At 73.2% G+C, this 55,079-nt stretch carries 54 protein-coding genes, 3 tRNA genes, 3 pseudogenes and 1 riboswitch; of the genes and pseudogenes, 27 read left to right on the forward strand and 33 right to left on the reverse strand.

From position 1 onward, the window contains the following. From MCAG_RS15805 to amcA, 5 genes and pseudogenes are all read left to right on the forward strand, one after another. Positions 1–532 (forward strand): annotated as a pseudogene (locus MCAG_RS15805) (adenylosuccinate lyase); the annotation flags it as partial. Positions 533–589: 57 nt separating this feature from the next. After that, positions 590–1,006, forward strand: a pseudogene (locus MCAG_RS15810) (amidophosphoribosyltransferase); the annotation flags it as partial. Between the two features lie 65 nt (positions 1,007–1,071). Beyond that, positions 1,072–2,226, forward strand: coding sequence for a phosphoribosylformylglycinamidine cyclo-ligase (gene purM / locus MCAG_RS15815; RefSeq protein ID WP_036373642.1), 1,155 nt, complete (start codon positions 1,072–1,074; stop codon positions 2,224–2,226). Positions 2,227–2,357: 131 nt separating this feature from the next. Then, the gene (gene amcB, locus MCAG_RS15820) at positions 2,358–3,464 is read left to right on the forward strand and encodes a cyclophane-forming radical SAM peptide maturase AmcB (RefSeq protein ID WP_304412205.1); all 1,107 of its coding nucleotides are present in this window, start codon (positions 2,358–2,360) and stop codon (positions 3,462–3,464) included. Continuing rightward, positions 3,433–3,669, forward strand: a complete 237-nt coding sequence (amcA, locus tag MCAG_RS15825; protein ID WP_007073992.1) for a multiple cyclophane-containing RiPP AmcA — start codon at positions 3,433–3,435, stop codon at positions 3,667–3,669. The genes amcB and amcA overlap by 32 nt, the downstream gene beginning before the upstream one ends. A gap of 144 nt (positions 3,670–3,813) precedes the next feature. On the opposite strand, the gene MCAG_RS15830 is transcribed toward amcA, so the two are convergent. After that, a complete protein-coding gene (locus tag MCAG_RS15830) occupies positions 3,814–4,029 on the reverse strand; it encodes a DUF3073 domain-containing protein (protein ID WP_036373645.1) in 216 nt (71 codons plus the stop codon). A 332-nt stretch (positions 4,030–4,361) separates the two neighbouring features. Further along, positions 4,362–5,444, reverse strand: a complete 1,083-nt coding sequence (locus MCAG_RS15835; RefSeq protein ID WP_007073994.1) for a Glu/Leu/Phe/Val dehydrogenase — start codon at positions 5,442–5,444, stop codon at positions 4,362–4,364. Between the two features lie 216 nt (positions 5,445–5,660). On the opposite strand from MCAG_RS15835, the gene MCAG_RS15840 reads away from it, so the two are divergent. Then, on the forward strand, positions 5,661–6,500 hold the full coding sequence (locus MCAG_RS15840; RefSeq protein ID WP_036373647.1) for a hypothetical protein: 840 nt from the start codon (positions 5,661–5,663) through the stop codon (positions 6,498–6,500). A 285-nt stretch (positions 6,501–6,785) separates the two neighbouring features. Next, the gene (locus MCAG_RS15845) at positions 6,786–6,995 is read left to right on the forward strand and encodes a BldC family transcriptional regulator (protein WP_007073996.1); all 210 of its coding nucleotides are present in this window, start codon (positions 6,786–6,788) and stop codon (positions 6,993–6,995) included. Positions 6,996–7,153: 158 nt separating this feature from the next. Here MCAG_RS15845 and MCAG_RS15850 read toward each other — a convergent pair whose 3' ends face one another. Continuing rightward, positions 7,154–7,564 carry a PPOX class F420-dependent oxidoreductase gene (locus MCAG_RS15850; protein WP_007073998.1) on the reverse strand — a complete coding sequence of 137 codons (411 nt, stop codon included), beginning with the start codon at positions 7,562–7,564 and terminating at the stop codon, positions 7,154–7,156. Positions 7,565–7,617: 53 nt separating this feature from the next. Here MCAG_RS15850 and MCAG_RS15855 point away from each other — a divergent pair, with 53 nt between their 5' ends. Further along, positions 7,618–8,397, forward strand: coding sequence for a bifunctional 2-polyprenyl-6-hydroxyphenol methylase/3-demethylubiquinol 3-O-methyltransferase UbiG (locus tag MCAG_RS15855; RefSeq protein ID WP_036373650.1), 780 nt, complete (start codon positions 7,618–7,620; stop codon positions 8,395–8,397). Positions 8,398–8,497: 100 nt separating this feature from the next. Here MCAG_RS15855 and MCAG_RS15860 read toward each other — a convergent pair whose 3' ends face one another. After that, positions 8,498–8,785, reverse strand: a complete 288-nt coding sequence (locus MCAG_RS15860; protein WP_036373653.1) for a hypothetical protein — start codon at positions 8,783–8,785, stop codon at positions 8,498–8,500. A gap of 161 nt (positions 8,786–8,946) precedes the next feature. On the opposite strand from MCAG_RS15860, the gene MCAG_RS15865 reads away from it, so the two are divergent. Both MCAG_RS15865 and MCAG_RS15870 read left to right on the forward strand, forming a co-directional pair. Continuing rightward, positions 8,947–9,804, forward strand: coding sequence for a 3-hydroxyacyl-CoA dehydrogenase family protein (locus MCAG_RS15865; RefSeq protein ID WP_007074000.1), 858 nt, complete (start codon positions 8,947–8,949; stop codon positions 9,802–9,804). Then, positions 9,801–10,544, forward strand: a complete 744-nt coding sequence (locus MCAG_RS15870) for an enoyl-CoA hydratase/isomerase family protein (RefSeq protein WP_198141574.1) — start codon at positions 9,801–9,803, stop codon at positions 10,542–10,544. The genes MCAG_RS15865 and MCAG_RS15870 overlap by 4 nt, the downstream gene beginning before the upstream one ends. Before the next feature lie 125 nt (positions 10,545–10,669). Here the strand turns inward: MCAG_RS15870 and MCAG_RS15875 are convergent, their stop codons facing one another. After that, complete coding sequence (locus MCAG_RS15875; protein WP_007074002.1) at positions 10,670–12,013, reverse strand: ABC transporter substrate-binding protein; 1,344 nt, start codon at positions 12,011–12,013, stop codon at positions 10,670–10,672. Positions 12,014–12,182: 169 nt separating this feature from the next. Between MCAG_RS15875 and MCAG_RS15880 the strand changes: the two genes are divergently transcribed. After that, complete coding sequence (locus MCAG_RS15880) at positions 12,183–12,572, forward strand: hypothetical protein (protein ID WP_036373656.1); 390 nt, start codon at positions 12,183–12,185, stop codon at positions 12,570–12,572. Positions 12,573–12,832: 260 nt separating this feature from the next. Further along, complete coding sequence (locus MCAG_RS15885; protein ID WP_007074004.1) at positions 12,833–13,540, forward strand: DUF2786 domain-containing protein; 708 nt, start codon at positions 12,833–12,835, stop codon at positions 13,538–13,540. Positions 13,541–13,623: 83 nt separating this feature from the next. Here MCAG_RS15885 and MCAG_RS15890 read toward each other — a convergent pair whose 3' ends face one another. The 9 genes from MCAG_RS15890 to MCAG_RS15930 form a co-directional block, all read right to left on the reverse strand. Further along, positions 13,624–14,139 (reverse strand): SRPBCC family protein, encoded by a 516-nt coding sequence (locus tag MCAG_RS15890; protein ID WP_007074005.1) that lies wholly within the window; start codon positions 14,137–14,139, stop codon positions 13,624–13,626. A 281-nt stretch (positions 14,140–14,420) separates the two neighbouring features. Continuing rightward, positions 14,421–14,494, reverse strand: a tRNA-Phe gene (locus MCAG_RS15895). 103 nt (positions 14,495–14,597) lie between these two features. Continuing rightward, positions 14,598–14,671: transfer RNA gene (locus MCAG_RS15900), tRNA-Asp, on the reverse strand. 40 nt (positions 14,672–14,711) lie between these two features. After that, positions 14,712–14,784 (reverse strand) — tRNA-Glu (locus MCAG_RS15905). A gap of 154 nt (positions 14,785–14,938) precedes the next feature. Further along, positions 14,939–15,724 carry a polysaccharide deacetylase family protein gene (locus tag MCAG_RS15910; RefSeq protein WP_036373659.1) on the reverse strand — a complete coding sequence of 262 codons (786 nt, stop codon included), beginning with the start codon at positions 15,722–15,724 and terminating at the stop codon, positions 14,939–14,941. A gap of 71 nt (positions 15,725–15,795) precedes the next feature. After that, entirely contained in the window at positions 15,796–16,755 is a 960-nt protein-coding gene (locus MCAG_RS15915) for a MerR family transcriptional regulator (RefSeq protein ID WP_007074007.1), read from the reverse strand. Then, a complete protein-coding gene (gene idi, locus MCAG_RS15920) occupies positions 16,745–17,362 on the reverse strand; it encodes an isopentenyl-diphosphate Delta-isomerase (RefSeq protein WP_007074008.1) in 618 nt (205 codons plus the stop codon). The genes MCAG_RS15915 and idi overlap by 11 nt, the downstream gene beginning before the upstream one ends. Beyond that, entirely contained in the window at positions 17,359–18,900 is a 1,542-nt protein-coding gene (crtI, locus tag MCAG_RS15925; RefSeq protein WP_083802288.1) for a phytoene desaturase family protein, read from the reverse strand. Before crtI ends, idi begins: the two co-directional genes overlap by 4 nt. A 28-nt stretch (positions 18,901–18,928) precedes the next feature. Then, on the reverse strand, positions 18,929–20,083 hold the full coding sequence (locus tag MCAG_RS15930; protein WP_007074010.1) for a polyprenyl synthetase family protein: 1,155 nt from the start codon (positions 20,081–20,083) through the stop codon (positions 18,929–18,931). Between the two features lie 67 nt (positions 20,084–20,150). Between MCAG_RS15930 and MCAG_RS15935 the strand changes: the two genes are divergently transcribed. Together MCAG_RS15935 and MCAG_RS34870 are read left to right on the forward strand one after the other, a co-directional pair. Next, positions 20,151–21,074: a phytoene/squalene synthase family protein gene (locus MCAG_RS15935; RefSeq protein WP_036373662.1), complete on the forward strand. Its 924-nt coding sequence runs from the start codon at positions 20,151–20,153 to the stop codon at positions 21,072–21,074. After that, a pseudogene (locus MCAG_RS34870) lies at positions 21,071–21,169 on the forward strand (deoxyribodipyrimidine photo-lyase); the annotation flags it as partial. The gene MCAG_RS15935 and the pseudogene MCAG_RS34870, both read left to right, overlap by 4 nt. 8 nt (positions 21,170–21,177) lie before the next feature. Here MCAG_RS34870 and MCAG_RS15940 read toward each other — a convergent pair. Then, positions 21,178–22,278 carry a serine hydrolase gene (locus MCAG_RS15940; protein WP_036377289.1) on the reverse strand — a complete coding sequence of 367 codons (1,101 nt, stop codon included), beginning with the start codon at positions 22,276–22,278 and terminating at the stop codon, positions 21,178–21,180. Between the two features lie 166 nt (positions 22,279–22,444). Here MCAG_RS15940 and MCAG_RS15945 point away from each other — a divergent pair, with 166 nt between their 5' ends. Continuing rightward, a complete protein-coding gene (locus MCAG_RS15945; RefSeq protein ID WP_036373665.1) occupies positions 22,445–23,893 on the forward strand; it encodes an NAD(P)/FAD-dependent oxidoreductase in 1,449 nt (482 codons plus the stop codon). Positions 23,894–23,909: 16 nt separating this feature from the next. Here MCAG_RS15945 and MCAG_RS15950 read toward each other — a convergent pair whose 3' ends face one another. Further along, positions 23,910–24,671 (reverse strand): crotonase/enoyl-CoA hydratase family protein, encoded by a 762-nt coding sequence (locus tag MCAG_RS15950; RefSeq protein WP_007074014.1) that lies wholly within the window; start codon positions 24,669–24,671, stop codon positions 23,910–23,912. 285 nt (positions 24,672–24,956) lie between these two features. On the opposite strand from MCAG_RS15950, the gene MCAG_RS15955 reads away from it, so the two are divergent. The 4 genes from MCAG_RS15955 to MCAG_RS15970 all read left to right on the forward strand — a co-directional run bounded on the left by MCAG_RS15955 (position 24,957) and on the right by MCAG_RS15970 (position 28,436). Continuing rightward, the gene (locus MCAG_RS15955; RefSeq protein ID WP_050777982.1) at positions 24,957–25,985 is read left to right on the forward strand and encodes an AraC family transcriptional regulator; all 1,029 of its coding nucleotides are present in this window, start codon (positions 24,957–24,959) and stop codon (positions 25,983–25,985) included. A 204-nt stretch (positions 25,986–26,189) separates the two neighbouring features. Then, positions 26,190–26,389: riboswitch (cobalamin riboswitch) on the forward strand. A 36-nt stretch (positions 26,390–26,425) separates the two neighbouring features. Then, positions 26,426–27,052 (forward strand): 5,6-dimethylbenzimidazole synthase, encoded by a 627-nt coding sequence (gene bluB / locus MCAG_RS15960; RefSeq protein WP_036373668.1) that lies wholly within the window; start codon positions 26,426–26,428, stop codon positions 27,050–27,052. 90 nt (positions 27,053–27,142) lie between these two features. Further along, complete coding sequence (locus MCAG_RS15965; protein WP_007074017.1) at positions 27,143–27,487, forward strand: hypothetical protein; 345 nt, start codon at positions 27,143–27,145, stop codon at positions 27,485–27,487. A gap of 97 nt (positions 27,488–27,584) precedes the next feature. After that, a complete protein-coding gene (locus MCAG_RS15970) occupies positions 27,585–28,436 on the forward strand; it encodes a DUF2231 domain-containing protein (RefSeq protein ID WP_007074018.1) in 852 nt (283 codons plus the stop codon). 183 nt (positions 28,437–28,619) lie between these two features. On the opposite strand, the gene MCAG_RS15975 is transcribed toward MCAG_RS15970, so the two are convergent. The 12 genes from MCAG_RS15975 to MCAG_RS16030 form a co-directional block, all read right to left on the reverse strand. Continuing rightward, positions 28,620–29,798: a LysM peptidoglycan-binding domain-containing protein gene (locus MCAG_RS15975; protein ID WP_007074019.1), complete on the reverse strand. Its 1,179-nt coding sequence runs from the start codon at positions 29,796–29,798 to the stop codon at positions 28,620–28,622. Positions 29,799–29,814: 16 nt separating this feature from the next. After that, on the reverse strand, positions 29,815–30,186 hold the full coding sequence (locus MCAG_RS15980; RefSeq protein ID WP_232290391.1) for a hypothetical protein: 372 nt from the start codon (positions 30,184–30,186) through the stop codon (positions 29,815–29,817). Positions 30,187–30,323: 137 nt separating this feature from the next. Beyond that, positions 30,324–30,803 carry a TadE/TadG family type IV pilus assembly protein gene (locus tag MCAG_RS15985; protein ID WP_036377295.1) on the reverse strand — a complete coding sequence of 160 codons (480 nt, stop codon included), beginning with the start codon at positions 30,801–30,803 and terminating at the stop codon, positions 30,324–30,326. Next, positions 30,800–31,339 (reverse strand): TadE/TadG family type IV pilus assembly protein, encoded by a 540-nt coding sequence (locus MCAG_RS34875; RefSeq protein ID WP_232290190.1) that lies wholly within the window; start codon positions 31,337–31,339, stop codon positions 30,800–30,802. Before MCAG_RS34875 ends, MCAG_RS15985 begins: the two co-directional genes overlap by 4 nt. 20 nt (positions 31,340–31,359) lie before the next feature. Beyond that, positions 31,360–31,569 (reverse strand): hypothetical protein, encoded by a 210-nt coding sequence (locus tag MCAG_RS15995; protein ID WP_007074023.1) that lies wholly within the window; start codon positions 31,567–31,569, stop codon positions 31,360–31,362. Between the two features lie 28 nt (positions 31,570–31,597). Beyond that, positions 31,598–32,461, reverse strand: a complete 864-nt coding sequence (locus MCAG_RS16000) for a type II secretion system F family protein (RefSeq protein ID WP_036377297.1) — start codon at positions 32,459–32,461, stop codon at positions 31,598–31,600. An 85-nt stretch (positions 32,462–32,546) separates the two neighbouring features. Beyond that, positions 32,547–33,500: a type II secretion system F family protein gene (locus MCAG_RS16005; RefSeq protein WP_050778191.1), complete on the reverse strand. Its 954-nt coding sequence runs from the start codon at positions 33,498–33,500 to the stop codon at positions 32,547–32,549. Further along, positions 33,449–35,032, reverse strand: a complete 1,584-nt coding sequence (locus MCAG_RS16010; protein ID WP_036373671.1) for a CpaF family protein — start codon at positions 35,030–35,032, stop codon at positions 33,449–33,451. Before MCAG_RS16010 ends, MCAG_RS16005 begins: the two co-directional genes overlap by 52 nt. Beyond that, positions 35,022–35,822 (reverse strand): hypothetical protein, encoded by an 801-nt coding sequence (locus tag MCAG_RS16015; protein ID WP_007074027.1) that lies wholly within the window; start codon positions 35,820–35,822, stop codon positions 35,022–35,024. The genes MCAG_RS16010 and MCAG_RS16015 overlap by 11 nt, the downstream gene beginning before the upstream one ends. Positions 35,823–35,824: 2 nt before the next feature. After that, the gene (locus MCAG_RS16020; protein WP_007074028.1) at positions 35,825–36,484 is read right to left on the reverse strand and encodes an SAF domain-containing protein; all 660 of its coding nucleotides are present in this window, start codon (positions 36,482–36,484) and stop codon (positions 35,825–35,827) included. Next, positions 36,481–37,434: a hypothetical protein gene (locus tag MCAG_RS16025; RefSeq protein WP_157548091.1), complete on the reverse strand. Its 954-nt coding sequence runs from the start codon at positions 37,432–37,434 to the stop codon at positions 36,481–36,483. The genes MCAG_RS16020 and MCAG_RS16025 overlap by 4 nt, the downstream gene beginning before the upstream one ends. Further along, positions 37,428–37,970, reverse strand: a complete 543-nt coding sequence (locus MCAG_RS16030; RefSeq protein ID WP_232290191.1) for a hypothetical protein — start codon at positions 37,968–37,970, stop codon at positions 37,428–37,430. Before MCAG_RS16030 ends, MCAG_RS16025 begins: the two co-directional genes overlap by 7 nt. Positions 37,971–38,646: 676 nt before the next feature. Here MCAG_RS16030 and MCAG_RS16035 point away from each other — a divergent pair. Then, positions 38,647–39,366 carry an A24 family peptidase gene (locus MCAG_RS16035; RefSeq protein ID WP_050778192.1) on the forward strand — a complete coding sequence of 240 codons (720 nt, stop codon included), beginning with the start codon at positions 38,647–38,649 and terminating at the stop codon, positions 39,364–39,366. 319 nt (positions 39,367–39,685) lie between these two features. Here MCAG_RS16035 and MCAG_RS16040 read toward each other — a convergent pair whose 3' ends face one another. Further along, complete coding sequence (locus MCAG_RS16040; RefSeq protein ID WP_232290192.1) at positions 39,686–40,294, reverse strand: phosphatase PAP2 family protein; 609 nt, start codon at positions 40,292–40,294, stop codon at positions 39,686–39,688. A gap of 136 nt (positions 40,295–40,430) precedes the next feature. After that, complete coding sequence (locus tag MCAG_RS16045; RefSeq protein WP_007074034.1) at positions 40,431–40,919, reverse strand: hypothetical protein; 489 nt, start codon at positions 40,917–40,919, stop codon at positions 40,431–40,433. 197 nt (positions 40,920–41,116) lie between these two features. Between MCAG_RS16045 and MCAG_RS16050 the strand changes: the two genes are divergently transcribed. Together MCAG_RS16050 and MCAG_RS16055 are read left to right on the forward strand one after the other, a co-directional pair. Next, the gene (locus tag MCAG_RS16050; RefSeq protein WP_304412191.1) at positions 41,117–41,932 is read left to right on the forward strand and encodes an SAM-dependent methyltransferase; all 816 of its coding nucleotides are present in this window, start codon (positions 41,117–41,119) and stop codon (positions 41,930–41,932) included. Between the two features lie 159 nt (positions 41,933–42,091). Beyond that, on the forward strand, positions 42,092–42,685 hold the full coding sequence (locus MCAG_RS16055; RefSeq protein ID WP_007074035.1) for a hypothetical protein: 594 nt from the start codon (positions 42,092–42,094) through the stop codon (positions 42,683–42,685). A gap of 86 nt (positions 42,686–42,771) precedes the next feature. On the opposite strand, the gene MCAG_RS16060 is transcribed toward MCAG_RS16055, so the two are convergent. Next, on the reverse strand, positions 42,772–43,002 hold the full coding sequence (locus MCAG_RS16060; protein WP_007074036.1) for a hypothetical protein: 231 nt from the start codon (positions 43,000–43,002) through the stop codon (positions 42,772–42,774). 652 nt (positions 43,003–43,654) lie between these two features. On the opposite strand from MCAG_RS16060, the gene MCAG_RS16065 reads away from it, so the two are divergent. Further along, positions 43,655–45,034 carry an NAD(P)/FAD-dependent oxidoreductase gene (locus MCAG_RS16065; protein WP_007074037.1) on the forward strand — a complete coding sequence of 460 codons (1,380 nt, stop codon included), beginning with the start codon at positions 43,655–43,657 and terminating at the stop codon, positions 45,032–45,034. A gap of 152 nt (positions 45,035–45,186) precedes the next feature. Next, the gene (locus MCAG_RS16070) at positions 45,187–45,927 is read left to right on the forward strand and encodes a phosphotransferase (RefSeq protein ID WP_232290193.1); all 741 of its coding nucleotides are present in this window, start codon (positions 45,187–45,189) and stop codon (positions 45,925–45,927) included. 64 nt (positions 45,928–45,991) lie between these two features. Here the strand turns inward: MCAG_RS16070 and argS are convergent, their stop codons facing one another. Next, on the reverse strand, positions 45,992–47,710 hold the full coding sequence (argS, locus tag MCAG_RS16075) for an arginine--tRNA ligase (protein ID WP_007074039.1): 1,719 nt from the start codon (positions 47,708–47,710) through the stop codon (positions 45,992–45,994). Positions 47,711–47,836: 126 nt separating this feature from the next. Continuing rightward, a complete protein-coding gene (gene gltX, locus MCAG_RS16080; RefSeq protein ID WP_083802289.1) occupies positions 47,837–49,240 on the reverse strand; it encodes a glutamate--tRNA ligase in 1,404 nt (467 codons plus the stop codon). A 542-nt stretch (positions 49,241–49,782) separates the two neighbouring features. On the opposite strand from gltX, the gene MCAG_RS16085 reads away from it, so the two are divergent. From MCAG_RS16085 to MCAG_RS34880, 3 genes are all read left to right on the forward strand, one after another. Then, complete coding sequence (locus MCAG_RS16085) at positions 49,783–50,361, forward strand: hypothetical protein (RefSeq protein WP_157548093.1); 579 nt, start codon at positions 49,783–49,785, stop codon at positions 50,359–50,361. A 14-nt stretch (positions 50,362–50,375) separates the two neighbouring features. Then, on the forward strand, positions 50,376–53,528 hold the full coding sequence (locus tag MCAG_RS16090; protein WP_036373680.1) for a M48 family metalloprotease: 3,153 nt from the start codon (positions 50,376–50,378) through the stop codon (positions 53,526–53,528). Positions 53,529–54,293: 765 nt separating this feature from the next. Then, positions 54,294–54,929, forward strand: a complete 636-nt coding sequence (locus MCAG_RS34880; protein WP_232290194.1) for a hypothetical protein — start codon at positions 54,294–54,296, stop codon at positions 54,927–54,929. Positions 54,930–55,079 lie beyond the last annotated feature (150 nt).

Below are 55,079 nucleotides of genomic sequence, written 5' to 3' on the forward strand. Positions count from 1 at the left end.
GATCATCCGGGGGTATCTGTCGATGGTCGGCGAGCTGGCCGGCGACCAGTGGAACGAGGGGGACGTCTCCTGCTCGGTGGTCCGCCGGGTGGCCCTGCCGGACGCGTTCTTCGCCGCCGACGGGCTGTTCCAGACGTTCCTCACCGTGCTGGACGAGTTCGGGGCGTACCCGGCGGTGGTCAACCGGGAGCTGGAGCGCTTCCTGCCCTTCCTGGCCACCACGAAGATCCTGGTCGCGGCGGTACGCCGGGGCGTCGGCCGGGAGGCCGCGCACGAGGCGATCAAGGAGCACGCGGTCGGTGTGGCGCTGGCGATGCGGGAGCGGGCGGCCGCCGAGAACGACCTGTTCGACCGTCTCGCCGCCGACGCCCGCCTGGGCCTGTCCCGCGCCGACATCGATGCCCTGGTTGCCGACCGCACCGCCTTCGTGGGCGCGGCCGGGGCCCAGGTCGACCGGGTGACCACCCGCATCGCCAAGATCGTCAGCGCCCACCCCGCGGCGGCCACCTACACTCCGCCCCCTATTCTCTGACCCCGCCGGTCGGCGGGGGTGGGTCAGAAGTCGCGGGTGGGGGTTTCGGCCGCCGAGGAGACCCAGCGGGCGATCGTGCGGATGCTGCGCGAGGCGGGCGCGCTGGAGGTCCACGTGCGGATCTCCTCCCCGCCGGTCAACTGGCCGTGTTTCTACGGCATCGACTTCGCCACCCGGGCCGAGCTGTTGGCCAACGGGCTGGACAACGAGGGCATCCGGCGGTCCATCGGCGCCGACACGCTGGGCTATGTTTCGCTGCCCGGCCTGATCGCCGCGACCGAGCAGCCGAAGACCCGGCTCTGCCGGGCCTGCTTCGATGGGGAGTACCCGATCGAGCTGCCGGCCGGGAACCTGATCGGCAAGCACGTGCTCGAAGGGGTGGGACGCCGGGTCGCCGATGCCCCGGACGCCCTCGGGCACGTCGTCCCACCGCTCGTCGCCACTTCGGGCGGCGCGACCGTACACCGCCCATAGCATCGCCCGACGCGGGTCCGACCGGCCACCGCCGGGCCCCGCGAGAACCACAAAAGGGGAGAACCGTGACGCACGTGTCCGAGCGCAGCGGCACAGGAAGCAGCCCGACCGGCACCGGCGGCGACCGCACGCCCTGGACGGCCGCCACCGGCCGCCCGGCGCGTAAACGCTCGGTCTCGTACGCGGACGCGGGCGTCTCGATCGAGGCGGGCGACCGCGCGGTCGAGCTGCTCAAGTCCAAGGTCAAGCAGACCCGTCGTCCGGAGGTCATGGGCGACCTCGGCGGCTTCGCCGGCCTGTTCCGGCTGGACACGAAGAAGTACAGGAACCCGATCCTCGCGTCCTCCACCGACGGTGTCGGCACCAAGCTGGTGATCGCCCAGCAGCTCGACATCCACGACACGATCGGCATCGACCTGGTTGCGATGGTCGTGGACGACCTGGTGGCCTGCGGGGCCGAGCCGCTGTTCCTGCTCGACTACATCGCCTGCGGCGAGGTCGTCCCCGACAAGGTGGCCGAGATCGGCGCGGGCATCGCCGACGGCTGCCGGTACGCCGGCTGTGCGCTGCTCGGCGGCGAGACCGCCGAGCACCCCGGCGTGCTGCGCCCGGACGAGTACGACGTCTCCGCCACCGGCGTCGGGGTGGTGGAGGAGAGCGAGATTCTCAGCCCGGAGCGGGTGGAGACCGGCGACGTGGTCATCGCGATGCGCTCCTCGGGCCTGCACTCCAACGGCTACTCGCTGGTCCGGCACGTGCTGCTGGGCGCCGGCCGGATGCGGCTGGACGTGGTGATCGAGGACTTCGGCCGGCAGCGCACCCTCGGTGAGGAGTTGCTCACCCCGACCAAGATCTACGCCCAGGACTGCCTCAAGCTGATCGCCGAGGCCGAGGTGCGGTCGATCGCGCACGTCACCGGCGGCGGCATCCCGGGGAACCTGGTCCGCATCCTGCCGGAGAACGTGGACGCGGTGGTCAACCGTTCCACGTGGAAGCCGCAGCCCATCTTCGACCTGATCCAGTCCAAGGGCCGGATCGAGGACCACGAGATGGAGGCGACGTTCAACATGGGCGTGGGCATGTTCGCCATCGTCTCCGCCGAGGACGCCGACCGGGCGCTCGCCACGCTGACCGGGCGGGGCGTGGACGCCTGGCAGGCTGGCGAGATCATCGAGGGCACCGGCAAGGTGCAGATGGTTGGCCAGCACACCCGGGGTTAGCATCGAGAGTCATTGATCAGTCAAGGCGTCTGAGCGGGGGTTACCCGAGCGGCCATCGCCGCCTAGCCTGAAGGCCACCCTTCGGGTGGGGAAGGAGGGCGATGGCTGCTCGGGGACGGCCGCTCAGCGGGATGCGGGGAATCTCCCCGGTCCCGTCGTACGTCGTGATGCAGCCGACCACTCTCTGCAACCTCGACTGCGCGTACTGCTACCTGCCGTTGCGGGCGGCGGATCGGCGGATGCCGGTCGCGGTCGCCGAGGCGGTCGCGGCCTCGGTGAACCGCTGGGCGGTGGCCGGCCGGTTCTCGGTGGTGTGGCACGGCGGGGAGCCGCTCGCGGCCGGCCGGGAGCACCTGGCCGCCCTGATCGCCCCGTTCGGCCCGGAAGTCGAGCACCACGTGCAGACCAACGCGACCCTCATCGACGACGCCTGGTGCGAGTTCCTCGCCGCGCACCGGGTGCGGGTCAGCGTGAGCGTGGATGGGCCGCGCGGGCGCAACGGCGACCGCGTCACCCGCGCCGGCCGGCCGGCGTACGACCGGATCGTGCGGGGGGTCGCGGCGCTGCGCCGGCACGGGCTGCCGTTCTCGGCCCTGGCGGTGGTCAACGACCCGGAGCCGGGTCGGGCCGCTGAGCTGTACGACTACTTCCTCGGCCTGGGCTGCGAGGTGTTGGGCGTCAACATCGAGGAGACGGAGGGGGTCAACACCCGGGGCAACGCCCACGACGCGGCCCAGGTGCGGGCGTTCTGGGCGGAGCTGGTGTCCGCCTGGCGTCGCGACCCCCGCATCCACCTGCGCGAGGTGGAGTGGTCGCTGCGGTACGCGGCGGCGGTCCTCGACGGTACGGTCGACGGGCTGCTGCCCCGGCGGCTCGACCCGATCCCCACGGTCGGCCACGACGGGTCGGTGGTCGTGCTCTCCCCGGAGTTGGCCGGCTTCTCCGCCCCCGGGTACGGCGACTTCAGCAGCGGCAACGTGCTGACCACACCGCTGGCCGAGATCCTGGCCGACGCGGAGCGGGCGACCGGCTGGGTGGGTGAGTTCCTGGCCGGTGTGGAGGCGTGCCGGGCGTCCTGCCCGTACTTCGGGTTCTGCGGTGGCGGGCACGCCGCCAACCGTTACTTCGAGCTGGGGCGTTTCGACGGTACGGAAACCGAGCACTGCCGCAACAGCAAGATCCGCTTACTGGAGGGAGTGTTGGACCATGCCCGAAAACACCGGACACCGACAGCCTGAGCGCGTCGGAGGGAGCGCCGAGGGCCCGGTCGTCGACCGGGTGCTGGATGTCGCAGACGGGCTCGTCGCGCTGCTCCAGGAGGCGGAGGATGCGCGCCGGCTGCGGTCGGAGGCGGCGGGACACGATGGCGCGGGCGCGGTGTGCGCCTGGAACCACTTCGAGAACATCCCGACGTTCTACAACTGGAACAACCGGCCCCGTTGAGGGGCATGACCCCGAGATCAAGGACCTGCCGATCGGTCGGAACGCCGCCGGTGGACAGATCCTTGATCATCGGTTGGTACGCCGGCCCCGGACGGGCACACACGCGAGCACGCGGACTACCGCGTGCTCAACTGCCCCCGGGGGTCAACGGGTTGGACGGACCCAGGGGTCTGGGTCCTCGTCCGCGTGATCCTCGTCGTCGTCGTCGACATACTCTTTGTAGTCGTCGTCGAAGTCGTGGTTCGACTTACCAGCACCCGCCAGTTCGCGCTGCAAGGCGGTGAGGTCGGTGTTCGGGGAGTGGTACTTCAACTCCCGGGCCACCTTCGTCTGCTTGGCCTTAGCACGGCCGCGCCCCATGGCTCGACCCCCTCGCACAGAATTCGGGGCAGCCCGAAGGCGGGCCCCGATGACGTCAGGCATCTCTCGTGGCTCTTACGGTACATGGGGATGCCACCCTTCGGCACCTCGGGTTACCGCAGGCCGGCTCCATGCGTCGCAGTCATCCGGCCGTCACCGATCGTATCGAGGTAAGGGGCGGTTGCCGAAGCGCCCGTGACTCCGGGCAGTTGGGCCGTTTCACCCCGATTTCTAGCTTAACGTCACCTGCCCCGCAGCCCTGCCCGGTCGCCCGACCCGGGGCGGCGACCGCCTCCGGGTCGGGCTGTGACCTTCACCGCAGTAGGTGACCCTCACCGCAGGTGGATGGCGCGCAGCCGGCCGACCTCCGCCATCCGGCGCTCGGCGAGTCGGTCCGCCGCCACCGCCGGCGGCACCCCCTCGGCGTCGGCGAGCCGCAGGATCTGCCGAGTGGTGTCGTAGATGCGGGTGGCCCGGAGCTTGGCCCGCTCGAAGTTGAAGCCCTCGATCTCGTCGGCCACCTGGATCACCCCGCCGGCGTTCACCACATAGTCGGGGGCGTAGAGGATGCCCCGTTCGGCGAGCAGCTTCTCGATGCCCGGGTGGGCGAGCTGGTTGTTCGCCGCCCCGGCGACCACCCTCGCCCGCAGCGCCGGCACCGTGTCGTCGTTGAGAGCGCCGCCCAGCGCGCACGGGGCGTACACGTCGATGTCGGCGGCGACGAGGGCGGCGGCGTCGTCGACCAGCTCGACCTGCGGATGGTTGGCGCGCACCCACTCGCGCGGCCGGGGGTCGACGTCGGTTGCCACCACCTCGGCGTGGTCGTCGAGCAGGTGCCGGGTCAGGTGCTTGCCGACCTTGCCCAGCCCGGCCACGCCGACCCGCCTGCCGTTCAGGGTGGGCGCGCCCCAGACGTGCTCGGCGGCTGCCCGCATCCCCTGGAAGACGCCCCAGGCGGTCAGTACCGAGGAGTCCCCGGCCCCGCCGTGCTCGACGCTGCGGCCGGTGACGTAGCGGGTCTCCCGGGCGATCACGTCCATGTCCGCCACGTATGTGCCGACGTCGCAGGCGGTGTAGTAGCGGCCGTTCAGCGACTCCACGAAGCGGCCGTACGCGCGCAGCAGCGGCTCGCTCTTGAGCTGCTCCGGGTCGCCCCAGATGACCGCCTTGCCGCCGCCCAGGTCGAGCCCGGCGAGCGCATTCTTGTACGCCATGCCGCGTGACAGGTCGAGCACGTCGGCAAGCGCCGACTCCTCGTCGGCGTACGGGTAGAAGCGGGTGCCGCCGAGCGCGGGGCCGAGCGCGGTGGAGTAGATCCCGATGATCGCGCGGAGGCCGGTCTGTGTGTCCTGGCAGAACACGACCTGCTCGTGGCCCGTGGATGACGGGTCGTCGGTGCTGGTGAAAACGCCCATGGCTGACTCCTGTGACGGTATGCGTCCTTGTGGGACGCGGACCTGGTCGCACGCCGGCGGGATGCTGCCGGTGCTACCGAGCCTAGTATCGGCCGACGCCGTGCCGTCGTCCGCAGCGTGCCCAGTGCGCGGGCGTCCGGCGGGCCGGCGGGGGGCCGCGCGCGTGATCGGGGGCGCTGTGGGCGTCGCGGTTCCGTCTCGTGGGAGGATCGCGCCGTGCCGTCGCTCTTCGCTTCGTACCTGCGGGTGTACGAGCCGCTGACCGCCTTCGACCGGGACCGCCAGTCCTTCTGGCGGCGCTACGTCCAACAGGGGCGGGCGGTGGCCCCGTCGGAGGGGCCGGTGCGGCAGCGGACGGCGGTCATCGAGGCGCTCGGCGCGGGCTGGACCCGGCTGCCCGACCTGCCCGAGGAGGCGTACGTCCTGGAGGTCGACGACACCCTGCTGGTCTGCCCGTGGAACCTGCGGATCCGGGTGGCCGAGGCGGCGCTGAGCGCCCGCGACGGCGTGCCGTCCGTGCTGGCCGACGCGTTCGTGCCACCGATCCTGGCCGGGCAGGCCAAGGCGGTCGTGGAGGACTGGCGCAGCGGGGCCCGGGTGCTGGAGCACGGCGTCCCCCGGGTGCACGAGCAGATCGCCACCTGGGGGGTGCCGCTGCGCTGGTTCGTGCTGTTCGACTTCGAGGAGCGGGACCTGGTGACCCGGCCCGGGCGGCGCGCGCTGCGGTACCGGACGGAGATCTCCAAGGCTCGCCGCCGGTCGTCCCGGGCGCTGTCGGTGCTGCGCAAGACCGTCGGCCAGGCGCCGATCACCGAGGCGGTGGAGGAGGCCGCGCGCTGGCTGGAGGAGTTCCACCCGCGCTCGGTGGTGGAGCTGGACTATGGCGGCCTGGTCCAGTTGCTCTCCGACGAGGCCCTCGCCGAGGACGATTCCCCGGCGCTCGTCGCGGGCGGCCTCACCGGGCTGTCCAAGGGGGAGGCCGACGAGGCGTCGGCGGCGTACGACCGGCTCGTCGCGCGGTGGCGGGCGGTCCAGTTGCTGGAGCGGTGCAACTAGCCCTGACCTGGGTAAAGACTTGCCCAAGGGGGAACAAACCGCCCATGGAACCGCTCCCAAGGTGAGGTGGGCTCGTAGTTGGAGCATCACGACCAGTGATTATGAGTCCGAATAAGGTGGCTTCTGACGTGTATTAGTCGTATAAATCGGGCATGGTTCATCCGTCCGTCTAGGGACCTTCGGCCGTTCGGCCCATGTCGGACATCGGGGACTAGCCGGACCATGGGAGACGCGTCGGCCGGCGGGACCCCGGCCGATGTCTATACCTGTGGAGGAGTGACCGATATGGCATCGCGAACGCACGAACCGGAGCCGCTGCTCACACCGGCCGAGGTGGCGTCGATGTTCCGTGTCGACCCGAAGACGGTGACCCGGTGGGCCAAGGCTGGCAAGCTCAGTGCCATCCGCACTCTGGGCGGCCATCGCCGTTACCGCGAGTCGGAGGTTCGCGCCCTGCTGCAGGGGCAGATCCCCCAGCAACGCCAGGGGGACTGACCCGCCGGGAAGTCCTTCAGAATTCCGTTCCGATCAGGGGCGGCAGATCGCATCTGCCGCCCCTGATCGTGTCCGGCCCAGGGCTTCAGGTCGCCGGGCTGCTTTGCTCGCCGCCTAGGCCCTGCCCTCTCAGCAGTTCGCTCCCCTCCGGGATCCCCTCACCCGCTCTGCTCGGCTCCGGGGTCGGCCTGCTCGGCGAGCGTCAGCCGGATGCCCACCGTGCCGCCCTCGCCCCGGCGTAGCCGGCTGCCCAGCAGGCTGAGGCGGCCCAACAACCGGTACTTCTGCTTCAGCAACTCGCGGATCCGCAGGGTCTCCGTCGGATCGCAGATCGTCGCCCGGCCGGCCACCGCCGCGCCGTGCGGGCGGCCTCGCACGTCGCACGGGGCGATCGTGACGTCGCCGCTGCGCCGGATGCGTTTTACCTTGCCGGAAGCAGAGGCGGTCCACGCGGCGAGCGCGTCACCGTCGCGGACCACCCACACCGGTGTGGGCACAGCCCGCCCGTCCTTGCGGAACGTGGTCAACAGCACGTACTTCTCGGCACCCAGCCGGTCCAAGGTGGTCACGCCGACAGGATACGGCCGAGCGTCCGCGCGGCAGCGGGGATAGCGTGAACCCTATGACCGGGGAACCCAGGATCGGCGACGTCTTCGGCGAGCTGCTGCGGGACGCCCTCGCCGTGGCCAGCGGCAGCGGCGCCCGGCCGCTGGCCGGTGGGCGGCTGCCCCGGCCGGTCGTGGAGGTCATCGAGCGAGACGACGGCCTGATCAACGGTGCCCCCGCCGCCCACTACCTGGCCGGCCCCGAGGACTGGCAGCCGTACGACCACCGGGCCGTGGACCGGGTGCGCGGCGAGACGCTGGACGTCGGCGTCGGCGCCGGCCGGATCGCGCTGCTGCTCCAGGAGCGCGGCGTGCCGGTGACCGGTCTGGACACCTCGCTCGGGGCGCTGAAGGTGTGCCGACGGCGCGGCGTGCGGGACCTGGTGCACGGCACGGTCGACGAGCACGTCGCCGACGGCCGGCGGTACGACACCTTCCTGCTGCTCGGCAACAACCTCGGGCTCTTGGAGGGGCGGGAGCGCGCGCCCGCGTTCCTCGCCGCGCTGGCCGCGCTCGCCCGGCCCGGGGCGCAGGTCATCGCGCACGGCACCGACCCGTACGGCACCAGCGACCCGGTGCACACCGGCTACCACGAGCGCAATCGGCGGCGCCGCCGGCTCGGCGGCCAGCTACGGCTGCGGCTGCGCTACCGCGAGCTGGGCACCGAGTGGTTCGACTACCTGGTCTGCTCCGTGGCCGAGCTGGCCGACCTGGTGCGGGGCACCCCGTGGCGGCTGGTTGACGTGGACGACCGGGACGCCCCGTACTACCTGGCGACGCTGACCCTGACCGGCTGAGCGCGCCGCTCCGTGCCTGGGCGTGGCAGATAACCGGGCGCGGGCGGTTAGCAGGGCCCCCTGTTAACGCCCGCGTTAACAGGGGGCCCTTCCTTGCATTTCAGACCTGGACGGTCGGGGGGAACTGCTCGGGCGGGAGGCCGCCGTCGCCGTCGACGACCTCGTCGGGAGTGCCGTCCTCGTCGAGGTCGACCATCGTGATGTCCACCTTGCCGTCACCGTCGGTGTCGAACTGGAACAGGTCGGCCCGGCCGTCGCCGTCGGTGTCGACCACCCAGACGTCGGTCTTCCCGTCGTTGTTGGTGTCCGCGCGGAGCAGGTCGACCCGCTCGTCGCCCCGGGTTTCCACGGTCTCGGTGCTCTCCACACTCTCCGGTGCCTGGCTCATGTCGGGTCCTTCCCTCGGTTGACGGCCGTCCTTACCCGGATCGACGCGCCCCCACGCATCCGTTGAGTGGCGGTGCTGCATAGGGTCGCACCCATGAGCCAGCGGAGCGAGCGCCCCGGCACGGCGGAGACCCCGCGCGCCGGGCGGAGCGAGGAGACGTCATGAGCGGTCGGTTTGTCGTCGTCGGAGCCGGCACGATGGGCCTCGGCATCGCCTACGTGGCGACCGGCGCGGGCTACCGCGTCGAGCTGGTGGAGGTCGACGCGGGCCGGGCGACCGCCGCCGGGGCGCGGCTCGGCGAGCTGTGGGAGCGGGCGGTCCAGCGCGGAAAGCTCACCGCCGACGAGGCGACGGCCAACCGGGAACGGCTGACGCTGCGCGGGTCCCTCGGCGAGATCGCGCCCGCGCCGGATGTGGTGGTGGAGGCCGTCCCCGAGCGGCTCGACCTCAAGCGGGCGGTGCTGCGCGACGCCGCCGCCCTGCGTCCCGCGCTGCTCGGCAGCAACACCTCCAGCATCGCCATCGGCGAGCTGGCCGCCGGGCTGGACCGTCCCGAGCGCTTCCTCGGCCTGCACTTCTTCAACCCGGTCTGGGCCATGGCGCTGCTGGAGATCGTGGTGGGCCAGGCCACCGCCGACGAGACCACCGCGGCGGCCGTCGCGCTCGCCGGCCGGCTCGGCAAGGACCCCGTCGTGGTACGCGACCTGCCCGGCTTCGCCACCTCCCGGCTCGGGGTGACCCTCGGCCTGGAGGCGATCCGGATGGTCGCCGACGGGGTGGCCAGCCCCGCCGACATCGACAAGGCCATGGTGCTCGGCTACCGACACCCGGTCGGCCCGCTGGAGCTGACCGATTTGGTCGGGCTGGACGTCCGGCTCGACATCGCCCGCACCCTCCAGGTCGCGTACGGGGACCGGTTCGCGCCCCCGCCGCTGCTGGAGCGGATGGTCGCCGAGGGGAAGCTGGGCCGCAAGTCCGGGCAGGGCTTCTACCGATGGGACGAGGGCGGGAAGCGGTGAGCGGGCTGCGGATCGAGGAGCGTCCCGACCGGCTGGTGGTGACGCTGGACCGGCCCGAGAAGCGCAACGCGATCGACGCCGAGCTGATCGCCGAGCTGCACGCCGTCTGCGCCGAGCTGGAGGCCCGGCCCCGGCTGCTGCTGCTCACCGGCGGCACCGAGGGCATCTTCGCCGGCGGGGCGGACATCGGCCAGCTTCGCGAGCGCGGCCGGCTCGACGCGCTCGCCGCGATCAACTCCGCCGCGTTCGCCCGGGTTCGGGCGTTGCCGATGCCGACCGTCGCCGCCGTGGACGGGCCGGCGCTGGGCGGCGGGGCCGAGCTTGCGTACGCGTGTGACCTGCGGTTGTGCACGGCGCGCGCGGTCTTCGGGCAGCCCGAGGTGCGGCTGGGCATCCTGGCCGGCGCGGGCGCGACCCACCGGCTGCCGGCGCTCGTCGGTGAGGCCCGGGCCAAGGAACTGCTCTTCACCGGCCGCCGGGTGGACGCCGCAGAGGCGCTGCGGATCGGCCTGGTCAATCGGGTGGTCGACGAGCCGGCCGAGCTGCTGCCCGCCGCGCACGGGCTGCTCGACGAGATGGCCAAGGGCTCCGCGCTGGCGCTGCGGCTGACCAAGCTGGCCGTGGACGCGCCTCCGGCCGCCCATCCGCACCTCGACCTGGTCAGCCAGGCGGTGCTGTTCGAGGACGAGGAGAAGCGGCGGCGGATGACCGAGTTCCTGGAGCGCCGCCGGAGCCGCTGACCCGCCGCCACGACCGTCGAGGCCGCGCTGGCCCGCCGCCGAGGCCGCTGGCCCGCCGCCGGAACCGCGACGGCCGCCCCCGTGAGCGATCCTGCGGGGGCGGCCGTCGGCGCGGTCGGGTGCCGTCAGTGCCGGATCTGCACCCCGGAGTCGGCCAGCGCCCGGATCACCTGCGCGGACTCGCCGAAGCCGATGACCAACACCGCGTCCGCGCCATACGCCTTGATCTCGCGGGCCCCGGCGGTGAAGTCCAGCGGCGGGGCCTTCGCGTCGGCCGGCGGCTCGTACGTCAGCAGCTTCACCTGGTCGCCGTCCAGCCCGGCCCGCTCCAGCTCGGCGCGGACGTTCTCCTGGAGGCCCTCGCCATAGGAGTCCTTTCGCGCCACCAGGGCGATCCGGTGCGGCCCGTCGCGCAGGATCACGTCGGCCAGGGCGCGCCCCTGGAGGCTGTCTGGTGGGGCGGTACGGAAGTAGAGCCCCTTGTCCTCGACCGCGGTCAGCCCGGCGTCGGTGTTGGACGGCGAGAAGAGCACCAGGCCGGCGGCCACCACGTCGGGCAGGACGGCCCGGGAGATGCCCGAGGCACCGGCGCCGATGATGACGTGCACGCCCTCCCGGATGTGCTTTGCCACGGTGGCCTTCGCGACGGACGGGTTGGTGCCGTCGTCACCGTCGATCCAGACCACGTCCTCACCGAGCACCCCGCCCGCCGCGTTGATCTCCTTGACGGCGAGCGCGGCTCCGGCGGCCAGCGGCGGGTACGCGATGGCCAGGTCGCCGGTGCGCGGCAGCAGCCCGCCGAGGACCAGTGGCGCCGAGAGGGCCTTCGTGCCGCGCTGCCGTTGCGGCCGGGGCGGGTTCTTGGTGCTCGCCGCCGAGTCGTCACCGGCGCCGACGAACTCGGTCTTGCCGTCGTCGATCTTCTGCTCGCCGAAGGTCAAGGTGGCGTAGCTGGCCGTTGCCGGCTCCCCGGCGTCGGTGAACCCGGCCCGGTTGAGCGATACGCCCCGGTACTCGATGTCCCGGCCGTCCCGCGCGAGCCGCAGGCAGTCCGCCGGCTTCTCGCACCGCTGGCCGTTGTTGGTGACACCGACGATCTGCTTGGCGATCGCGGCCGGCTCGGTGGTGCCGGCAAGCTGCGCGGCCAGGGCACTGATCATGACCGCGTCGTAAGACTCGGCGGAGTAGAGGTAGTCCGTCAGCTTCGAGTTGACGCCGCGGAGGCGGTTCTTGAAGGAGTCCGGCAACGGCGTGAGCGGGGTCGTGCCCTTCATGCCGTCGAGCAGGTCGGCGCGCTCCTTCAACTCCACGGCGTACGCGTTGGTCATGTTGCCGTCGGTGCCGTAGAGGCGGACCTGTGGGGTGGTGGTCGCCTCCTTGGAGTCGTCGGTGCCGCAGCCGGCACCGGCGAGGAGCAGCGCCCCGCAGGCCGCCAGGGCGGCGACGCGCGAGCCGGGTGATACGAGCATGGTCGTCCTTCCTCCGGGAAAGGTCCGCTGCGCACATTAGCGTGCCTGGCTGACCGGCGGGACCGTGGAGGCGAGTCAAACGCCTGCTAGCCCTGTGTGTGCACGGAGGGTCACGAGGTTCGCGCTCTCGGGTGGTCACCGCTTGACCACCCGACGTACAGTTCGGCGGGTGACGGACGTACCGCAGCAGACGCTGGACGACGCTACCGCCGTGCTTCACTCGGCCCTGGCCGGGGACGGCGAGGCGGTGGTGGGCACCTTCGACGAGGTGGTCGACCGGTCCGGCCTGGCCGGCGCGTACGGGGTCGCCTGGTGCCTCGCGGCCACCATGGTAGGGGACGTGCCTGCCCACGGCGGCGCGGCGCTGGAGTTCCCCGGCATCGACGAGGCCGGCTACGACACCCGCTGGGTGGCGCGCTTCGTCAGCGCGTACGCCAACGCCGACGCGGACACGGGGGAGGCGCTCTTCGGCGCGGCGGTCGCCGACGGCCTGCTGCCGGACTGCCTGCTCACCCTCGCCGGCTCGACGGTGGCGACCCTGCGCAGCCGGGCCGCTTGACACCCGGCGCCCGGCCCGGGGGGACGGGCGCCGGGGCTCCGCCGGTCAGAACGCGTGGTACGCGATCAGCGGCTCGTACTCGTAGCGCAGGTTCGAGAAGTGCCGGCCTCGCCGCCCCAGCCTCCGGTCTGGAAGTACGAGCGCACCGCGCCGCCGTAGCAGGTGGTGAGCGTGCCGGCGAGGTTGTCGGCGGATAACGGCGCGGCGGGCGCGGCGACGGCGGGCGGCCGTGGCAGGGTCGATGTGATAGCTCTGGTGGCATGTCGCAGGCCATGCTCGCCAAGGTGCGCAAGCTGCTGGCGAAGGCGGAGGACCCGGCCTGCACGCCGCAGGAGTCCGCCGCCTTCACCGCCAAGGCCACCGAGCTGATCGCCCGCTACGGCGTGGACCGGGCCCTCCTGGCGGCCCGCGACCCGGCCACCGACCCGGTCGGCGACCGGGTGGTCGAGGTCGTCGCCCCGTACGCCCGGGACAAGGCCGGCCTGCTCGCCGCCGTCGCCGACCCGCTGCGCTGCCGGTGCGTGCGCCGCCGGCACGGTGACGGCTTCGCGATGCACCTCTTCGGCTTCGCCAGCGACCTGGAGCGGGTCGACCTGCTCTACACCTCGCTGCTGGTGCAGGCCGCGCACGGGCTGGCCGGCACCGCCGTCCCGGCGGGCGAGCACCCGGCCGCGTTCCGGCGGTCCTGGCTCGCCGGGTTCGCCCAGGTGGTCGGCGGGCGGTTGGCGGCGGCGGAGGCCGGCGCGGTGGCCGACTCGGGCGGGCCCTCCGTCGCGCTGGTGCTGGCCGACCGCTCGGACCAGGTCCAGCGCCGGGTCACCGAGGTCTACCCCCGGCTGCGCACGGCCGCGCCAAGGCGGCTCGGCGGCACCGGATTCGGCTCGGGCGCGGCGGCGGGCCACCGCGCCGACCTGGGCGGCCGGGGAGTGTCCCCCGCCTCTCGGCCGGCTCGGGGCCTCACCCGCTGACCGGCGCGGGCCGCTGGCGGTCCGCAGGGGGTGCCAACCATGGCGGGTGGAGCCGATCGGGTACGCGGCGGAGCCGGGCCGGGTCAGGCATCAGGGTGCAGGACCGAGGACAGGTACCGGGAGAGCAGTTCGTACCAGCCCGCCGTGAGCGCCTGCCGGTACCCCTCGGCGGCCTCGCCGTGCCGGTCGAAGTGTCGGTGCTCGACCTCCACCCGGGTCCGCTCCGGGCCCTCGGGAAGGAACAACACCTCGACCTCGCTGGCCTGCGCCGGGTCGGGGACCGGTACCCGGTCCGGCCCGATCTGCCAGACGAACACCAGGCGGCGGGGCGGGTCCCAAATGAGCACCCGGCCCCAGTCGGCGCGGAAACCGTGCGGACCGATCTCGTAGAGCATGCCGCCGGCGTGCGGCTCGACGCCCAACTCGGCAAGCGCGGCCGGCCCGGACCAGGTGTATTCCGGCACCCACCAGTCGGTGAGGGCCCCCGTGAAGACCGCGAAGGCTCGCTCGGCGGAGGCGGGAACGAGGAGACTGCTGCGGAGCGAGTACTGTGCGACGTCCTGCCGGACGGTTGTCGGACCGTCGATCTCCTGTCCCATAGGCCCGGACCATACCGGCTGGTGCCTTGGAGTGCAGCTTGCATAGTGCCGGTATCCGGACCCGATGCGCTCGGATGCCGGACAGTCGCGCCGAGTGGTCGTGACGCCGCCAGCGAGGGGGGTCTTGGAAGTCGGGGGCCCTTTCACGGGCCGGAACCGCCCAGGATGTGCCCGAGTGCCCCCACCGCTGAGACGGGGCCGACGCGACTGGCACCGCAAAAGCAAGATCCCCACCTGCGTTTCCGCTGGTGGGGACCTCTGTAGCCCGGCGAAAGGCTATGTGGCCAGGGGCGGGGTCGAACCGCCGACCTTCCGATTTTCAGTCGGACGCTCGTACCAACTGAGCTACCTGGCCGTGCTGCTCGGCTCATCGTACCCAAGCGGCGGGGTCACCGTCGGTAGGGCACCTGCTCCGATACGCAGAACGCCGCGCATCTTACGCGCGGCGTCAGCGCTTGCGGTCCTGACGGGACTTGAACCCGCGACCTCCGCCTTGACAGGGCGGCGAGCACTCCGACTGCTCCACAGGACCTTGCTGGTGTTACCGGTGTTGCTCCGGCTTGCGCCGGTCGTGCCCCCAACGGGATTCGAACCCGTGCTACCGCCTTGAAAGGGCGGCGTCCTGGGCCGCTAGACGATGAGGGCGGCCCCGCCATCATTGCACACTCGCAACTTCTAGCGGACTTGCTCCCATCCGGCCCCGCCGGAGGCTTGGAAAGCATACGTGACGTGCGGCCCGCGAAACAAATCGGTATGGCCGGGGGCGCAATCGGCTGCAAAACAGCAGTTCACGGGCGGTCTAGCCGAGCCGGGTGAGCCCGTAGCGCCGCTGCAGGTCGCCGATCAGGCGAGCGCAGGCGGCGACCGTGGCGGCCCGGTTCCCGCCCCCGTCGTGCATCAGCACGACCGAGCCTGGCCTGGCCGCGCTGGTGACCCGCTTCGTGATCGTCGGGGCGGTCGGCTTCGCCCAGTCCTGCGGGTCGACGCTCCAGTGCAGCGATCGCATGCCGAGCTGCTTCGCCACCGTCACCACCTCGGGGGTCCACCGCCCGCCCGGCTGGCGGTAGAGGGACACCTTGGCCCCTGGCGCGGCCGCCCCGATGGCGCGGTTGGTGCGCGCCAGGTCGGCGCGGATCTCGACGACCGGCCGCCGGCCGAGGTCGATGTCGTGCCGCCAGCTGTGGTTGCAGAGTTGGTGACCCTCGCGGGCGATTCGGGCGACCAGCTGCGGGTGCTTCCGTACCTGCGTGCCGACCACGCAGAAGATGGCCTTCGCCCCAGCCGCCCGGAGCTGGTCGAGGATCTTCGGCGTCCACGTCGGGTCGGGCCCGTCGTCGAAGGTCAACGCCACCGCCCGGCCGCCCGTGGTCCGGCGCAGCCCGGCCGGGAGGGCGGTGGGGCGCGGGCGCAGCCGGGGCGGGGTGGTGCGGGTCGGCTTGGGCGCGACGGTCGGCTCCGGTGTCGGCTCCGGCGAGGCCGACGGGGAGGCGGTGGCCTCCGACCACCGGTCGGTCTGCCGCCCGCTGCAGCCGGTCAGGAACAACGCCAGGCTGAGGCCGAGCGCCAGTACGGTGCGTGCGCTCATCGTCACTCCGAGGGGTCGGGGGCCGTGGGCCACTCGACGCTAGTGGACGACGCACAAAAACGGCAGGGCGGTCAGCCCTCTACCGATTGGTCCAGCGAGTCGCGTACGGCAAGGGCGAGCGAGACCGCCTCGGCCAGGTCGACCGGGCGGACCACGCCGGCCGGCAGCGAGTCGGCCCGCCAGCCCGGGCCGGCGGCCAGCACCAGCAGCGGCCGGCGCGGGCTGGCCAGCAGCGCGGTGAGCTGGGCCGGGTCGGCGGTGGCCAGGGTGTGCGACCAGATCACCACGGCGGCCGGGCCGGTACGGTTGACCGCCTCGACCAGGGCCGCCGCCGGCACCCGGGCACCGAGCATCCGATACGCGACGCCGGCCTCGGCCAGCGCGGCGGCGAGCGCCTCCAGCGGCAGGGTGTGCTGCTCCTCGTCGGCGCAGGAGAGCAGGAGGCGGGCCGGGCCGGTGGCCGAGCCGGCGCGCGCGACGGTGGCGAACGCCTCCGAGACGCACCGCGACAGCAGGTGCTCCACCTCGATGAGGCCGGCGGTGGCGGCGTGCCGTTCGCCGATGCCGGCGAGCACCGGGCGCAGCAGCCCCTCCCAGGTGGCCACGACGCCGTCGGTGGCCAGGGTCTGCCCGATCGTCTCCCCGATCGCCACCGAGTCCAGCCGCATCGCGGCCCGGGCCAGCCCCCGGGCCGCGGGGCCGGCCCGCCCGACCGGGATGGTCTGCCCGCCGCCGTCGCGCTCGCCGCCCGGCCGGACCCGGTTGGCGACGACGGTGGGCGGCTCGCCGGCCGGGCCGGGAACCGGCACCTGCCGGGCCCAGCGGGCCGCCTCGGCCGGGGTGACCCCATCCGAGGTGAGCTTGCGCATGATCTCCAGGCGGGCGAGATCGGCCGGCGTGTACCGCCGGTGGTGGCCCGGCAGGTGCTGGCTGGGGCCCAGCCCGTACCGCTGGTGCCAGGTGCGCAGCGTGGTGACCGCGACGCCCAGTCGGCGCGCCACGGCCCCCGCGCTCAGCGCCTCATCGCCCACCCGACCGCTCCGCCGCGTCATCCGCCCCGGAACCGGCCGGGACCGCGCTGGTGCCGTCGGCGACCGCCGGCGGGGACGGGCGCAGCAGGCGGTTCACCACCCCGCCCAGCCAGGGCGCGTACGGGTGTGGGTCGACGGCGAGGTCGGCCTCCAGCGCCGCCGGGTCGACCCAGCGCAGCTCGGCCACCTCGTCCGGGTCCGGCCGCACGGGTAGGTCGGCCGGGACGTCGGCACGCAGCACGTGGTCGTACTCGAACTCGACCCGGCCCGTGGTCGGGTCCTCGGCGTAGTAGACGTACACGCCGGCCTCGGTCAGCTCGACGGGCCCGACACCCAGCTCCTCGCCCAGCCGGCGGTTCGCGGCGAGGACGAGCGACTCGCCCGGCGCGGGGTGGCCGCAGCAGGAGTTGGCCCAGCGCAGCGGGAACCGGGTCTTCGCGGCGGCCCGACGCTGGAGCAGCACCCGGCCGTCCGGGGCGACCAGCAGCACGGAGAAGGCCCGGTGCAGCCGGCCGGGCGGCTGGTGGGCGGCGGCCACCGTCGCCTCGCCGTGGGCCCGGCCGCCGTCGTCGACCAGCTCGACCAGGTGTCCCTCCCGGGCGCTCACCGGAATCCGCCTTTGTTCGTGGCTGCGGGACTCCGCTTCGCTGCGTTCCGCGCGCTCGCGGGTGGCCCCCCTGTGACGCGGGAGGCGGCCAGCTTGCCGGAGATCAGGACCATCGGCACGCCCACGCCCGGCTGGGTGCCGGAGCCGACGAACACCACGTTGGCGAGCGTCCGGTGCAGGTTCGACGGGCGGAACGGGCCGGTCTGGAAGAGGCTGTGCGCGGACGCGAACGGGGTGCCGGCGGCCATGCCCTGCTCCGCCCACTCGGCCGGGGTGATCGCCCGCAGCACCTCGACGCCATCGCCGAAGCCGACGTACCCGCGCTCCTCCAGCGTCCCGAGGAGCTGGTCGGCGTACCGGCGGGTGAGGTCGCCGCGCCACTCGAACGGGGCCCGGTCGAGGTTCGGCACCGGGGCGAGCACGTAGTACGTGTGCCCGCTGGTCGGGGCGACCGACGGGTCGGTGCGACTGGGGTTGGTGACGAGCAGGGACGGGTCGGTCATCAGCTCCCCCCGCCGGATCACCTCGTCGAACGTGCCCTTCCAGGATCGTCCGAAGTGGATGTTGTGGTGGGCGATTTTCTCATAGCCCTGCCGCGAGCCGACGTGCAGCACCACGCACGACGGTGAGTAGGTCAGCCGGCGCCGCCGGGCCGGCGGCAGCAGGTCCCGGTAGGCGACCGGCAGGTCCGGGTTGAGCACCACCACGTCGGCTTCGACGAACTCGCCGTCGGCGGTGACCACCCCGGTAGCCCGGCCGTTCGCGGTCTCCACCCGGGCCACCGTCGTGCCGTACCGGATCTGCACGCCGTGCTTCTCCGCCGCGCTGGCCATCGCCCGGGAGACCGCGTGGATGCCGCCGCGCGGAAAGTAGACCCCGGCCACCGAGTCGAGGTACGCGATGACCGCGTAGATGGCCAGCGCGTCGTGCGGGGCGAGCCCGGCGTACATGGCCTGGAAGGAGAAGATCCGTTGGGTACGCGGGTCGCGGAAGAACTGCTCGATCTTCGTCTGGAGCCGGCGGAACGCGCCGCCCGCCAACAGCTTCAGCAGGTTGCCGGTGAGCAGGTCGGTGGGGGCGTCGAGGTTACGGTCGATGAAGTCGGCCCGCTCCAGCCGCCACAGCTTTCGCGCGTAGTCGACGAAGCGAAGGTAGCCGTCGGCCTCGCGGGGCCCGCAGACCGAGGCGATCTCGGCGGCCATCCGGGTGGTGTCGGTGATGACGTCGAGCGTCGAGCCGTCCGGGTAGTACGCCCGGTACGCCGGGTCCAGCGGCATCAGCTCGACCCAGTCGCCCAGCTCCTCGCCGACCGCGTCGAGCGCCTCGGCGATCAGGTCGGGCATGGTGAGCACGGTGGGGCCGGTGTCGAACTCGTACCCGTCGACGATGAGCCGGCCGGCCCGGCCGCCCGGCACCGCCTCGCGTTCGAGCACGGTCACCTGCCGCCCGCTGCCGGCCAGGTGCAGCGCGCAGGCCAGCCCTCCGAGCCCCGCCCCGACGACCACCACCCGGTCCGTACGTCCGGTCACGGTGCGCACGCGACCACCTCCCTCACGAGGTTGCCCATCATGCCCGCCGCGTGGTGGCGGCGGTGGCGAGGCCCGTCAGCGCCGTGTGCGCGGTCTCGTCGACCGACGCGGTGTCGAGTGCGGCCAGCGCCTCGGCGACCCGATCGGAGATCATCCGTTCGACCCGGGCGACCGCACCGGTGTCGGTGACCAGCTCGGCCAGCCGGGCCACCTCGCGGGTGCCGGTGACCGTGCCGGCCCGCTCCAGCGCCCGGCGCTGGGTGCCGGTGGCGAACTGCCGGGCGAGCACCAGCAGCGCGGTCGGCTTGCCGGTGCGCAGGTCGTCGCCGGCCGGCTTGCCGGTGGTGGCCGGATCGCCGTAGACGCCGAGCAGGTCGTCGCGGAGCTGGAACGCCTCGCCGACGGCCAGGCCGTAGCGGGTGTACGCGGCGGTCAGCGGCGCGTCGGCGTCGGCGCCGGCCAGGAGCGCGCCGAACAGCAGCGGGCGCTGGACGGTGTAGCTGGCGGTCTTGTAGCGGGCGACCCGCAGGGCCCGGTCCAGCGACCAGTTGCCCGCGTCGTTCTCGCCCAGGATGTCGAGATACTGCCCGGCGACCGTTTCGACCCGCATCTGGTCGTAGCAGCGCCGGACGTCGAGCAGCCGGGCCGGCGGCACGGTGGCGTGTGCCAGCAGCCGGTCGGCCCAGACCATGCAGAGGTCGCCGATGAGCACGGCCACCGCCTCGCCGAACCGCTCCGGGTCGCCGGTGTGCCCGGCGGCGGCGTGCCGGGCGGCGGCGGCCCGGTGCGCCGTGGGCCGGCCGCGCCGGGTGTCGGAGGCGTCCATCACGTCGTCGTGCACCAGGGCGAACGTGTGCAGCAGCTCCAGGGCCGCGAGCGCCGGCAGTACCGCCGGCAGGGGCTCGGCCCCGCCGGCCGCGCCACGCCAGCCCCAGTAGGCGAACGTGGGCCGGACCCGCTTGCCGCCGGCCAGCACGCAGTCGCGTGCCGTCGCGGCGAATCCGCCCATCGCCACGTCGATCTCGGCGAGCGCGGCGACCTCGGCGGCAAGGAACGCCGCGAGAGTGTCGTCAACGCACTTGACCAGGTCTTTCGTGAACGCGGCCAGTACACCGCGGACCGGATCGCCCGTCGCTTCCGGCTGTGCCGGCGCGACGCGGAGCGCATTTCCCGCAGGTGCGTCGTTGGCCATGTCGGCGAGCGTACCCTAGGGTTACGAGTTGCGTCGATTTCTGCGTCGATTTCAAAGGGGGGGGCCGGTGGACGTCGACCTCACCGCTGCCTATGACCGCTGCCGCGAGCTGCACAGACGTCACGGCCGCACCTACTATCTCGCCACTCGCCTGCTCCCCGCATGGAAACGGCGGCATGTGCACGCCCTGTACGGCTTCACCCGGTACGCCGACGAGATCGTCGACCGTACCGAGAACCTGCCGCCCGCCGGGCGGGCCGCCCGGCTCGACGACTGGTCGAGCCGCTTCCTGGCCGGGCTGGGCGGGGCCCCGGTCGACGACCCGCTGCTGCCGGCGGTGCTGCACACCATTGCCGTCTTCGACCTGGACCGGGCCGACTTCACGTCGTTTCTGCGCAGCATGGCGATGGATCTGACCGTCACCGCGTACCCGACCTACGACGACCTGCTCGACTACATGGAGGGCTCGGCCGCCGTCATCGGCACCATGATGCTGCCGATCCTCGGCAGCTCCGACCCGGCCGCCGCCCGCGAGCCCGCCCGGCAGCTCGGCTTCGCCTTCCAGCTCACCAACTTCATCCGGGACGTCGCCGAGGACCTGGCGCGCGGCCGGACGTACCTGCCCGACGAGGACCTGGCCAAGTTCGACGTGACCCGCGAGGACCTGTTCGCCGCCGCCGCGCGCGGCTGGAGCACCCCCCGGATCCGCGACCTGATCGAGTACGAGGTGAGCCGCGCCCAGGCGCACTACGAGGCCGCCGCACCGGGCATCACCCTGCTCGCGCCCGCCTCCCAGGCGTGCATGCGCACCGCGTACGCCCTCTACGGCGGCATCCTCGACGAGGTCGCCGCCCAGGACTACGACGTGTTCGTCCGGCGGGCGCTCGTGCCCCGGCGGCGGCGGCTGGCCGTGGCCGGACGGGCCCTGCTCACCCCGACCGGCACCCCCGTCGTGGTCCCCGGCCCGGCCCTGGCACCCACCGGCCCATGACGCGTACCGCCATCGTCCTGCTCACCCGCGACCTGCGGGTGCACGACCAACCGGCGTTGGCCGCCGCCTGCGCCGCCTTCGACCGGGTCGTCCCGCGGCGTGCTCAGAGGCAGGAGTGCAGGGCCTCGACGAGGTCTTCGACACGGTCGTGCTCGGCCAGCCGCGCGGTGGCGTACGCGAAGACGTAGCCCCGCTCCGGGTCGGCCCAGGCGCTGCTGCCGCCGATCCCGCCCATGCCCCAGCTGCCGTCCGGCTCCCGCTGCATGCCCAGCGTCCAGCACGCCCGGCGGTCCAGCACCAGGTCCGGGCCGTCGTACTGGGCCCGGGTCGCCTCGGCGACCAGCTCCGGGCTGAACAGCCGCACCCCGTCCAGGACGCCCCCGGCGAGCAGACCGGCGTAGCAGCGAGCCAGGCCGGCAGCCGTGGCGTGCAGGTTCACCGCCGGCACCTGCGCGCCCCGCCACAGCGGGCTGTTCAGCACCGCCACGTCGAGGCCGCCCGCCGGGTTGCCCAGCGCCGCCGCCCGCAGCGACCCCGGCTCGCCGAGCGTGCGGACCGGCCAGTCCGGGTCGGCGTACGACAGTTCGGCGCACCGCCGCTGGTCGGCCGCCCCGAGCCCGAAGCCCAGGTCGAGCCGCCACGGGCCGGCGATCTCCTCGGCCAGGAACCGGCCCACCGGCCGCCCGTCCACCCGGCGCACCAGCTCGCCCACGAGGTGCCCGTACGTCCAGGCGTGCTCTCCCGCGACCGTCCCCGGCGTCCATTGCGGCTCGGCGGCGGCCAGGTCGGCGCAGAGCAGGCCCCAGTCGGCGACCGCGCCGGCCGGCCGGGGCACCGGAAACGCCGGCAGTCCGGCGGTGTGGCTGAGCACCTGGCGGACCGTGGCCGGCGCGCGGAAACCGGGCCAGTGCTCGGCCACCGGGTCGTCGAGGTCGAGTCGCCCCCGGTCGACGAGCAGGAGCAGGCAGAGGGCGGCCAGCGGCTTGCCCACCGAGTAGACGTTGACCAGCGTGCCCGGCCGCCACGGGTCACCGGCCCCCGCCAGCGGCACCGCCAGGCCGGGCGGGACGGCCGCGCGGGAACCGGCGACGAGGTCGACGACCGGCGTGCCGTCGTACCAGATGGCGAGGCCGGCCCCGGTTTCCCGGCCCGCGGCGAACAGGTCGTGGAAGCAGTCCCGGACGGGGGCGAAGCGCGCACGCATCCGGCCACAGTAGGTGCCCACGGGCCCGGAAGGCGCGGCAATTCCGGCCGTTGTCGCGGTCGCCACCGATGCGGACGCTGGTGTCGGTGAGGGTTCGCCGGTCCCCTGGTGCGGGGATTCCGGCAGCGCGGTGGCCGCCGGTCGTCCGGTGCGGAATGCTGGCCCGATGGCGGAACCGGAACTGGTGGACGTGGTCGTGCTCGGGCTCGGGGTCGGCGGGGAGGAGGTGGCCGGCCGGCTCGCCGAGGCCGGCCTGAGCGTCGTCGGCGTCGAGCGGAGGCTGGTCGGCGGCGAGTGCCCGTACTGGGGGTGCATCCCGAGCAAGATGATGATCCGGGCGGCGAACGCCCTCGCCGAGGCGCGGCGGGTCAACGAGTTCGCGGGCGAGGCGGAGGTCCGGCCCGACTGGGCCCCGGTGGCGAAGCGGATCCGCGAGGAGGCCACCGACACCTGGAACGACCGGGCCGCGGTGGAGCGGTTCACCGGCAGGGGCGGCCGGTTCGTGCGGGGCAGCGGGTCGCTCGACGGCCCCGGCCGGGTCCGCGTCGGCGACCGGGTCTTCCAGGCCCGGCACGGCATCGTGCTCGGCACCGGCACCCGGCCCTTCGTGCCGCCGCTGCCAGGCCTGGCCGACACGCCGTACTGGACGAACCAACAGGCCATCGAGGTCGAGGAGCTGCCGGGGGCCCTGCTGGTGCTCGGCGGGGGCGCGATCGGGCTGGAACTGGCCCAGGTCTTCGCCCGGTTCGGCGTCGAGGTGACCGTGCTGGAGGAGTCGGAGCGGGTGCTCGCCGCCGAGGAGCCCGAGTCCTCAGAGGTGGTCGCCGCCGCCCTGCGCGCCGACGGGGTGCGGATCGCCACCGAGGTACGGGCCGAGCGGGTCGACCACGACGGGCGGGCGTTCACGCTGCGCGCGGTGGGCGGTGCCGAGTTCACCGCCGAACGGCTGCTGGTGGTCACCGGCCGGCGGGCGCACCTCGAAGAGTTGGGGCTCGACACCGTCGGCGTCGACCCGGGCCAGCGGTTCCTCGCCGTGGACGACCGGATGCGCGCCGCCGACGGGATCTGGGCCGTCGGCGACCTGACCGGGGAGGGAGCGTTCACCCACATCGCCATGTACCAGGCGGCCATCGTGATCGCCGACGTGCTCGACCACGTCCGGCGGGCGCAGGCCGGTGCGGACGCGAGCGGTGCCGCCAGCGCGGCCGGCGGCGCGGCGCGCACGGAGGGCACCGGGATCGCCGGAGGGGTGCCGCACGCCGACTACCGGGCGCTGCCCCGGGTCACCTTCACCGACCCCGAGGTCGGCGCGGTCGGGATCACCGAGCGGCAGGCCCGCGAGCGGGGCATCAACGTGCAGGTCGGGGTGAGCCGGCTCGACTCGTCCACCCGGGGCTGGATCCACCGGGGCGACGGGTTCGTCAAGCTGGTCGCGGACGCCGACCGGGGGGTGCTGGTCGGGGCCACCTCGGTCGGCCCGGCCGGCGGCGAGGTGCTGTCGGGGCTGGTGGTGGCGGTGCACGCGGCGGTGCCGCTGAGCCAGCTCCGGCACATGATCTACGCGTACCCGACCTTCCACCGCGCCATCGAGACCGCCCTGCGCGACCTCGGGTAGCGGGCGGCCGACACCGTCAGGCGGGGGCTCCGTGGCGGCCCGCGCCGGCCGCGAACCGGGCGGCCCCCGCCGACGCGTCGGCTGCGAGGGACGACACGCCGTACGCCAGCTCGACCGCGAGGGCGTCCGGCTCGGGCAGGTTCGCGCCGGCCAGCACCGCCGCCCGGTCGTTGCGCAGGCACGCCTGCGGATGCCGGGCGATCTCGGCGGCCAGCCGCTCGGCCTCCGCGCGGGCCTCGCCCGGCGCGACCAGCCGGTTCACCAACCCCATCGTGTACGCCTCCCCGGCGGGCACCGGCCGGCCCGTGAGGATCAGGTCCATCGCCCGGCTCTCGCCGATCAGCCTCGGCAGCCGGACCGTGCCGCCGTCGACCAGTGGCACGCCCCAACGGCGGCAGAAGACTCCGAGCACCGCGTCGGACTCGGCGACCCGCAGGTCGCACCAGAGCGCCAGCTCCAGCCCGCCGGCCACGGCGTGCCCGGAGATCGCCGCGATCACCGGCTTGGACAGGCGCAGCCGCGTCGGGCCCATCGGGCCGTCGCCGTCCGGCTCGACGCGGTTGCCGCTCGGCGTGCCGATCGCCTTGAGGTCCGCGCCCGCGCAGAACGTGCCGCCGGCCCCCCACAGCACGGCCACCGCCGCCGCCGGGTCGGCCTCGAAGGCGCGGAACGCGTCGGCCAGGGCCCGGGCGGTGGGCCCGTCGACGGCGTTGCGGGCCGCCGGCCGGTCTAGGATTACCGTGGTCACCTCGGCGGCGCGCTCGACCCGTACCCCCATCGCGACAGCATGCCCGGCTCGGGTGCCGGCGCGCCAGCGCCCGGCGGCGTAGGTGAAACGTGACGGCCGGCGGTGTTCGTTGCCCGTACATCGGCTTCGCACACCGGACAGTCGGGCACGTGGCGACTTCTATCGCCTCCCGTGGACGACCAGAATGCGCGCTGAAAGGGCCACGACCGCTGGCGGCGTGACTCCGAGCAGTGCGCCGCCCCGCTATTTCTGGCTCCGGGCGAGGTGAGGACGAGGGCACCGGTTGGCGCCTCCGTCGGCGATGCGGGAGGTGTCGTGACAGGACGTGCCGGCGCGAAACCACCGGCGGCGAAACAGACCGAGTACGGCGACGAGGTGCCCGCCGACTCGCCGCCATGGGCGCGGCTGGCCACGGACGATCCAGACGAGGCGCACCGGTGGCTGCTGGCTGCCTACCCGGACCACCGGATCCGCGCGTTCGGCCGTACCGGCGAGTTCACCTTCCGTGCCACCCATGCGCGGTTCGGCGCGGCCAGCCTCGCCCGGGTGCGCTACGCGATGAACGCGGACAACGATGTGTTCGCCCAGGATGTCGTCGGGGTGGCGGAGGTGCTTTCCGGCGGCTGGGGGCTCGACGCCGGGGCCGGGGAGGTCATGGCCGGAGCGGGTGACCTGCTGCTGGTGCCGCCCCGGCGGACCAGGACGGTCCTGCACCGCGACATGGAAGTCGTCGCCTTGGAGCTTCCCCTCGCCGAGGTGCGGCGGGTCGCGCAGGAGCGGTGCGGCATCGCGCCGGTGAACCTGCGGTTCCAGGGACTGCTGCCGGTGTCCCCGGCCGCCGCGGGCCTCTGGCGCGACACCAGGCGGTATCTCACCCGGGTCGTGCTGCCGGACACCGCGTTCGGGGCGAACGCCCTGGTGCAGGCGGAGGCGCTCAGGCTGCTGGCGGCCGTCGCGCTGTCCACGTTCCCCAACACGACGATGACCGAGGCACCGACCCGCGGCGACGGGGCCATCGCGCCGGCGGCGGTCCGGCGCGCGGTCGCCTACATCGAGGAACACGCGGACCAGGCGTTGACCGTGACGGACGTCGCGATCGCGGCCAGGCTGGGCGCGCGGGCGCTCCAGCAGGCCTTCCGGCGGTACCTCGACACCACCCCGACGCTCTACCTGCGGCGGGTACGCCTGGAGCGGGTGCACCGCGACCTCCAGGCCGCCGAGCCCGGCGCGGGCCTCACCGTGGCGGCCGTCGCCGCCCGCTGGGGTTTCGTCCACCTGGGCCGGTTCGCCACCCAGTACCGCCGGGCCTACGGGCGGTCGCCCAGCCAGACCCTGCGGGAATGACCGGCGGCTCGCGCCACCGGCGTGCCTGACCGCCCCCTGGCGGTGGTGGGTACGCCGGCGCGTGGCCTCCGACCCGCGTAGCTGGGGCCGTCGCCGCAGGCCGGAGCGCTGCCGCGGGCCGCGACCGGCCGAGGGAGTTGGGCCGTCAGGCCGTGTTGGACGGTCGCCGCGCTGGGCCGCCGCCGCGCGAGGCGCTAGCATCGCGGCGGCACGATCATGTGAGGTGCCCCGCGTGCGCGGGGAGAATCGGGAAGCCGGTGGAAAACCGGCACGGGCCCGCCGCGGTGACCGGGGAGCCACCGTCCACGCGCGAGGAGCGCAGCCACTGGCCGTCCGGCTGGGAAGGCGGACGGCCAGGCGTCGATCCGGGAGTCCGAAGACCGGCCTCGCGTCGACCGCCCACCCGCGAGGGGTGGGCCGAGCGCAGCGGGAGCCTGCCTGTGGAACTCTACGACGCCATTCACCGCCGCCGGGACGTCCGGGCCCAGTTCACCGGGGACCCGGTGCCGGCCGACACCCTGCATCGGATCCTCGACGCGGCACACGCCGCGCCCAGTGTCGGCTTCTCGCAGCCGTGGGACTTCGTCCTGGTCCGGGACGCCGACGTCCGCCGCCGGTTCCACCGGCACGTCCAGGCCGAGCGGGCCACCTTCGCCGCCACCCTGGACGGCGCGGCGGCGGACCGGTTCGCGCCTATCAAGATCGATGGGGTGCTGGAGTCGACGCTGTCGGTCGTCGTCACGTACGACCCGCAGCGCGGCGGCCCGGCCGTGCTCGGCCGGCACGCCATCGCCGACGCCGGCCTCTACTCGGTCTGCCTGGCCATCCAGAACCTCTGGCTCGCCGCCACCGCCGAGGGGCTGGGCGTCGGGTGGGTCTCCTTTTACCGGGAGCCGTTCCTGGCCGAGCTGCTGGGCGTCCCGGAGGGCATCCGGCCGGTGGCCTGGCTCTGCGTCGGGCCGGTCACCCACCTGGAGGCCGTGCCGGACCTGGAGCGGCACGGGTGGCGACGGCGGAGGCCCCTCGCCGAGGCGGTGCACCACGACCGCTGGTCGTCGGGTGACTGATCGACCGAATAGCCAATTCAGGTATGTCGATGTGGTGACTAGGCTTGCGATCGCACTGAGTGATCATTCGACTACACGTGGAGGGGTTCCATGCGTACCACCGTCAAGGTCCTGGCCGCGTCCGCCCTCGCCACCCTGGGCCTGGCCGCCGCCGTCGGCACCCCGGCCCTCGCCTCCGCCCCGGCACCCTTCTGCGAGTCCGGCGCGTCGCAGTTCTACTGCGACGCCAGCAGCACCGGCACGACGACCTGGAGCATCACCTGGTACTCCGGCAGCGTCGGCACCTTCACGACCGCCGGGTCGACCCTCTTCGCCGCCTGCCCGGCCAGCAACATCGGCCGCCCCGTACGGGCCAGCTACAGCTACTTCGACGGCAGCGTGACCCAGTACAGCGGCACCACCCAGTTCATCTGCCGCAGCGGCCCCTGGCTGTAAGCCGTCCCCTGTCCGGCGTACGCGCGACCCGCGCGTACGCCGGACACCCGTCACGGCTGCCCGGTTTGCGACCGCTTCCGCCGGGAATCCGGACGGAATGAGGGCACTCTTGACAAAAATCGAACGGGCCTCGGCGCTGGACCGGGCCGGCGACCGGTTGCAACGCGCCGTCCAGGCCACCCTGCGCCCTCAGCGGGTCCGCGACCTGCTGCACGGCGTCTTCCTCGGCCACCCGCTGCACCCGGCGCTGGTGCAGGTGCCGATCGGCTCCTGGATCAGCGCCGCCGTGCTCGACCTGCTGCCCGGCCAGCGCCGGGCGGCCACCACCCTGGTCGGACTGGGCACGGTCAGCGCCCTCCCGGCGGCGGTCGCCGGGCTGAACGACTGGGCGGCCCTCTCCCGGGACCAGCGCCGCATCGGGCTGGTGCACGCCGCGTCGAACACCATCGCTCTGACCCTGTACGCGGGTTCGCTGGCGGCCCGGCTCAACGGGCGGCACGGGGCGGGGCGGGCGCTGGCGTACCTCGGGATCAGCGCGGCGAGCGCGGGCGCGTACCTCGGTGGGCACCTGGCGTACAAGCAGGGGGCGCAGGTCAACCAGAGCGTCTCCGAGCTGCACCGGATCGGCGAGGGCTGGCACGCGCTGGCGGACCTCGCCGCGCTGCCCCAGCGGAAGCTGGTCACCCGTGAGATGGACGACGTCTCGGTGATCCTCTACCGGCACGGCGACGAGGTGACGGTGATGCTGGAACGCTGCCCGCACCAGAGCGGCCCGCTCGGCGAGGGCGAGGTCACCGAGATCGACGGGCACGCCTGCGTCGTCTGCCCGTGGCACGGCAGCGCGTTCCGGCTCAACGGGGGCGAGGTCATGCACGGGCCGTCCGGCAACGACCAGCAGGTCCTGCCGACCCGCGTGGTCGACGGGGTCCTGGAGGCGCGGCTGCCCTGAGAGCGACGAGCCCAGGCCCGCCTGGGCTCAACGCGCCTGGCTCGGCGTGGGCGGGCCCGCTTGGCTCGGCGTGAGCGGGCCCGCCTGGCTCGGCGTGGGCCGGAGACGCCGCCGCAATGTCGCCGGCATGGCGGTTTCTCCTGCGCCGGATGCCGCAATATCGCCGACCTGGAGTCGCGGAGGTCAGTCCCGGCGGTGTCGGCCGGTGACGAGGGCACGCGCGCCGCTGGTGGCCCTGGCGATCGCCGGCCGGCGGCGCAACCCGAGGACCGCCCCGATCTGCGCCCCGACGATGCTGGCGACGGCGAGCACCGCGGAGACCGCGAGCGGCCGGTTCACCTGGTCCCCCGCGCCCGCCCGGGACGCCCCGGCGGCCATCGCCGGCTGCGGCCCGCCGGGCGGCTGGGCGATCTGCTGGGTGCCGTGCGACGAGCCGGCCGACGACGAACCGGCCGGCGGCTGGCCGGTGGGCTGGGCGGCGGACGGCCCGGGAGTGGGGCGGGTGGCCCGTGACGACGGCGGCGTCGCCCCCGGTGCCGCCGGAGCGTCGGCGGCCGGCGGGTTGGCAGGGGACGACGGTGGCCGGGGGGTGGTCGTGCCACCGGGGGCGGGCGTCGTGGGCCGGACCACGAGCTTGCCGGTCGCGTGGGTGCGGGCCCCGGCGTCGTGGACGCCGTCGGGCAGGGTGATCAACTGCCCGGGGCGGATGCGGTCCGGGTCGCGCAGGCGGTTCAGCTTCGCCACGTCCCGGTAGCGGTCGAAGTCGTCGAGGTAGCGCTCGGCCACCTCGCCCAGGTAGTCACCCTTCGCCACCCGGTACACCGCGGGCTCCGTCTCCCGTGGCAGGTCGGCCACCGGCGTTGCGGAGCGGGCGTCGACCACCGGCGTCGCGGTGACCGGGCGGGCCGCCGGGGCGGCGACAGCGGGCGCGACGGCGGCGGGGTACGGGCCGGAGAGCACGGTGGCCGCGCTGGCAGCGGCCGGGCTCGCCGCCACGATCAGGGCCACCGAGCCGACCAGTGCCGCCGCGGCCCGCTGTTGCCGGCTCATGCCGGGCAGCCGGGGTGCCGGCCGGCGCAGCGACTGCGCGCCCAGCTCCACGAGCACGGAGAAGGCGAAGGTGGCCCAGCCGAACCAGCCGACCAGGGCCAGCGCCCGCAGGAAGAGCTGACCGTCGTCGCGGCTGGTCAGCGTGGCGCCGATCTCGGCGAGGGTGGGTACGTGGTCGGGCAGCGGGTTCCCGGCGAAGGCGATCAGCGCCACCGGCCCCCCGACCAGTACCGCGATCAGCACGACCAGCGCGCCGAACCCGGTGAGTACCTGCCCGACCCGCCGTACGGCGGAGCGACCCGGTGCGGCCATGGCGTGCCTTCCCTTCCTAGGGGCCCTCGGTTAGGGCGCGTGCGGTGGCCTCGCCGGAGACGGTGACGGCGTCACCGAAGCCGAAGAAGCCGAGCAGGTAGCGGTCGTAGGTGACGGTGACCCGGACCCGGATCAGCTTCTCCCCGCCGACGACGGGGAACTCGACGTCGTGGTCGGTGGCCCCGGCGGCGGCGAGGTAGCTCGTCACCGCCGTCCTGGCCGCCGCCTCGTCGATCTCCTTGCTGCCGCCCTCGATGGCCTTCGCCCGGTCGATCGACTGGCCGCCGGTGCGGGCCGCCTCGGCCGCCAGGTTGTCGGCCAGTTGCCGGGAGCGGAGTTGCCCGGCACCGTCGAAGGCCAGGCCGATGATCGCGAGGACGCCGATCATCGCCGCCGCGAGGAACAGACTGACCCGGCCCTCGTCGCCGCGCCACCGGCGGCCCGGGCCACCGGCGGGGGCGGTGGCCACACCCTCGCGCGGACCGTCGGGGGCGGTGTGCACGGCTCCACCGGGGGCGCGGGCGGTCACGACCGGCTCCGGTAGCGGTCCAGCGGGGAGGTGAAGCTGGCCGAGATCGTCCGGCTGGCCGCCATGTCGGGCAGCAGTGCCAGGTCGATGTCGGTGAAGGTGACCGTGCAGGTGACCTCCACCGTCACGGCGGCGGGCGTCCCGGGGCCGCTGTCGAACGCGTCGGCGAAGCTGGCCGGCGCGCCGTTCACCGAGCCGCGCAGGGTGAGCGAGGGCTGGCCGGCGCAGTTCGCCCGCTGCCAGTCGAGCTGGCCCTGCGCCGCAGCCAAGGCCCGGTCGCGGGCCGTCCCGGCGTCGCGGGAGATGGACGCGGCGCGCGCGGCGTCGTGCGCCGCCGACTGGACGGCCTCCTGCGCGATCGCCGTACGCCCGGCCACACCGGCCAGCACGATCAGAGCGATGAACGCCGGGGCGAGGACGGCCACCTCGACGGCGACGGAGCCGCGTTCGGCTGCGGGGCGGGGCGCGCGGCTCATCCCGTCGTCCACCGTTCGACCGTGCCGTGGGCGGTCTGGCGCACCGGGAAGCTGACGCCGGGGATGACCGACAGAGAGTCTCCGCTGACCGTGCAGATCACCTCGGCGGTGTCGGCGATGGTGGTCACGCAGGCCGGACCCGGCTGGTCCCAGCCGACCAGCCAGTCCCCGGCGGCGGTGAGGAAGTCGACCGCCCGCGCCTCGCCGGCACCGGCCGGGGCCTCGTGGAGGCGCTGGGCGTTGACCGCGCTCTGCGCCGCGTTCAGCGCGGTGGCGCGGGCGACGAACCAGGCGGCGACCTGGATCGAGGCGAAGAGCAGCACCAGGATCGCCGGCATCACCACCGCCAGCTCCACCGGGTTGGCCCCCCGCTCCGCCCCGCCGCCGGTGAGCCGCCGCCGAGCCGCCTGGCCGAGCCGTACGCCGCCGGTGAGCCGCCGCCGGGTCCGCTGACCGAGCCTTACCCCTGACCGGCGTGCCCCGTGGCGGCGCAGCCCGGCGGGCCCGTCGGCGGGTGCCGACCGGCTCCGGTCCACGCGCGCGGTACGGTCCGGCACTACGGGGCCGTCGGGGCCTGGTTGTTCGGGATGGCGTTCATCCAGTTGTTGGCCTTGGCCAGGGCGAGCCCGGTGACGGCCATCGCCACGGCGACCAACCCAAAGATGATCACCGCGGTCGGGACGGGGCTGTCGCCGCGTTCGCCGTCGCGGCGCAGCTCGGCCAGCCGTGTCGTCAGCGCGACGTGCAGATAGGCGATGAGGTGCATGACGTTGCTCCTTCGGGAGGGGAGGGGTTCACAACCGGGCGATGAACGGGTAGACGGCGAAGCCGAGCAGCACGAAGACCAGCAGGGAGCCCGGGATGTCCAGCCGGCTGGTGACCGCCTCGGCGCGGGCCAGATTGTCGGTGCGGATCTGGTCGCGCAGGGAGTCGGCCCGGCTGCGCAGCGTCTCGTGCACCTGCGCGCCCTCGCTGCCGGACGAGCGCATGATCGCCCCGACGTCGCCCAGCTCCGGGATGCCGATCCGGTCGGCCAGCTCGCGCAGCTCGTCCCAGGGCGAGTGCATCTGCATCTGGGCGATCCGCAGCGACTCCCGGATCCGGTCGAAGACCCAGCCGTCGCAGACCGCGGCAGCCCGCTCCAGGGCCTGCACCGGGCCGTGCGCGGCCGAGAGCTGCAACGCCACCAGATCCAGGTAGGTGCAGACCGCCTGGCGGAACTCGTCCCGGGCGGCGTCGGCCCGGGCCAGCACGCTGCGGTGCGCCACCAGGGCGGCGACGAACGCCATGCCGATGCTGCCCACCAGCGGCACGGTCAGCGGCACGGACACGCCGCCGAGGAAGAGCACCGCGCCGACGAAGGCCGGGGTCACCAGCCCCACCAGGGCGGAGAGCAGCAGGGACAGGGCGTACTGCTCGGGCGTGCGGTCGAGCAGGGCGAGCTGCCGGTGTGGCGGGCTCAGCCAGCGGGCGAACCCGCCGATCCAGTCGAGGCTGCTCCCCTTGACGGCCCGGCCGGTGCCCGGCGGCTGGTGCAGCCGGCGCAGGGCGGGGCCGAGCGCGGGTGCGGCCGGCAGCGCCTCCCGGACCACCAGGAACAGCCCGAGCCCCACCGCCGCGCCGCCGCCGACGGCCAGGGTCAGGTGCCAGTTGAGGATCACCGGTGCCGCCCTCCGTCCGCAGTCCGCCGGTGTGCGGGCCCGCCGGGACCAGCCGCGAAGCTCGCTGACGCACTCCCCACGTTCACCCGATCACCTCCGACAGGTTGGGGGCGGGCAGGAAACGCGCCGGCCGGGGCGGCTGGCTCATCGCCCGCACCCAGGCCAGCAGCCCGACGAACGCCGAGCCGAGCACGAACATCACGAGCTGCCCGAACGGCGTGCCGTACGGGCGGATGTAGTCGGTGTTGACCAGCCCGTACGCCAGGGTCAGCAGGGTCATCCCGGTGAGGAAGCGGACCGCGAAGCGCGGCTGGGTACGCTTCGCCTCGATCTCCCGCCGGGTGGCGACCTCGGCGGCGGCGGCCCCCGCGATCGAGCCGAGCACGTCACCGAGCCGCTCGCCCCGGTCGGACAGGTGCAGGATCAGCGCCGCCACCACCTGATCGCACACCGGGTCGCCGATCTCGTCGGCGAACGCGAGCAGCGCGGACTTCGCGAGCCAGCCGGCCTGGAGGCGGGCGGCGAGCAGCCGTACCTCCTCCTCGATCTCCTCGGGGGCGGTGGCGAGCGTGCCGAGGATGGCCTGCTGGAGGCCCTGGCCGGTGGACGAGACGTCCTTGAGCCGGCGGGTCCACTCCCCGACCGCCTCGATCCGGGCGATGGCTTGCTGCTCGGCCCGGCCCACGGAGAACAGCCACGGCGCGCCGGGCACCGCCACGGCGACCAGCAGGCCGACCACCGGCAGCCCGGTGAGCAGGAACGCCACCGCGCCGGCCAGCGCCGCCCCGCCGAGCAGGACCTGATGGTTGCGCCGCTGACGGGGCGTGCCGGAGCCGAGCCAGAGCCGGCTCAGCCCTCCGCCGGGCCTCGCGCCCGGTGCCGGGCCGGCCGGCCGGGTGGTGCCGACCAGCGCCACGACGGCCAGCACCAGGCCGGCCACGCACGCCGCGCCGGAGACCACGGCCACCAGCTCGATGTTCGCGGTCACCGGGCCACCGCCCTCGCGCCGAGCCGGGTGTGCCGGGGCCGCCGCCAGGCCCCGGCGCCGGCCTCGATCCAGCGGCCCAGCAGCCGGGCGTCGTAGCCCACCCGCAGCAACTGGTCGCGGACACGCTCCGGCAGGTGCCGAGGGACGGCCCGGCCGTCCGGGCCGGGGCCGAAGACTGTGGTGGTGGTGATCCGGCTGCCCTCGCCGACGCCGATGACCTCCTCCACGTGGGAGACGAAGCGGTGCTTGCGTCCGCCGATCGCGGTCTCGTCCTCCACGGTGACGTAGACGATCAGGTCGAGGGCGTTGCCGGCCATCCGGCGGGCCTGGTCGACGGTCATTTCCCGGCCGTGGGAGAGCGCCAGCTCGACGATCCGTTCGCCCACCCCGCCCGGTGAACGGGCGTGGATGGTGCACATCGACCCCCGGCTGGTGGTCATGGCCTGGAGCATCGGCACGATCTCCCGGGACCGCACCTCGCCGACGATGATCCGTAGCACGCCCATCCGCAGCGAGACGGGGATCAGGTCGGCGATGCTCACCTCGCCGGCCGGCCGGCCGTCCAGCCCGCGCTCGCCGTGCCCCTCCCGGGCCTCGAAGCTCATCACCGCCCGGTGCTTGTGCCCCCGGCGGGTGGGCAGCAGCTCCCGGCTCTCCTCCAGCAGCACGTACGGCTCGTCGGCCGGGATCTCGTCCATCAACGCCCGAATGACGGTGGTCTTCCCCGCTCCGGCCAGCCCCGCGACCATGATGTTCAGCCCGGCCCGCATGGACGCCCGGAGGAAGTCACGTAGCAGCGGGTCGATCATCTCGTCCAGGTCGCCCCGGCCACCGGCGATGTCGTCGAGACTCACCTCGAGGGTGTTGTGCTTGCGGATCACCGCGTACGGGCGGTGGCTGACCAGGAACACCGCGGCCAGCCGGCTGCCGTCGGGAAGTTGCAGGTCCAGGGTCGGCTTCGAGGTGGACAGCGACCGCTCGGTCGCCCCGGCCCGCCGCGCCGCAGCCTGGAGGATCTCCACCAGCTCGTCGTCGCTGTCGGCGATCGGGTCGGCCCAGTCGACCCCGCCACCGTGCCGGGTGATGCGCACCTGGTCGCAGCCGAGGATGTGCACCTCCTCGATGGTGCCGTCGACCAGCAGCGTCTGGAGCCGCCCCAGGCCGACCAACTCGGCGGTCACCTGGTCGAGCAGCAGCCGCTCCTCCCCGGCGGCCATCGGGGTGCCGGCCCGGCGGACCGCGTCGGCGTACTCGGCGACCACCGCGACGGCGAGCCGGGCCCGCTCGACGTCCTCGGCGTCGGCGTCGAACTCCCGGCCGCGCTGCCACAGGGTGAGCCGCTCGCTGAGCTCCCGGCGCAGCTCCCGTACCACCGCGAAGTCCACCCGGGGCCGGGGCGGTGCTGGCGCGACGGGCGGCGCCGACGCGGCCCCCACCGGCGGCGCGGGCTGCTGGTGGCCGCCGTGCGGCGCGGGCTGCGCATGGCCACCGTTCGGCGCGCCGGACAGCGGCGGCGCGATGGACGTCGCGCCGGCCTGCCGCGCCACCCGGGGGTCGTGTGAAACCGGCTCAAACCGCACCCGGCACCCCCTGGGTGACCGGCCAGGCCAGCCTGGCCCGGCGGCGGTCCAGCAGCGCCCGGACCGGCACCTCCAGCGCGCCGGCCGCGCGCATCAGCGGCCGTCCGGCCCGCACGGTCCCGCCGAGGGTCAACACCTCTGCGGTACGCGGGTCGTCCGGCAGTCGCGCGATCACCGGCAGCCGCAGCGCCTTGCTGATCTCGCCCCGCCCGTGGCCGTCACCGATCGGCAGCAGCCGCAGCGTGCCCGGCGGGACCCGGTGCTCGGTGAAGTCCCGCTCGATCGCCCGGACCATGGCCTGGGTGGCGGAGAGGTCGGGCAGCCGCGCCCGGGTGACCAGGAGGACCACGGCGGCGGCGCGCAGGATCGGCCACGGCGGGCCGGTCACCTGGAGCCGCCCGCAGTCGACCAGCACGTCGTACGGGGGGTCGCCGTGCTCCAGGTCGAGGAAGAAGTCGGTGAACCGCTGCCAGAGCGGGGCGACGCTGCCGGCCTGGGCCGGGTCCACGACGCCGGGCAGCAGCAGCCGTTCCCGGCGCGGGGCGTCCAGGTCGACCAGTTGCGACCAGAACGCCGTCTCCAGGCTGCCGTCGCGCAACTCCCCCACGGCCAACTCGCCGATGCCCCGGGGGCCGTCCAGCGCCCCGCCGAGGTAGCCGGCGAGGATCGAGCCGCCGGCCGGGTCGCACTCGGCGAGGATCAGCCGCCGGTGCCAGGTCAGGGCGCAGGCGAGCGCGGACGCGGTGACGCCCGGCGAGCCCTTGGCCGAGACCAGCGCGATGATCGCCATGCTCAGGCCGCCCGGGTCAGCACGACCGCGATCCGGCTCTGGGCGGCGAGCGCCACCACGGCGGGCACGTCCCGGGCGGTGAGCGCGACGTAGACCACCACGCTGCTGGTGCTGGGGGTCGCCGTGTCGATCACGGTCGCCTCGAAGCGGGTGCTGGTGGCCGGCTGCCCGTTCGCGCTGCGGTCCGGGGTGCTGACCAGCAGCACCCGGTCGCCGGGGTGCAGCCGCTTCGCCGGCACCCGGCCCGGGGCGAGGTCGAGTGCGAGTTGCTGCTGGCCGGGGCCGAGCAGCGGATCGTCGGTGAGCTGGCCGAGGGTCAGCAGGGTGCCCGGGGTGAGGGCGACGGCTGCCCGCATGCCGACCACGTCGTCGAGCTGCGCCGCCGGCACCGGCCGCAGCCCTTGGCCGCCGGCAACCTGCACGGTGACCAGGTCGTCCGCGCCCAACGTCCGGCCCACCTCGACCGGGCGGGCGACCGCCAGGTAGCTGCCGGTGGCCCGGACGGAGGTGACCGCGAACGCCGCGCCGAGGCCGCCGAGGGCGATCAGCAGCACGGCGAGGCCGAGCAGGCCGGGACGGACGCGCCGCTGCCGGACCACCCGGGGCGGGGCGACGGGAGCGTCCACCGGTTGCCCGGTCCCGTTGCGCGTAGCGAGACTCACCGCGTCACCACCTGAAGTTCGTCGATCTGGATCTGGACGGTGCCGCTCGTCCGGGTCTGCGGGATCTCGCCACTCTGGCCGCCACCGGACCAGCGGACGGTCCAGTGGGTGGTGGCGCTGACGTCGTACGTGTCGGCCTTCGCGTAGCCGCCGTGGTAGCCGCAGTCGGGGGAGGGACGGCCGGCGTCGGGGCCCTTCGGGTCGTACGGGGTGCCGGGGTCGTCGCAGGTGACCTGATCGCCGTTGCCCATGTCCCACACGATCTCGTCGACGGTCGCGGTGATGCTCACCGTCAGGCCCCGGTCGGACGCCGAGGCCCTCAGCGGGCCGAAGTAGTTTCGGCCCGGGCTCGCCCACATCCACACCGGCAGGCCGACCAGCCCGGGGCCGACGTCCTTGCGGGGGGCGATGGCCACCCGGGGCGGCAGCAGCGAGATCGAGGCGAGCGCCCGGCGGGCCAGCTCCTCCGGGTCGGGCGGGGTTCCGTAGCCGGGCGGCGGGGCGTCCAGCAGGACGGGGCGCTGGCTGCCAAGATCGCCGCCGTTGCAGGTGGCCAGGTACCACTGCTGGCCCTCGGGGGTGCCCTCGGGCTGCGGCTCCGCCAACTTGTAGTAGCAGCCGTCGCCGTTGTTGAACCAGCCGAGGACGTTGTCGTAGCAGGGGATGACCTTGCCGTTCCACTGGCACTTGCCGCCCCCGCCGGACTCGCCGTCGCCGGGATCCCCGCCGCCGGGATTGCCCGGGTTGCCCGGCGTGCCCGGGTCGTCGTCCCAGACGTCGCAGTCGTTCTGGCCGATGGGGCACTCGATGCCGCCCTCCCGGGCCGCCGCCACGGTGGCGGCGGGCGGGGCCGCCGCGACGGCGAGCAGGAGGGCCAGGCCGATCGCGGCGAGCAGCCGCGCGGGTCGGGTGGCCGGACCCGTACCGCCGCGACCCCGCCGGGTCAGCACGGCTGGTCCTCGTGGCCGGCGCCGTAGCTGATCAGCCAGCGGCCGTCCGGGTACCGGGTGGCCGTCGCGGTGGCCAGGTGCCGGCTGCCCCCCGAGCCGGGCACCACCCGTTTGGTCTTGGCGTAGACCAGCCGGTAGCCGGTGGTGTCCAGGCAGTCCTGGATGTCCACGGTGGCCGGGACGGAGTCCAGGTTCACCGAGGTGACGGTGGGGTCGGAGACGAACGTTCCGGTACGCACGGCACCGTGCTCCTTCGCATCGCGAATTACCAGTCGGACCCTGGTCAACAACGGATCGGCCAGGAATCTGACCAGTTCCGGGTGGCGCGGATCGCTGCGTCGGCTCGCGGCCCGGGACGCTGCGAGATATCCGGAATAGGCGGCGAGCGCCGCCTCGCGGGCCGCCCGTTCCTCGGCGGCGGAATGGGTCGGGGCGGCGCTCGACCGTGCTGCCGCGAGGGGGCGTGCGCTGGCCTCGGGCTCCGTGCCGCAGGCTGCCGTCGGCGCGGCGGTCAGGACCATGACCAGTAAGATCATCCATCGGCCGGGATGCCGTGTTCGCAACGCCGCGCCTCCTCGCTGGCGACCGGGCGGGGGCGCACCCACCGTCTCCGGGCGTGCGGCAACGCGGCCGGATCAACTCATTCGGACCTTTCGCGTTGCCGCCGCATTTACCTATGCTGATCTTCTAAGAGTCGTGCATCGTCGTCTTCTGCGGGCTCCGACGCCCCACGCTGGGGGTTGCGCCGTGCTTAAGGGGCGAGCATAAGCTGACACCTGGTGATGCAACAGAGGCAATTTGTTCGAATACTCTCGGTAAGGAATGGTGGCGATCGCGGATGGTGGGCATCGATCCCCCGTGTCGCCGCCCACGGGCGTGCGGTGACCCCCGTCGCGGTGTCGAGGGGCCGAAAGTTGCTGGCCCGTTCGGTCGAGGTACTGGGGTGCTTCAGGGGCATAGGTCCGGATTGCTCTCCCGTTGGCGGGGGGCCGTCGTCGATCGAGCGTTGTGCCCGGCCGCCGGTGCGGCGGATCGCGTGGGGGTCGGATTCCGCACCATCCGCTACACCACGGCCACCCGAGAACTACTCAGCGTGTCGCCCTGGCCAGGGGTGCCCGGGTCCCGGAGCCGGGCGTGACCAGGGAACGGCTCCGGCCCCCGCCTCTTCCGGCCCGCACTCCGCCCGCTCCGGCCGCCACGGGCCGGCGTTTCCTGGTACGCCTGACGGCCCTCCTGGCCGGCACGCCACTGCTCCGTCTCGCCGTCGCCCGGTACGCCGTACCACCGGGAGAGCCGGACCGGGTCGCCTGCCCGCGCTGCGGCACGCCGCTCGGGCTCGACCGGCCCTGGCCGGCGCTGGGCCCGGCGGCGCGCTGCGCCGGTTGCCGAGCCCGGGTCGGCGCGCCGCCCGGCACGGTCGAGCTGGCCGCGCTCGCGGCGCTGGCGACGCTGGTGGCGGTGCCTGGAACGCCGGCCGAGCGGGCGGCCCTCGCCTGGTGGCTCTGCTGCGCGGTGCCCCTGGTCCTGATCGACGTGGCCGTACACCGGCTGCCCGACCGACTCACCTGGCCGGCCGCCGGAGGAGTGCTGGCGCTGTACGGGGTGGCGGCGGCGGCCTCGGCGGGAACCGACCCCTGGCTGCGGGCCGTGGCCGCCGGGGTCGGGTTGGCGCTCGCCTTCGCCGCCACCACCCTGCTGCTGGGGCGGCGCGGCTTCGGCCTCGGCGACGCCAAGCTGGCGCTCGGGGTGGGCGCGCTGCTCGGCTGGTACGGCTGGCCTGTCCTCGTGCTCGGCCTGCTGGTCACGTTCACGCTGTCCGCCCTGACCAGCCTGGCGCTGCTGCTGGCCCGCCGGGTTCGTTGGTCCAGCCACCTGCCGTTCGGGCCGTTCCTGGCCCTCGGCGCGGTCGCCGCCCTGCTACTCACCCGCTGACCGCGTTCACCCCGCCGCCTTCTGCGGCCCGCCGCGCCTACCTGCTCGCCGCCCCCGCTCGTTCGCCGCGCTCGCTCGCCGCCCCCGCCGCCCTCCGCTCGTTCGCCGCACCGCGGCCCCCGCTCGGTCGCCGCGCTCGCGAAGGACCCCCCGCCGCCGCCGTCCGCTCGTTCGCCGCACCGCGGCCCCCCGCTCGTTTTCAAAAAAATGCCCCCCGCTTGCTTGCCGCACCGCGCGCGCCTCGCCCCGCACGTTGCGCCCGCCCCGCTCGTTGCGCGGACTCTGTTCGTGAGAAGGGGACCCTTCTATACCGCAGGCGTTAACAGGGGGCCCCTCCTTTCACCGGGCGGGCACGGCGGCGCAAAAGTTCGTTAGCGGGCCGGGCCAGCAGCGGTGTGCCGACGGTGGTGACCAGTGCGCCGAGCAGCAGGCCGGCGAGCACGTCGTGCGGGTAGTGCAACCCGACGAAGACGCGGGAGAACGCGGCGAACACGGCCAGTGGGATCGCGTACCAGGCGAGTCGGGGGGAGAGCAGCAGGATCGCCGCCGCCAGCGCTCCGGCGATGGTGGAGTGGTTGCTCGGGAAGGACCAGTCTCCGGCGGGCGGGCACCGGCCAGCGATGATCGCCAGGTCGACCGGGGCGCGGCAGGGGCGGTCCTCGTCCACGACGATCTTGAGCAGCTCGCTGCCGCCGTACGCGAGGACCACGGTGACCGGCGCGGCCAGGGCGAGGGCCAGGTTGCGCGGCCCGGTGCCCAGCTTCGGCAGGGCCGCCGCCACCAGAATCAGCCCGAGCAGGACGATCGACCACTCGGTGAAGTGCGCGGCGAACCACTGGACGGGCTCCGGTGTGCCGTCCGCGAACCGGACGATGTCCTGGTACAAATCGTCGCTGAACGGTGGAACAGCTGACAAACCGGTGTTCATCATGGCTCAGTCTATCAAAAGTTCACCTGCCGTTTACCTGGCCGGTGACGCCCCCGGCGACCCGCCCGCTTCCGGCGGTGCCCGCCGGTAAGGAAGGGCCCCCTGTTAACGCCTACGGTAGAGAAAGGTCCCCTTCTCACGCCCGAGGCGAGGCGGGGTCGGGCCCCGCCTGCACCACGCCGGACATCCGCTCGACGACGTCCTCCAGCGCCTCGAAGGCGTACGCCCAGTTGTGGCACTTGAAGCTGCGCAGCCCGTCGATCGGGTTCCGGCAGTCGACGCAGTGCACCCCGGGGATCGCGTCCGGGACCTCGGTGTTGACGTACCGGCGCTCACCGAGGATCACGCGGGTGATCATTGCCCGGTCGTGCACCCCGTGCAGGGCCGACGAAATGATGTCCAGCCAGGTCATCCGCCGGCCGCACTTCGGGCAGTCCGGCTCGTCGCCGCTGACCCACAGGGGCGCGCCGATGCTGCGCGCCGGCATGCCGAGCAGCTTCTCGATCCGGCGTACGTCCTGCTCGGGGGTGACCCAGCGGTGCTGGCCGGGCAGCGAGGCCGGTGAGTCGTACACGGCGCGGAACAGAACCGGGTCGACCTCGACGGTCTCCCGCTGACGGGTCATGGCGACCTCCTCGACCTCGCGGCGTCGGCCCGGCCGACGCCCGCAGCCCACCGTCGTCCCGGTGGTCGACGGACACAACCGGATCAACGACACGACGGGTCTGCGGGCAGCCGCGCGGGGTGCTACACATTCAGGGCGCACTCGCTGCGGGGGCTGGCCGCGCGGCAGGCGCCGACCCGCTCCCGTGGAGGACACCCGTGACCAGCGAGCCGCTACCGACCGCGACCACCCCCGGGCCGGGCGCCGCCGCCGACAGCAGGCCGAACGTCGCCCGGATGTACGACTACTACCTCGGCGGCTGCCACAACTTCGCCATCGACCGGGCCGCCGCCAGGCAGGTCCTGGAGATCTTCCCCGACACCGGCGTCGCCGCCCAGACCAACCGCGCGTTCCTGCGCCGCGCCGTCCGGCACGCCGTCGAGCAGGGCGTACGGCAGTTCCTCGACATCGGCGCGGGGCTGCCCACCCAGGGCAACGTGCACGAGGTGGTGCAGTCCATAGCCCCCGACTCCCGGGTCGTCTACGTCGACTACGACGAGGTCGCCGTCGCGTACGCCCGGCAACTGCTCGGCGACGCGGCCCGCACGGTCGTCGTCGAGGGTGACCTGCGCCGGCCCGACGAACTGCTCGCCCACCCCGACGTGACGGCGTCGATCGACTTCACCCGGCCGGTCGCCGTGCTTCTGGTGGCGGTGCTGCACTTCGTGCCCGACGCGGAGGACCCGTACGCGGCCGTCGCGCGGCTGCGTGACGCCACCGTCCCGGGCAGCCGGCTGCTGCTGTCCCACCTGACCCTCGACGGCGCCCCGCCGCTGCCCGCGCAGCAGGGCCGCGCCGTCTACCAGCAGAGCACCGCCCCGCTGGTGCCCCGGACCCGCGCCGACATCCTGCGTTTCTTCGACGGGTACGAGCTGGTCGAGCCCGGCCTTGCCTGGCTGGCCGACTGGCGTCCGGACGGCGAGCCTCAGGCGGGGGTGTCGCACGGCTTCGGCGGCGTGGGCGTCCGCCGCTGAGCCGCCGGATCATCGCCCGGCGACACCCATTACAGTCCGTGGGGCAGGTGGTCCGGTTCCAGGTGGAGTAGACGGTCTTGCTGGCGTCGGAGTAATAGATGATGGCGATGCTCTCGTTGTCCCCGGGGTACGGGATGGCCTCCTAGGAGTGATCCGCGCATGCCGACGACGGACGGGCCGGCTGCCGGCCACGCAGGGGCGGGAGCGACCCGGGCCGTGACCTACCCGGACGACGGAGCGCGCCTGGCCACGGCCCTGTCCGACCGGCTCGCCACCCTCGCCTTCGTCGACCTCACCACCGAGCAGGTCACCGGGCTGCTCGCCGACACGATCGCCGACTGGGGTGCGGCGTGCGGCTGGCGGGTCTACCGGCGGGCGGCCAGCGTCGTGCCGTTGCCGCCGCCGATGTCCGGGCAGCGATCGGTCGTCGACGTGGCCTGCGCCCGGCCCGCCGCGCCGCCCGTGGTGATCGAGGTCGACCACACCGACCGACGCCGTACGGTCGAGAAGCTTCTCGCCGAAGCCGACGCCGGGCGGGTGCCGATCTGGGTCCGGTGGGGCTCCCGTGGCTTCGCCGCACCGCCGGAGCCGGTCCGCATGGTCACCCTCACCGTCACCGCACGGCGCGGGGAGGCCGGCGTACGGCTGCACTCCCGCCGCCCGGCGCGGCAGCTCCCGCCGCCGACGCACCATGCCGAGCCGGTCACCGCCGGTCCGCCGGATTCCCTCTTCGACCCCACGGCCGGGAGCTGAGGCGGCGGGTCGGCGGGCACCGGGCGGCGTACGTGGCTTGCACTTGCGCACCCGACACCCGCACCGGCCCGCCGAGTCGGCCGGCGTCAGTAGTAGGTGTTCATGGCGGCCCGCACCTCGGCGAGAGTGGCATCGGCCACCGCTCGCGCGCGCTCGTTGCCCTCGCGCAGCGTCTCGCGGAGGTAGGTGCGGTCCTGCCCGAACTCGGTCCGGCGTGCCCTGATCGGGGCCAGGTACTCGTTGACCGACTCGGTCACGATCTTCTTGAGCGCGGCTGCGCCCGCAGCGCTGGTGCTGTCTGACGACTGCTGATCCATGAACCCTGTCGCCGTAGCCGGTGTTCTTCTCGGCCAGCCCGATCAGTCGTCGGTCGACCGATTCGTTCCAGGTCCCGAGCAGTTTCTCTGGCTTGTCGAGACGCATCGCCGCAGCGTTGGGGCTGGGCGCAGACTGGGCGGAGGCCCGCGACTCGACGAGCCCTGCGGGGCGCGCGCATCCGGCTGTGCCACAGCTGGCCACCCAGCCGCCGCGGGGCAAAGCGTGGACGGTTCTCGCCGTGATGGCGATGCCATCACCATTTGCTCGGCCGTGATGGCGATGCCATCACCATTTGCAACCACGACGTCGAGCAGAAAACCGGCACCATCCCGCGCATGACCGGGACGCCGACATGCTGCTCGTTGACCGGCCCGGATAGGAATGCCGCGGCTGGACCGTCTGGGGCGACGGCAACACCGCGTCCGCGCAGTGACTCGCCCCACAGATCATCACCCGCTACGTTAGCGCAACGCCCCGAGATGCGTCTTGACCAGGGGGTATAGCGACTGTAGTCGATCAGCATGCAGATCGGGAAGTGGCGGAACCGCTGACGGGAAAATTACTGTCAGCTAGCCGTCCACCAATTCGCTTTGCCCACGGGCATGCCGTGTCGCTCACTGTAGACATCCATTCAGTGAAACGGAGTCAGCCGTGGCCACCACCAATCAGACCGGGCAGGCGATCATCCTCGGCGGCAGCATCGGCGGCCTGCTCGCCGCGCGGGTGCTGAGCGAGTCGTACGAAAAGGTGACCGTCTTCGACCGGGACGAGCTGCCGGCGGAGGTCGTCGACCGCAAGGGTGTGCCGCAGAGCGGGCACTCGCACGGGTTGCTCGCCCGGGGCCGCCAGATCCTGGAGGAGTTCTTCCCCGGCCTGACCGCCGACCTGACCAGCCAGGGGGCGGTCGCCATCGACCTCCAGCGGGACTGCCTCTGGGTCAACGACGGCCACCGAATTCCCCGGGTCGCCTCTGGACTGGAGGGGCTCTGCGTCAGCCGTCGCGCCTTGGAGGCGTACGTCCGGGACCGGGTCCGGGCGCTGCCCAACGTGGAGATCCGGGACAGGTGCGAGGCGTTGGGGCTGCTCGCCGACGGTGGCGCGGTCGTCGGCGCGCGGGTCCTGCCCCGGGGCGGCCGGGAGGAACGCCACGACGCCGACCTGGTGGTGGACGCGACCGGCCGGGGCAACCGCGGCCCGACCTGGCTCGCCGAACTCGGCTACCAGCCGCCCGTCGAGGACCGGGTGGACCCTCGCACGGTGTACGTCTCCCGCGACTACCGCCGCACCCCGGGCGACGCCGACTTCGCCGCCTTCGTCAGCAGCCCCTCGCCGGACGCCCCGCGCGGCGGGGTGGCCATTGCCGCGGAGGGCGACCGGTGGATGGTCACGCTGCTCGGCGTCGGCCCGGACCAGGCCCCACCGACCGACCCCGAGGGTTACCTCGCCTTCACCGCGTGGCTGCCCGCCCCGGAGCTGCACGCGCTGCTGAGCCGGGCGGAGCCGCTCGGTCCCCCGAAGCGGATGCGGCTGCCCACCAGCGTGCGCCGCCGCTACGAGCACCTCGCCCGCCTGCCGGAGGGCTTCATCGCGGTCGCCGACGCGATGTGCAGCTTCAACCCGGCGTACGGGCAGGGCATGACGGTGGCCGCGGCGGAGGCGATGGTGCTGCGCGACTGCCTCCGGCAGGGCCGGAAGGAGCTGCCCCGCCGCTTCTTCGCCGGCGCGGCGAAGGTGGTCGACGTGCCGTGGGACATGGCCGTCGGCGCCGACCTGCGCCACCCGACGGTCGTCGGGCCGCGCAGCCGCCGGACCCGCTTCCTCAACGGGTACGTCACCCGGCTGCACGCCGCCGCCGCGCGGCACCCGGTCGTGGGGCGGCGCTTCCTGAGCGTCGCCAACCTGATGACGCCACCGCCGGGGCTCTTCGCGCCGGGGATCGTCGCCCGGGTGCTCTGGTCCGGCCGGCGTACCACGCCGCACCCCGTCCACGTGGAGCCGGCGGCGCGTGTCAAGGAGCTGGCTGGCCGCTGAGCCGGGCACCGCGGGTGGGCGGCCGGGGGACAACCGCCCACCCCATGAGCGCCTGCCGCCGATGAGCGCACGCCAACAAGCTCACCACCGCCTCCCCTGGTCAGGACGGCATCCGGATCTGCCGAGAACAGTGATGTTCGGAACCCCGTAAGATGTGGCAAGTGGGGTGGGAGGCACTCGGGCAGTGGGGTGAAGACGTCGCTCGCGTCGAACCGCTCGTTGGCGGAGTCGCCAACGACGTGTGGAGCGTGCGCGTCAACGGACACCTCGCGGTCGGTCGTCTCGGTGCCAGGAGCGACGCTGATCTCGCGTGGGAGACCGAGCTCCTCCAACACCTCGACCGTGAAGGTCTGACCGTGCCGGTGCCGATCCCGACCATGGACGGCCGGCTGTTCGTTGACGGTCTGATGGTGATGACCTACGTGGATGGTGGGCCACCCGAGACGCAGGCCGACTGGCGTCGCGTGGCCGGAACGCTCCGCGAGCTGCATCGGTTGACGCAGGGCTGGCCGCAGCGCCCAGGTTGGCGATCGTCAACCGACCTCCTGCACGCCGAGACCGGGACGAAAATCGACCTGGGCGCGATGCCCCCGGAGGGCGTTGCCCGATGCCGAGCAGCGTGGGCGCGGCTCACCGGACGTCAGACATGCGTTGTCCACGGCGACCCCAACCCCGGCAACGTCCGCATGACCGCGAACCAGGTCGCGCTGATCGACTGGGACGAGTCGCACGTCGACGTCCCCGACCTCGACCTCGTGCTGCCCGGCAACGCCGCCGGCCTCGACGAGGGCGCGCACGACATCGCCGCGCAAGCGTCGGCCGCATGGGAAGCCGCCGTCTGCTGGGGCGACGAGTACGCAGTCAAACGGCTCGCCGAAGTTCGAGCGGTCTGAGAACAGCTGGCACGGGAGTAGACCTGCCGTCGGGGCGAGCAGGCGTAGTTGAGCAGGCGATTGGCTACATGCGTTCCGGGGTGGCGATGCCCAGCAGGTACAGGCCGCGGTGCAGGATGCGGGCGGTGAGGTCGCACAGGGCCAGCCGGCTGGCCCGTACCTCGCCCTCGGCGCGCAGAACCGGGCAGTGTTCGTAGAACCCGCTGAAGGTGGCGGCGAGGGTATGCAGGTATCCGGCGAGCCGGTGGAACTCCAGGGTCTGCTCGACGCCGGTGACGACGGTGCCGAAGTTGACCAGTTCGAGGGCGAGGGCGTGCTCGGCCGGGTGCGCGATCGAGATCGATGCTGCGGTGATCTGCCCGAGCCCGGCGCGGCGGAAGATGGACCGGATCCGGGCGTGGGCGTACTGCAGGTACGGGGCGGTGTTGCCGTCGAGGGAGAGCATCCGTTGCCAGTCGAAGACGTAGTCCTTGATCCGGTCGGTGGACAGGTCGGCGTACTTGATGGCGCCGATGCCGACCGCGCGGGCGACGTCGGCGATGGCCGCCTCGGGCAGGTCGGGGTTCTTTTGCCGGGCCAGTTCGGCGGCCCTGGTCACGGCCTCGTCGAGCAGTCCGACGAGCTTGATCGAGCCACCGGCCCGGCTGCGCAGCATCTTGCCGTCCGAGCCGAGGATCGAGCCGAAGCCGATGTGCTCGGCCACCGCTGGCGGGCTCAACCACCCGGCCTGCCGGGCGACCGCGTACACCATCTCGAAGTGCTGACGCTGCGGTAGCCCCACGACGTAGAGCAGCCGGGTCGCGCCGAGATTCCGGGTCCGGTGGCGGATCGCCGCGAGGTCGGTGGCACCGTAGCCGTATCCGCCGTCGCGCTTGCGCACGATGATCGGCAACGGCTGCCCGTCGCGGCCGGTGAAGCCCTCCGGGAAGACGCAGGCGGCGTCACCGCTGTCCCGCAGCAACCCGAGCCGGTCCAGTTCGTCGGTCACCGGGGCGAGCATGTCGTTGTAGTAGCTCTCACCGTAGAAGTCCTGCTCGGTGAGCAGGACACCGAGCTGGTCGTAGACGGTCAGGAAGTACTTCTCCGACTCGGCGACCAGCAGCCGCCACAACCGCAAGGTCAGCTCGTCGCCGCCCTGCAGGGCGACCACCCGCCGCCGGGCCCGCTCCTTGAACGCGTCGTCGGCGTCGAACTTGACCCTGGCCGCCTTGTAGAACGAGTCCAGGTCACCGACGGACAGCTCGTGGGCGGCCTCCGACTCGCCGAGGTCGAGCAGGTGCTCGATGAGCATCCCGAAGGGGGTGCCCCAGTCGCCCAGGTGGTTGGCCTTGATCACCCGGTGCCCGAGCCACTCCAGCAGCCGTACGGCGGCATCGCCGATGACGGTCGACCGGAGATGCCCGACGTGCATCTCCTTGGCCACGTTCGGCGCCGAGTAGTCGACGACCACCGTCTGGGGAGCGGCGCTCACCGCGACGCCGAGCCGGGCGTCGACGGCCATCGGTGACAGCAGCGCGCCAAGAGCCGGGTCAGCGACCGTCAGGTTGATGAACCCCGGGCCGGACACCTCCACGGCCGAGCAGAGGTCCGCCAACTCCGCCTGACCGAGGATCTCGGTGGCGATGTCCCGGGGCGGGCGGCCGAGCCGGCGCGCCAGGGACAGGGCGGCGTCGGACTGGTAGTCGGCGTGCTGCGACCGCCGCACGACCGGGTCGACCGGCCCGCCGGCCACGGCTGAGAACGCCTGCGCGAGCCGGTCGGCCAGCAATTTTTCAAGATTCATGAAGGTACGCCAATCTCGCTCCGATCCGTCTCGTGCAGGGAGGCGGATCTGCCGGGGAAATGCTCGGGGAGCGGATCGATCGACGACCAGGTTGACCGGCGGATCGATCCGCCGGACGCAAAGGGGTCAGCTCAGGCGGTCGAGGGCGGCTCGCAGGCGAGCCAAGGTTCGCTCACGTCCGAGGATCTCGATCGACTCGAACAGCGGCAGCCCGACGGTGCGGCCGGTCACCGCGACCCGTACCGGCGCTTGGGCCTTGCCGAGCTTGAGCCCCCGCTCGGCACCGATCGCCTCCAGCGTCGACTTGAGCACCCCGGCCCGCCACTCGCACGTCTCGTACGCCTCGACCACGGCGGCCAGCAGCGCCGAGGCATCGGCCTTCATGGCCTTCGCCCACGCTGCCTCATCGGTGACCGGCTCGTCGAGGAACAGAAGTTCGACCATCGGTACGATCTCGGAGAGCACCGCGATCCGGGTCTGCGCCAGTTCGGCGACCGCAGCGAACGCGCTGGCGTCGTACGCCTCCGGCCGCCATGGTGCGGCCTCGGCGCGCAACCAGGGCTGACACGCCTCGACGAACGCCTCGACCGACAGCGCCCGGATGTAGTCCCCGTTGAAGGCCCGGAGCTTCTTCACGTCGAAGAACGCCGGCGAGGGGTTGACATCCTCCAGGCGGAACTCCGCCACGATGTCATCCCAGGGCAGGATCTCGCGGTCACCGGACGGCGCCCACCCGAGCAGCATCAGGTAGTTGCGCATCGCCTCGGCGAGGTACCCCTCGGCGCGGAAGTCCTCCAGGGCCACCCGGTCCCGACGCTTGGACAGCTTCTGCCGCTTCTCGTTGACCAGGATCGGCGCGTGCACCCACACCGGGGGCTCAGCGCCCAGCGCCTCCCACAGCAGTTGCTGCTTGGGTGCGTTCGGCAGGTGCTCCTCCGCCCGGATGACATGGGTGATGCCCATGACCATGTCGTCGACCACGTTCGCCAGCAGGAACACCGGCGACCCGTCGCCACGGGCGATCACGAAGTCCTCGATCAAGGCGTTATCGAAGGTCGGCTTTCCGCGCACGAGGTCGACGATCACGGTCGAGCCACCGTCCGGCGTACGGAAGCGCAGCGCGCGACCTTCCCCGGCGGTCTGGCCACGGTCCCGGCAGAAGCCGTCGTAGCCCTTGTGCTCGCTGCCCGTCCGCGCGATGACCTGATCCCGGATGCAGTCGCAGTAGTAGGCGCGCCCGGCGGCGAGAAGCCGGTCAATGGCCTCGCGGTGCTGCGGGGCGTAGTCGGACTGGAACAGCGGACCCTCGTACTCACTCGGGCCGATGCCAAGCCACTCCATTGCGTCGAGGATGCCCTGGCCCCACTCCGGGCGGTTCCGCGCCGCGTCCGTGTCCTCGATCCGCAGCACCATCGTTCCGCGCGACTGTCGGGCCAGCACCCAGTTGAACAGGACGGACCGGGCATTGCCCACGTGGAACATGCCCGTCGGGGAGGGTGCGAAGCGAACGCGGAGATCGGAACCGGACACGGATGGCAGGCTACCGAAAGACCGGTGGTCAGCCTCACCGATATTCGGGCCCGACGCTTCCGAGGCGAGACGGGGCGTCTTCTGTCTGCGCAGACCTGCCGTGAACGGGATGCTGGAAGCGACAGCCGCGCCAACACCACGAGGTGCCCCAGGCTGCAGGCTGAAACCATCGGGCAGAAGTGCAACGGCAGCACAGTCTCACGCCGAACTGATTGGTCGGTGACCCGTTGCCCATACGTTTCCGCAGGTCATGATTGAAGGTTGCCACGAAGGTGTCCACTCGAGCGCGGCTGCCTACAGCTCAGGCGCGCTGGCCGGACTGCCCGCCGTTATGCGTCGGCGGCGATCTTCAGCCGCTCCACGCGGCGAGCTGATTTGCAATCTTCGGTGCAGGCTCGAGCGTCGCGTCGCGTCGCGTCACGACGCTTCGCGGCCAGACTGGTGAACCGATCCTGGGTCAGGGTGCGCGTCTGCGCGACCCAGGTTGTCCAAGATGGAAACGTGACCGTTGCGGCCTGATGATCGGCGGTACGATCCGGATCGTGGAGAGCCGTCGGGAAGTGGAACCGCTGTCAGCCGAGGACGCCGCGGCGGAGGAACTGGCCCGTCGGGTGGTCCGGCAGGTAGCCCCCGAGGAGGGGGAGATCTTCGACGTCGTCCGTGAGGCGTACCTGCGGGACCCACGACGACTGACCGGCCCAGGCGACGGGCGCGACCGGATGCTCGGATTCGGGGTCGAGGCAGCCGCCGCGCTGCTGACCCCGCTGGTGTTGGGAATCAGCGCGGAAGTTGTCCGCCACCTCGCCCTAGAGGCGGTCAGCGCAGTCGAGGTGCGCGACCGGCTCCGCCGCCGCCTCGGCCGGCGGCAAGACCAGGTACGAGCCGACCCCGCCTCAGGGCCGGACGACGCCGTCACGCCCCGGCCACGCGACGCCCTCACCGCCGAGTCGAAGGACGTCTCCGCATCCCACGACGCCGACGCGGCGCCTTCTGGCGCGCCACTGGACGCGCAGCGGATGAGGAAGATCGTGCTGACCCGGTGCCAGCAGGCCGGGGTGGACGAGGGCCGGGCGCGACTGATCGCGGACGCCGTCGTCGGTGCCCTACAGACCGACGGCTGACCGGGCACGCGGCGATGGCCCGCCCGGCGGTGTCCGGCACGACGCTGCGCTTCGCCGCACTCGTGGCCGCTGTGCTCGGCAGCGGCACGCACGCGTTCACCTTCCTGTACCTCTCGGTACCGCAGCACGTGCGTGTGGCCGGCGTCACCTACGCTCGCTGCGTCGAGGCGTACCAGCACTCCCTGCCCGCCCCCGACGCGGACTTCGACACATACGTCGCCGCCGGCGAACGGGCCCAGCAGGAGATCATCCGCTGCCTGGCACCGGTTGGACAGCCCCAGGCGGTCTGGGTGCTCGTCGGCCTCAGCGTACTGCTGGCCCTCGCGGCGGTGCTGTACCTCGCTACGCCGTGGTGGATCCGTCGTCGGGGGCGGCTCGTCGAGCTGACCGCCGACGCCTTCCCCCGGCTGCACGCCGAACTAGGCCGGCTCAGCACGGTCGCCGGGCTGGACCGGCCACCGGTGTTCCTGCTCGACCCGGCGGCCGGTGCCCCCGGCGGGCTGGCCTTCGGCCGCGCCGGTCGGTACGCCGTGCGGCTCAACGCCGGGCTGGTGCCACTGTCGATCACCGACCCAGGGCTGTTCCGCGCCGTGGTGCTGCACGAATTGGCCCACGTCCGAAACCGGGACGTCAGCCTGGCGTACGCGGTGGTCGCCCTCTGGCGCGCCTTCGTCGCGGTGGCGCTCGTTCCGCTGGTGGTGCTGTCGGTGTACCCCACCCTCCTCACCGATCCCGGCCAGGTGCCGTGGGACAGCCCGGACAGCGGCATCCTCGACGACTACTTTCGGTGGGACGTCGCCGGCTACGGGGTGACGACGGCCCAGGGCACAATGCGCGCGTTGCTCTTCGTTGGCGTTTTGTACCTCGCCCGTAACGCGGTGCTGCGCGCCCGGGAGACGTACGCCGACGCCCGGGCCGCGGAGTTCGGCGCCGGGGCGGACCTGCGCCGGGTCGTCGCAGCCGCAGCGGCCCGTCGGCCCGCCCCGGGGTGGCGCGGGCGGCTCGGCCGGTTCGGCGTCCACCCCACCGCCGCGACCCGGCTGGCCACCATCGACGACCCGACGCGCGCGCACCGGCCCGGCTTCGGCGAGCTGTTCGGCGCCGGCCTGACCACGATGATTGCCTTTGACTGCCTGGCCCATTACGCCCGAGCCCTACCCCACACCGGTGCCGCGGGCGCCCAGGCCGCAGCGTGGCTCGTGGCGCCGGTGGTGACCGGAATCCTGGGCGCGGTCGCCTGGCGGGCGTGGCAGTCGCCCGAACCGCCGGCGGACCGGACCCGGCGGTTGGTCACCGCGACCCTCGGGTTCAGCCTCGGCTGGCTGGTGGGTGACGTGATGTCGCTGTCCACTGTCCCAGGTGACTGGGGCGTCCTCGGTGCCTCGTCGATCAGCGGGCAGGTCACGTTCGGCTCGGGGCCGGTGATGGGGGGCTACGACGCCGGTTCGGCCCTCGTCGCGGCGCTGCTGCTGACCGGGGGGATGCTGGCGCAGGCGGGGGTCCTCTTCGCTGCCGCCCGGTCCTGGTCGGCGCGGGGTGCGACCGGCCGGTGGGCATGGGCCGCCGGTGCCGCTGTCACCGCTGTGCCGTTCGCCGCGTGGATCGGCATCTGGTTCGATGTGCATGCGGCCCCCTACCTGGTGGGTCATCTGTACAGCGTCGGCACCGCCGACCTGGCCCGCGTCGGCGTCGGCATCTGGCAGGGGCCGGGGTTCGCCCTGCTGACCCTCTTCTACCCGCCGGTCGAGATCCTCCGCGAGCGGCTGCTGGTGGTGCCCGTCCTGGCGCTGGCCTGGCTCTATCCGCTGGCTGCCGGGCTGCGACCATGGTGGCGCAGGTGGCGTGCCGCTTCCGGGTCACCGCCCGCAGCCGACGCCACCGGTCCGGGTCATCCGGCGCGGCCTCGTGAGGTGCCGGCACCGGATGACCCGCGGATCGGCGAGGGGATACGTGCGGCGCTGCGGGTGGCGCTGCTCGGGGCCGCCGGATTCGCCGTCGCGCTGCTCGCCACACGGGCGGCGGTACGGCTGTTCGCGCCGGAACGGGCCGGCGCGGCGGACTTTCCCGGTTACTTCTACTTCGCCCAGATCGCGGCGGCCACGCTCGTCCAGGCAGTGGTGGGCGGATGGCTGACTGCCCGGCGTCGCCCCCTCGGGCTGGTCCTCGGGCAGTTGGGCGCGATGGTCGTCGCGGTGCTGGCCACGGTGGCGATTCTCGGCGCGCAGACCCTCGGCGGCTGCCTGGCCGCGTTCCGGTTCGCCTCGTCCATTTGCCGCCCACCCAACGACCTGCCCTGGGCGCTGCGGTTGCTGCGGACCCTGGCCGTCGAGGGCGCACTCGCCGCCCTGCTCGCCGGTGTGGCAGTCGTCGTCGCGTCCGAACTGGCCCGACGCCTGGCGGCGCGGATGGAACTGGATGGCTCGGCGGCGCGACGGGCCTGGTCGGCGGCGTTGCTGGTGCTCCTGCTCAGTGCCGGCGGCCTCGCGGCGCAGGGCGTGTACGCCTCGGGGGAGGGGGCGGCCGTGGCGACCGCCCGGCCATCGGCGTCCGCTTCCGTCGCCCCACGGTCGGCCGGTCCAGGCCGTCCGTTGACCGCCGCCGAGGCGACCGCCGCAGTGCGGGCCGCCGAGCGCGCGGTGCCACCCGGCTGGCAGCAAACGGCGGAAAACGAGGAAGACTCGTCGGCTCAGCACCGCTACGACCCGGCGGGGTGCCGCCCGCTGGCCACCGGGGCGTACCGGAGGGCTCTCGAGGCAGGGAAGCGGGCGTCGGCGCGGTCGACGCTGACCAACGGTGGCCGGCTGGCTTCGACGACCGTGGAGGTCGACGTCGTCTCGTACGCCACAGCGGTGCCGGAGTCGGTGCTGCGCGACGCGGAGCGGAAGCGGGTCAATTGCCCTCGGTTCACGGTTACCACGGCCACCGGCTTCCAGGTGGCGTACGAGGTGCGCCCAGGGGCCGCCCTGCCCCTGGGCGACCAGGCCTGGCGGGTGGACTACGACATGTCGACGCCGTCCAGCCCACCGGTGCGGGGCCGCTGGTCCGAGGCCATCGTACGGGTGGACCACACCCTGGTCACGGTCTCGATGATCGCTGTTGGCGAGCCACTCGACGAGGTGCTCCTAGGCGACCTGCTGACGCGCGCGGTCTCCGCCCTGCCCCGGTGACCCCGGCGGTGGCCCCGGCCGGGTCGCCTGGGACTCGAACCCAGAATCTAAGGATTGAAAGTCACCAGAACCGGACTACGCTTCCCCGGCCTCGCGAGGTAGTCGAGTCGAGTCCTGTAGTCCAGATTCCCGCTGTGCCGTCCGGCCGCGTTTGCGCTGTTCCGCGCCATGCCTACAGCGAGACGTAGTGACGGGAGGAATGTCGAGGTTGAAATCCAGAATCCGTGCCGTGAATCCGTCCGGCGTCGGAAACATACGAGCACCGTGGAGCAACCGCCAGCGCAGGTCACTAGGAGCTCAGCCCAGCCACGACCGCACCGCGCCGGACTTCGAGGGCAGGTTGTCGATCAGGGCTTGTGCGACCTGTCGGGCACATGTCAGGTCCGATGCTGTCAATGTGCTGCTGGGTTCGCTGCGGGCCGACCGCTTCGATCGGGCTGGGCGGGCCGGCCAGCTCCGGCCGGGCGGCCAACCGGAGCTGGCCGCAGTATGGGCGCCACCTGTCGTAACGGCTCCGATCCCTTCGGCGCTGGTGGACCGGACCGTGCCGCTGCCCGGAGGAACTCAACCGACTCCCGTAGCGGCGCCATGGTGATGACGCCGACAGGGAAGGCAAGCAGCCAGAGCGGCCGGAGTGCCTCGCCCAGGTTGGCGGCGGGCCAAGCGACGAGGAGGCCCGTGGTGCAGAAGTCGAGCAGCAGCGAGGTCAGACTGGTCACTGGTACGACCGTGTGTAGTCGGGACGGCAGCCACCGTCACACTAGCGTGAGCGTCGCTGTCGATCCGGCCACCGCCGCGACGAGCACGGGGCCCAATGCCTCCCCGGGGCGCGCGACCAGCGCGCTGATCGCGTGGGTACTGGCACGGCCGACCGTAGCGGTGCTGCTGGGCATCGATGCGGACCGGCGGCCATCCGAAGCGATGATCCGCAGACTGCTCCAAGCCATCGACCCGGATCTGCTCACTACGGCGATCGGGATCTGGCTCGCCGCCAGGATCCCTGCACCAGCACCCGGGTCCAGACGAGCGATCGCCGTGGACGGCAAGACCCTGCGCGGCTCACGCACCCGCGACAGCGCCGCCCGGCACGTCCTCGCAGCCGCCGATCAGCACACCGGCATCGTCCTGGCCAGCACCGACGTCGACACCAAGACCAACGAGATCACCCGCTTCACAGCATCCGGGTCCCACGCGGACTTGTTGAGCAGCCGTTGCATCCGGTCCGGCGTGGTGTCACCGGCGGCCTCTGCCAGGGCCAGCCGTTCTTGCTCGCCAGCGGCGACAGCAACCCGATCAGGTAGCTCAGCGTCTGCCGGCGCGGCTCCGCCCGCCCGAACCGGTGCGCGAACCGCGCCAACAGATCATCCAGAGCCGCCCGCCAGCCCACGATGTCATCGATGAACACAAGCACCGGAGCCTGCCCGCCCTGCGGCCGGCCACAACAGACAGACGGTGCGATCACGCCACCGATCCGCCGAATAGCATCGACATCCGCAGCTACGCAGGAGACGCAACTTTGACGTCGATCATGCCGATGAGCTGCCGAAACTT

It is taken from the genome of Micromonospora sp. ATCC 39149 (genome assembly GCF_000158815.1).
GTDB lineage: Bacteria > Actinomycetota > Actinomycetes > Mycobacteriales > Micromonosporaceae > Micromonospora.

What these genes read in the sequence shown, in the direction of transcription:
- MCAG_RS15970 (WP_007074018.1), top strand. Translation starts at nt 27,585, where the DNA reads ATGAGGGCACTCTTGACAAAAATCGAACGGGCCTCGGCGCTGGACCGG.
- MCAG_RS15835 (WP_007073994.1), bottom strand. Translation starts at nt 5,444, where the DNA reads ATGGGCGTTTTCACCAGCACCGACGACCCGTCATCCACGGGCCACGAG.
- MCAG_RS16040 (WP_232290192.1), bottom strand. Translation starts at nt 40,294, where the DNA reads ATGAACACCGGTTTGTCAGCTGTTCCACCGTTCAGCGACGATTTGTAC.
- MCAG_RS15985 (WP_036377295.1), bottom strand. Translation starts at nt 30,803, where the DNA reads ATGAGCCGCGCGCCCCGCCCCGCAGCCGAACGCGGCTCCGTCGCCGTC.
- MCAG_RS15995 (WP_007074023.1), bottom strand. Translation starts at nt 31,569, where the DNA reads ATGCACCTCATCGCCTATCTGCACGTCGCGCTGACGACACGGCTGGCC.
- MCAG_RS16090 (WP_036373680.1), top strand. Translation starts at nt 50,376, where the DNA reads ATGGCCCGCCCGGCGGTGTCCGGCACGACGCTGCGCTTCGCCGCACTC.
- MCAG_RS15930 (WP_007074010.1), bottom strand. Translation starts at nt 20,083, where the DNA reads ATGGCCAACGACGCACCTGCGGGAAATGCGCTCCGCGTCGCGCCGGCA.
- MCAG_RS15910 (WP_036373659.1), bottom strand. Translation starts at nt 15,724, where the DNA reads ATGAGCGCACGCACCGTACTGGCGCTCGGCCTCAGCCTGGCGTTGTTC.
- amcB (WP_304412205.1), top strand. Translation starts at nt 2,358, where the DNA reads ATGCGGGGAATCTCCCCGGTCCCGTCGTACGTCGTGATGCAGCCGACC.
- MCAG_RS16030 (WP_232290191.1), bottom strand. Translation starts at nt 37,970, where the DNA reads ATGATCTTACTGGTCATGGTCCTGACCGCCGCGCCGACGGCAGCCTGC.
- MCAG_RS15965 (WP_007074017.1), top strand. Translation starts at nt 27,143, where the DNA reads ATGCGTACCACCGTCAAGGTCCTGGCCGCGTCCGCCCTCGCCACCCTG.
- argS (WP_007074039.1), bottom strand. Translation starts at nt 47,710, where the DNA reads ATGAATCTTGAAAAATTGCTGGCCGACCGGCTCGCGCAGGCGTTCTCA.
- MCAG_RS16015 (WP_007074027.1), bottom strand. Translation starts at nt 35,822, where the DNA reads ATGGCGATCATCGCGCTGGTCTCGGCCAAGGGCTCGCCGGGCGTCACC.
- MCAG_RS15940 (WP_036377289.1), bottom strand. Translation starts at nt 22,278, where the DNA reads ATGCGTGCGCGCTTCGCCCCCGTCCGGGACTGCTTCCACGACCTGTTC.
- MCAG_RS16045 (WP_007074034.1), bottom strand. Translation starts at nt 40,919, where the DNA reads ATGACCCGTCAGCGGGAGACCGTCGAGGTCGACCCGGTTCTGTTCCGC.
- MCAG_RS15950 (WP_007074014.1), bottom strand. Translation starts at nt 24,671, where the DNA reads ATGGGGGTACGGGTCGAGCGCGCCGCCGAGGTGACCACGGTAATCCTA.
- amcA (WP_007073992.1), top strand. Translation starts at nt 3,433, where the DNA reads ATGCCCGAAAACACCGGACACCGACAGCCTGAGCGCGTCGGAGGGAGC.
- MCAG_RS15980 (WP_232290391.1), bottom strand. Translation starts at nt 30,186, where the DNA reads ATGATCGGCGTCCTCGCGATCATCGGCCTGGCCTTCGACGGTGCCGGG.
- MCAG_RS15945 (WP_036373665.1), top strand. Translation starts at nt 22,445, where the DNA reads ATGGCGGAACCGGAACTGGTGGACGTGGTCGTGCTCGGGCTCGGGGTC.
- MCAG_RS15830 (WP_036373645.1), bottom strand. Translation starts at nt 4,029, where the DNA reads ATGGGGCGCGGCCGTGCTAAGGCCAAGCAGACGAAGGTGGCCCGGGAG.
- MCAG_RS15845 (WP_007073996.1), top strand. Translation starts at nt 6,786, where the DNA reads ATGGCATCGCGAACGCACGAACCGGAGCCGCTGCTCACACCGGCCGAG.
- MCAG_RS16070 (WP_232290193.1), top strand. Translation starts at nt 45,187, where the DNA reads ATGTGGCAAGTGGGGTGGGAGGCACTCGGGCAGTGGGGTGAAGACGTC.
- MCAG_RS15865 (WP_007074000.1), top strand. Translation starts at nt 8,947, where the DNA reads ATGAGCGGTCGGTTTGTCGTCGTCGGAGCCGGCACGATGGGCCTCGGC.
- MCAG_RS15855 (WP_036373650.1), top strand. Translation starts at nt 7,618, where the DNA reads ATGACCGGGGAACCCAGGATCGGCGACGTCTTCGGCGAGCTGCTGCGG.
- MCAG_RS15975 (WP_007074019.1), bottom strand. Translation starts at nt 29,798, where the DNA reads ATGGCCGCACCGGGTCGCTCCGCCGTACGGCGGGTCGGGCAGGTACTC.
- MCAG_RS15875 (WP_007074002.1), bottom strand. Translation starts at nt 12,013, where the DNA reads ATGCTCGTATCACCCGGCTCGCGCGTCGCCGCCCTGGCGGCCTGCGGG.
- MCAG_RS16060 (WP_007074036.1), bottom strand. Translation starts at nt 43,002, where the DNA reads ATGGATCAGCAGTCGTCAGACAGCACCAGCGCTGCGGGCGCAGCCGCG.
- MCAG_RS15860 (WP_036373653.1), bottom strand. Translation starts at nt 8,785, where the DNA reads ATGAGCCAGGCACCGGAGAGTGTGGAGAGCACCGAGACCGTGGAAACC.
- MCAG_RS16055 (WP_007074035.1), top strand. Translation starts at nt 42,092, where the DNA reads ATGCCGACGACGGACGGGCCGGCTGCCGGCCACGCAGGGGCGGGAGCG.
- MCAG_RS15890 (WP_007074005.1), bottom strand. Translation starts at nt 14,139, where the DNA reads ATGGGACAGGAGATCGACGGTCCGACAACCGTCCGGCAGGACGTCGCA.
- MCAG_RS15885 (WP_007074004.1), top strand. Translation starts at nt 12,833, where the DNA reads ATGTCGCAGGCCATGCTCGCCAAGGTGCGCAAGCTGCTGGCGAAGGCG.